Raw genomic sequence first — 53,668 nt, 5'->3', positions numbered from 1 at the left:
AATACTGGATATGGCTGGAAGTTTTGTGCTACCGAGTAGGCGACAAAGGCATTACCCTCGAGCAGTAAAGAAAAAGCCGCAACGATATCCGTTACGGCGATCTTAATGGCTTAACTGACAAGCATTAACCCTTGGGCTGGGTATTGTAATGAAGTGAAGATTCTCAATTATTTGTATTTTTTAAATGATTTAGGATATTCCATCAGTTCGCACAAAGGTAGAGATTATTTTTGTGATTATGGATGGATTTTTTAATTACAAATACGCTTGAATTGCGGCTTCTATTGTTTGGTGCAGTACCCATGTAAAGTTTTCATGGGTGTATTCTCTTGCGAAGTGAATACACATAATCTAAAAATGATAAGCAGATCAAAAAACAATCAATTTAATATTGTGGTTTATACTTATTGGAGTATCGTGATTATACCACCAGTTCAAGGTGGGAAAGTCCGCAAGTATTGCGTTCAGTATCAACAACTAGCATGACAGGTTTAAATTTTAATAATACGTATCATTGACACTTCCTTCTGCCAGCCTTACATCTATGATCTAGGCTGGCTTTTTTTATAATGAAATACTGTCATCGAAATCCATCGGTGGTTCACTATGTTCATATTGTTGTTTTGGCTGTCCTCTACGATAATTTCCTGCTTAATTGTTATTATTGGGGCTATTGCCATCGCCTAGCATCAGCATTGAACGACTAAGATTGACGACCACTTCCGTTGTGTATCGATTTTGTCCGCTTTGGTTTTGCCATTCATGGGTTAGAGATGAACTAACCAGCTTGTCTAAGTGATGACTCCGTGCAGTTATTGAAAATGTTCTGCTGTTTGTACAGTGGGTGTTATAATACAATTCTGATGGATTAATTAGTTGTGATAATTTAATGGAAACTATTTCAATATTAGCGTTAAGTGTGGCGGGGGGAGTTAATACTTTATTTTCATCTAATCCGTTATCATTATTCAGTGAAGTAAGCTCAAAGTCGTTATTATTTATTCATTTTTCTGCTAAATGTTCGATATTTGATATTATCAGTTACTGCTGACCGAGTTTTTTGCGATTACTAAATCAGCGTTTTTGAATGCGTAATCATTGGTTTTATGCAACCTAAACAAAGAATACAATCAAAGATGTGAAAGGTAATTTAAGGCTGCATCTGCAATTATTAAGGTATTTGCGGAGCATGTTGAAATAAATGAAGCAAGTGGGCTGTGTTATTTTACGGGGGAGTTATGAATGGCCTTGCAATATTCCTAAAGGTCACAGGATAGATGTCCGTGTGTCAATACCCAGTAAACTATGCCTGTAATTAAAAGTAAGCTGAAGATAAGAAGCCCGCTAAGTTTAGAGCAACGATTAGTGTAAGAAGTCACAGAACATGCGGTAGAGGAAACGGAAAGGATAGAGCAAGGAAAGTATTAAATAAAACAATGACATTCAACCTAAGCTAAATTAATATAACGACCTTTGACATAGGAGGTCGTTATGAAAATGCCTGCATCTTTATGGGTTATATTAATTATTTTTTCTCTATTCATGCTTATACATATAACGGGCGCTTTTTTTTACGTTTTCAGTATGTTCCGATTAAGTTCATCTGTAGGTATATGGAACAGCTCTGGGGGCGCACTGATTATTGGGTCGGCGTTGTATCAACTTATACTGCCAGTTGTAGAACTTTTGACTGTGATTCTGATTTTTATGAAGAAAAAAAGTGGTGCAGTTTTATTAAAAATTTTTTGGTCAATCATTACACTAATGTCAATGGTTTCTGCTTTTAAAGGTATTTATAATGCACTTGAAGGCAATGGATTTTCAAGTATGGCAGAAAGAGCTGGAGGCGTTATAGGAGCGCTTTTATTGCCTGTAATAATGATTTTTTTAACTTATATTCTATTTAAGTCATCTAAAATTAAAGATTATTTTCAGTCAATGTCGGTAAAATAATAAAGGTTGATGCGCCAGCTTGAGCCGTTGGCGCATTTAACTTAGGTGGCTAACCAATCAGATCTGTTTATGATGTCAGAGCGTAAAAGATGATCATGTATTATGATTTTTACGTTTAGGTCTAACATATTCCAATGAATAAGCTTGATACCAACAGATTGATAAGTCGAACCTTGGGCAATCAGTTGTTGATTTTCTTTTACTGTAGTGATATTTACTGATGAAAGCTCAATAATTTTCTTCTCAAATAGATGATAATCCCACTGATTTGTTTCCCTCATGTTTTTAATTAATTCAGTGATACTTCTGTGAATTTTTTTATGATGCTCTCTGACTATCTTATGTTTTTGGTAAATACCGTTCATTTCTTTAATTGCTGTTATTGCATTTTCTGAGACATAGCCAGTGAATGTTGTATAATTCTTTAAAACCCGATTAAACACTTTGGTTACTAAGCAACGCAAATCACGATTAGTTACTTGGGGTTTTGCTTTAATACAAATTTGGATTAATTCAAAAATATCTTTCAGAGTAATGCTCATTTTTGTACCTGATAATATGAAATATTGGATGATTCTTTATTATTCTCAGCCTCTATGAAAAACAGCCTACTGCTGCTTTGAGATACGATTTTTGCGATTTTTTATTTGTTTTAAAAAAATATACATGCTCTTTATCATTAGCCTGATAATTAGAGCTCCTACAGTTAATCATTTTTTACTGACAATAGTTAAATACCCATAAGTTATATGGGCTATTAACTCGACCTCTATCTCAGCTAATTTTTTGTTATTAAAGGCTTTATATATTAGGTCAAATTTAATGCTATCAGAGCAGAGAGCTCTAGGTTTACATAAGCGGCTTTTTTCTTATTCCTACTGTGGCTTCGTAGCCGAGTAAATATAAAGCTTGTTCTAGAATATCAATTTTGGATGCATAGTGGATATCAACGAGCCGTTCTATTTGCTGTGCATTAATGTTTAGCCTACGAGCGAGATCAAAACGTGTGATCTCTGAGGCTATAATGGCATTTGACAGTGCTATTTTTAAGCAGCAAGTTATTGGTAGGTAAATAGTAAATGTACCGTCTTGTTGTACTGAAGGTAACGGAATTTTTTTTCTTGCGGCAATATATTCTGCAAAAGTCGCCAAAAGTACTTCTTGCGCTTCAATCTCGACATCTTCTTTGCAATAGGTTACTCCCTGAATTTCAGGGAAATCACAAAAGCTGATTTCATATATCCCTTCATCTTCAATAAATTCAGTGATTGCTTGATAATTAAACATATCTTTCCTTTTTCATATGGGCGATAAGAATCAAAGTGTTGCATTTGATTGGCAGTAAAACAAGCCCCGTGAAAAATAAAGGGAAAATCGATGATAAATGCGATTGGCTATGGATAAGTTAGTAGTGGAATTACTTATTAGGAAAGTATTTGGAAAGAAAGAAAATCCGTGTGAACCTAGTCACAAATTGAAGAATATTTTTTTCTTTTATATCGATTATAAAGTTGTACATTTTGTAGTCAAAACTTTCACTGAATTATTTTAAATGAAACAAGATTATTTTTGTAAATCCTGTTATGTGACTACGCGATTTTACTTAAGAAAGTTTTACTAATCGCATCATTTGTTAAAATAAAAGTATATAGTAATCATTAGTTATAGTAACTATAGTGTACTAATTTGGGTGTGAATACATGATAACGGTTAAAGACCATAAGTGCTTACATGAATAAAAAGGCAATTAGTATGAGTTATTTTAATCATATTTAGAGGGTTTAAAAACGATATAAAAAGCATAAAAAAAGCGGAATGTTCTTAATTGAAACTTTTAATTTTGAGCGTGGGTAAGGAACCTGTTTTATCGCGTAGGTTGATCATTTTATTAAAAAAAATAAATTTCCAGTAATTTTATATAAAAAAATAAATTTTAATTAATATAAAAAACAACATTAATAAAATAATGACAAGATTGCTATTGAAATATTAGATGAGCAAAGAATATATAATAATGGAATTTAAGTTAAATAAAATCTTAATTAAAAACTAATTTCATAAGGTCAATTAATTTAATTAATATTATAGCGTGTTTACATTATAATCACTGTTTAATGATTCTAATGATACTACCAAAGATAAGAGTAATATATTTGGCGATAGAATGGTTTTTTTTACTACAAATACGATTGAATAATTTTGAATGATGATTAGCATTCTGATTAAACTTGTTGAAAAATAATGATTAAAATTTATTCCCAACGTGCCGATATCATGATGTAACTATTATAAAAGCTGTTGTTTCTTAATACCAAACATTGATTTGGATCAATATCTTTAATTTGATGTTATGATTGGTTTTTTTTGCTTAACAATTGCTTTTTGGGTGTTGTTGTATTGATTAAAACCCTGTCATTTGACTTAAGGTGATTTAAAATGTTGTGGATATTTAGGATAAGGTGAAAGAAGATAAGGAAATAATAAAGATTATTTAATGAATAGTTGGATAGTTAGCCCAATAAGGTAAAAAGAAACATAAGTACCTTGAATAGTTAATTTAGTGGTGCATAATAATTGACGACTAATAATGATATCGGCAAATTCTGACTTTTACTCAAATTGCTAATTTTTAGTCACTCTTTATTGTTGTAGATATTCAGGAAATATATTTAATTTAAGTTTGAAGCTTTGTGTTTTTTATACTCACAACTGGGTATCCAAGAATGGATAACATAGGTAAGTAATGGAATACGCTTGCCCAGTTTAATTACTTTTTATATTTAATAATTTGGCTACACAATACTTTCAAATACATATTTGTTCTTTTTGCACACAGATGTTGATAAATATTCGGAAAGGAAAAAAAATGAGCTCGACGACAGATTTTCTGAAGCATATATACGATATTAACCTCTCATATTTGCTATTGGCCCAAAAACTCATTTCTCAAGAGAAAGCCACTGCGATGTTCCGGCTAGGTATCACTGATGCAATGGCAAATACTTTAGCAGGTCTTAGCCTCCCTCAATTAGTCAAGTTAGCAGAAACAAACCAGCTAATCTGCCGATTTAGATTTGAGAATAGTGACACAATAGAAAAACTAACTCGAGACTCAAGGGTGGATGAATTGCAACAAATTCATACAGGTATCTTACTTTCGACCCGATTATTGCAAACGCATAATGAGGGCGACACTGAAATAGCGAGAAAAAGATGACTACCGCAGCTGAAAAAAGTATTGTCAAAGAGGCTAGTGATATTCGCTTAGCGATGGAGTTAATTTCTTTAGGCGCTCGCCTTCAAATGTTAGAAAGTGAAACTCAAATTAGTCGCGGCAGGTTAGTTCGTTTGTATAAAGAACTTAGAGGCTGCCCACCACCGAAAGGAATGTTACCTTTTTCAACGGATTGGTTCATGACATGGGAGCAGAATATTCATTCATCCATGTTTTATAATGCTTATCAGTTCTTACTTAAAAGTGGTCAATGCCAAGGTGTTGATGCCATATTAAAAGCATATCGGTTGTATCTCGAGCAGTGTATTCCTGAACAGGGAGAGGAACCGTTATTAGCATTGACTCGAGCTTGGACGCTAGTTCGCTTTGTTGAAAGTGGTATGTTGCAAAGTTCGCAATGCAGCGGTTGTCACGGTTCTTTCATTACCTATGCTCATATTCCTGAAAATAGTTTCACATGCAGTTTATGTCAACCTCCATCGCGGGCGATAAAAAAACGTAAACTTTCCGACCATCTAGCCGATATTACGGTATATCGACAGGATGGCATTACTAAAGCGGTAATATAATTGGATTGATTTGGTAAACAGGCAATAGTTTTGCTTGTCGTTCCTAATATTCCCTTTGACTGCTATCTGTTAACCAACGGAGTGAAAGGGAATATTGTGTTAATACTCATCGGGTATCTCATTGTTACAGCAGCGGTTATTGGCGGGTATCTAATGGTCGGAGGCCATTTAGGTGCGCTATATCAACCTGCTGAATTTGTAATTATTTTAGGTGCAGGCTTAGGTGCATTTGTTGTTGGTAACAGCGGCAAGTCTATTATTGCTTTGTGCAAAGTATTACCAAGGCTTTTTCGTCGTTCTTCTTATAGCAAAATAATGTCAATGGATTTAATGGCATTGTTATTTCAATTACTCAATAAATCTCGCCAACAAGGGTTATTAGCGTTAGAGAAAGATATTGAAAACCCTAACGAAAGTGAAATATTCTCCCAGTATCCCCGAATTCTAAAAGACCCTTCAACCCTGATGTTCATCGTTGATTATTTACGTTTGATGGTGAGCAGTAACCTACAAAGCCATGAAATTGAAGCACTAATGGATGAAGAGTTAGAAACCTTCCGTCAAGAAAATGAAGTACCCGCATCAGGTTTAAATATGGTGGGGGACTCCATGCCCGCGTTCGGAATTGTTGCTGCGGTTCTTGGCGTGGTTAACGCTTTGGGATCTGCGGATCGTCCTGCGGGAGAGTTGGGGGCACTGATTGCACATGCTATGGTTGGAACATTCTTAGGTATTTTAATCGCTTATGGTTTTATTCTACCTTTAGCTGCGCTGATCAGACTACGCAGTAGCGAGCAATTAAAGATGATGGAATGTATTAAGGTGACGTTCCTCTCTGCATTGCAAGGCTACGCACCACAAATCGCAGTTGAATTTGGTCGTAAGGTGTTGTTCAGTGCCGATAGACCTTCATTTGTCGAACTTGAAGACAAAGTTCGTGAAGTAAAAGTTGGTTCTCGCTCACAAGAAACGACAGAGGAGTAGCGATGGCAGCCAATACACCTCATATTATTCGAGTTAAAAAACGCAATTCATCTCAGCAAAATGGGCACGGTGGTACATGGAAAATTGCCTATGCTGATTTTATGACAGCAATGATGGCATTTTTTTTAGTCATGTGGTTGATTGCCATTTCAAGTCCTCAAGAACTCACGCAAATTGCGGAATATTTTCGTACACCATTAAGCACGGCAATTAATCCAGGCACTAAAAGTGGCGATGCTACAAACCCAATCCCTGGGGGAGGAAAAGACCCTATTTTTCGTGATGGGGACGTGATGCCGGAACCGAATAATATTATTGATGGCAATGTAAATTATCGCTTTGAAAAATTAAAAGAGTCCTTAGAACAAGCCATTCTAAAAGATCCACGCTTAAATGAGTTAAAGCCACACTTACTGATCGACATGATTAATGATGGTTTACGCATTCAAATTGTGGATAGTGAAAACCGTCCAATGTTTAAGGTCGGCTCCGCGAATGTAGAGCCGTATATGCGTGACATTCTACGTGCGATAGCACCTTTACTTAACGATGTTCCAAACCGCATCAGTATTTCGGGTCATACCGATGACTTAGCTTATGCGAATGGCGCTAATTACAGTAACTGGGAGTTGTCATCAGACCGAGCGAATGCCTCTCGTCGTGAGTTAATTCGCGGTGGAATGGATGAAAACAAAGTCTTACGTGTCGTTGGTATGGCATCTGCAATCCATTTAGATAAAGACGATGGGCTTGCGCCGGTTAATCGACGAATAAGCATAATTGTGTTGAATGATGAAGAGGCAAAGCAAATCTTGCGTGAATATGATGGGGCTAAACCCATAAATGATGTGCTGCATAAACAACAAAAGCAACCGGCACAACTCTCTGTATCTGAGGTGGTTGCAACAAAAACACCATGATAAATCATTGTTGTTTGCATTTATTACATGACTTGTTGAGCTATCTGCTGGGAGATCCGGCAGTTAGCGCTAAGTGAAATCTAAGCGAAATTGGATAAAAACCATGGATATTACCGAGTTTTATCAAACTTTTTTCGATGAAGCCGATGAGTTGCTCAGGGATATGGAACAACATTTACTTGAGCTTGATCCTTTTGACCCGGACAGTGAGCAGCTAAATGCGATATTCCGTAGTGCGCATTCAATAAAAGGAGGTGCTGCAACCTTTGGTTTCACTCAGTTGCAAAACACCACACATACATTGGAGAATCTACTCGATAAGGCTCGTCATGATGAGTTAACACTCACACCAGATATTATTGACGTGTTTCTTGATGCAAAAGATGTCATGGCGTCGCAGTTGTATGCATATAAAAACGATTCATTACCTGATGATGAAACATTCCAGCGTATTTGTGAAGTGCTTAGCCGAGTTGAAAACCGCGCAGAAAAAGTGACGGAGTTTGAGCTCATAGAGCCAATTTCTACTACTGATGCGGTTGATATTTCAGACGCTAAGCGTGAGCAGCATGGCGAGTTTTCTCACTATTTTTTAATAGCGCTAAATCAGTTAAAAGAAAATGAGGTTGACTTGCTCGCGGACGAACTTAGCTTGTTCGGCCACTTATATCACACTGAAAAAACAGCAGATAGTTTACAGGCTTGGCTTGGTACCAATACGGGTATTGACGATATCAGTGGCGTGCTATGTTTCGTCGTGGATGAGTCACAGATTACTTACCAAGCCGTAACCTTTGCAGATTGTCTCACGTTCTTACCTGAAGATATGGTCACCGATGGGGGCGATAATCAAATCGACGCAAGCGCTGTTGAGCCGAAGGAAGAGGCCAAAACTGTTGTCGTACCCCCAGCGATGCTCGCATCGACAAACTCATCGAAAAAGTCGACGGTTACTAAGCCCAAAGGGGATTCTAGCAGTATTCGCGTTGCCGTAGAAAAAGTTGACCAATTGATCAACCTAGTGGGAGAGTTGGTCATTATTCAATCTATGTTGACCCAGCATAGTCAATATGTCGATCAAAACGAATATAGCGAGTTATTAAGTTCAATCGTGCAATTAGAACGCAACTCGCGTGCATTGCAAGAATCTGTGATGTCAATTCGCATGATGCCAATGGACTATGTCTTTAGCCGCTTCCCTCGCATGGTGCGTGATATTGCCTCTAAATTAGGTAAAAAAATTGAGCTTAAAGTGGAGGGAAGTTCTACTGAGTTAGATAAAAGCTTAATTGAGCGCATTGTCGATCCATTAAACCACCTTGTACGTAATAGCCTAGATCATGGTATTGAAAAACCGGAAGTTCGCTTAGCAAATGGCAAACCTGAATTTGGCACCTTGACGCTGGCAGCAGCACATCAAAGCGGTAATATTTGCATTGAAGTTCGTGATGATGGTGCAGGTTTGAATCGTGAACGAATTTTAGCAAAAGCACGTTCGCAAGGCATAAGTGTGCATGATGCCATGAGTAATGATGAAGTGGCGATGCTCATTATGGCTCCCGGTTTTTCAACGGCAGAAGTGGTCACTGATGTTTCTGGTCGAGGCGTTGGAATGGACGTGGTGAAGCGTAATATCCAAGACATGGGCGGCCGCATTCAAATTGGTTTTACTGAAGGTAAAGGCACCATTATCCGCATTTTGCTACCACTAACATTAGCTATTCTTGATGGTATGTCAGTGAAGGTGGCAGACGATGTTTTCATCGTTCCACTTAGTGCAATTATCAGTACCTTACAACCACGACAAGAAGATATTTATCGCTTAGCGGGTGAAGAAAAAATGTTGCTGGTACGTGGTGAATATCTACCATTGGTTGAATTACACCAAGTTTTCTCCATTGAAGAGGCTGAACGTAATTTAGATAACAGCATTGTGCTGATAATTCAAAATGCAGGCCACCGTTTCGCCTTATTAGTTGACAAGCTGGTTGGGCAGCAGCAAGTCGTCGTGAAAAATATTGAAAGTAATTACCGTAAGATCCCCGGGATTTCCGCTGCAACGATTATGGGCGACGGTTCTGTTGCATTGATTTTAGATGTGGCCGAGCTGCAAAAAATGAATAACAGCATTTTGATTAAAAAGAAACAACAGGTTGCTCAACCTGTCGTGTACTAAATAGAGGTCATACACCATGTCTATGCTAGATGATGATTTAAATAAACACGAAGAAGAAAAAAACGGCGAAGGCTATCTTATTTTCACTTTAGGTGAGGAAGAGTATGGCATTGAAATTTTGAAAGTACAGGAAATCCGTGGTTACGAACAGGTTACTCGCATCGCAAATACCCCTGATTTTATCAAAGGGGTGACGAATTTACGCGGTGTCATTATACCTATCATTGACTTACGTGTGAAATTCTCCCATGAAAATGTGGTGTATAACGATAACACTGTGGTCATTGTCGTGAATTTAAAAGACCGTGTGGTGGGTATTGTGGTGGATGGTGTGTCTGATGTGTTGGTATTAAATGAAGAACAAATTGCACCACCACCTGATTTTGCCGTGACGTTATCAACACAATATTTAACCGGACTTGGCACACTTAACGACCGTATGTTGATTTTGGTGGATATTGAAAAGTTATTAACCAGTGATGAAATGGCGCTTATTGACAGCATGGCTGAGTAATACTCAGTTCCAATAATTGATCAAGTAATAATAAGTCATTAACTAAAGTTTTTGGTTGGATGACCGATATCCAAAATACAACAAAATTATGTAGTAAAACGTCATGTACAGTCGAATTAAAATCGTATCGGGACTTTTGTCCGTCATTTTTATCTTTGTTTTATTGCAACTGGTATCCAGTGGTTTGATGTTCACCAAACTTGGTGATAACAGCGACAGTATAAATTATTTGAATTCATTGCAACGCCAAAGACAAGTTTTAACCGAAAGTTGGGTCAATTTATTACAGGCTAGAGCGAACTTAAACCGTTCAATCAACGCTTATCTATTGGAAGGCCGTAAGATCCAAGACGATGCAACAACTGAAGATTTGATTAAAGCGGCTAAACGTAATTTTAAAGCAGCAGATGATGCTTACACCCGTTATAACAAACTGATGCAAAGCTCAGACTATGATAAAGCTAAATTTGAAAAGCTTTTTAGTACCTATGAAACCTATCGAAATGCATTAATCAAGCTGAGTGAATTTGCGGAGAAAGGGGACTTGGAGCGGTTTTATGCACATAGAACCTCTGGGCACCAAGCTAAGTTTGAGGAGCAATTTAACGCATACTTTGCGGATATTTCTTCCGATTTCCAAGATGAAGTGGTCAACGCAGATAATAATTATCGTCAATCATTATATATGTTGGTGACGTTATCGATTGTCTTAATATTGATTGGTTTCTTCAGTTATCGCTATGTCCGTAAGGGGATCATTGAGCCTATAGGTACTTTAAATGAACGCATTAAGGTTTTTGCTTCTGGAGACTTAACGCCAAATATAGCCACGACAATCCGTAATGAAATTGGTGAGTTGGCTAACGGTGTTCAAAACATGCAGCAGGAATTGATCAATACCGTTCGCGGGGTTTTAGATGGCAGTGAAACTATCTATCAAGGAACCACTGAAATTGCTGCGGGTAACAATGATTTATCTGCTCGAACTGAACAACAAGTTGCGTGCTTAGAAGAAACCTCAGCCAGTATGAGTGAGCTGACGGCAACGGTAAAACAAAACACAGAATACGCGCATCAAGCGAGTGAATTCGCTAACCAAGCATCGGTGATAGCGAAAGAAGGTGGCAAGGTTGTTTCTAACGTGGTGAGTACCATGCTGAACATTGCCGACAGTTCGCAGAAAATTTCTGATATTACTGCGGTGATCGACAGCATTGCTTTTCAAACCAATATCTTAGCGCTTAATGCAGCCGTTGAAGCAGCGAGAGCTGGCGAACACGGTCGTGGTTTTGCAGTGGTTGCAGATGAGGTGCGGAATTTGGCTCAACGTAGCGCTGATGCAGCCAAAGAAATTAAAGCCCTGATCGAGGATTCCGTGTCAAGGACGGGGACAGGGGCGCGCCAAGCGGAAGATGCTGGAGAAACAATGACCAAAATTGTTGAATCGGTTACCCGCGTCACTGACATCATGACACATATCGCAACGGCGTCGGATGAACAGAGTAAAGGAATTGCTCAGGTCAGTATTGCAGTCGCAGAAATGGATAAAGTCACACAGCAAAATGCGTCTCTCGTTGAGCAGTCAGCTGTTGCAGCGAATGTCTTGGAAGAACAGGTTGCTAAGTTATCACAGTTGATTTCAATTTTTCGCCTACCGCCATTAAAGCAAAGTGAAATACGTAATATTAAACCGGCGGCAAGAACGATTTCTAACATCGTTAAAACTCCGGATTTAACAAAAATATCATCTAAGGAACACAAAGATGATGACAATTGGGAAACTTTTTAAGGGATGAGCTCAGTTTTATGCTGCAACGCTTTGGCTTTGCAGCGTTTTGTACATTAGGAAACAAGGCAATATTTCAGATGATCAGTTCTCTTAGCTGGCACAAGTGGGGATTTCTATGTTTGGTAAAAATATCCGAATTTCGGTGAGTTTATATTTACTTCTCATTTTATTTTGTGGGATGCAGATAGTGTCTAGCGGGGTTTCTGTTGGAATAGTTGTAAGTGAATTAAAAGCATTAGAACGTATTGACTTGGGGTCGGATAAACGTGCAATGCTGGAAGAAACCAATAAGCATTTAATTCAGGCTCGTAATAGCCTGACTCAAATTGCATTACTCAATAAGGTCGGAGGCAATGAGCCTTTGATTAAAGAAACGCAAGGGATATTTGATAGTTTATTAGCCGAAGCCGCTAAGGATTATACGACATTTAAAAACCAACCGATACTCAGTGAAAAAGAGAATCTCGCAGCACTTGATGAAAAATACCAAGCGTTTGTAGTCACATTGAAAGCATTAAAAGCGCATTTAGATAATAAAGATATTGCGGCTTATATCGCTTTACCTGCTCAAGAAAATCAAGATCAATTAACACAAGTTATTGACCAATACCTAGAATTACTCAATGTTGAAAATGAGGAGTCTCTATCAGCCGCAAGAATGTATAACACCTTTGCATGGAGTTCATTTTGCTCAGTGATAGTCATTATCATCGCGGTTATCACATTTGCCCATTATTGGATGAAACGTAAAGTGATTAATCCGTTAAAAAGTATGGGTGAACACTTTGCATTAGTAGCTGATGGAAAATTAAATCAAAAAATTGAAGTGACGACACGTGATGAAATCGGTGAAGTATTTGGCAAATTGAAACAAATGCAAGAGTCGTTGGTGACATCTGTGAGTGCATTACGTTCAAATACCGACCAAATGTATACCGGTATTCGTGAGATTGCATTAGGTAATAATAACTTATCATCACGTACAGAGCAGCAAGCGGCATCTCTTGAGGAAACAGCGGCCAGTATGGAGGAGTTAACCGCGACGGTTAAGCAGAACGCAGATAATGCCCGCCAAGCCAGTGAACTAGCGGTGCGTGCATCGAAAACGGCAACAAAAGGGGGAGAGATTACGGAAGATGTGATTGATACCATGACATCGATATCGAATAGCTCCCAAAAAATTAGCGCCATTATTAGTGTTATTGATGGCATTGCTTTTCAAACCAATATCTTAGCCTTGAATGCGGCGGTTGAAGCTGCGAGAGCCGGTGAGCAAGGGCGAGGTTTCTCTGTGGTTGCAGGGGAAGTTAGGGCGTTGGCACAACGCAGTGCTGAAGCGGCCAAAGAAATTAAAAACTTGATTGATGAGTCGGTAGGTCGAGTTAGCCAAGGTTCTCAGTTAGTGAATGAAGCGGGTGCAACGATGAGTGAGCTCGTCGCAGCAGTTAATCAAGTCACTGAACTAATGGGAAATATTGCATCAGCTTCGAATGAGCAAAGCCGTGGTATTGAGCAAGTGGCTACCGCAGTAAGCCAAATGGATCTTGTCACACAGCAAAATGCGGCGTTAGTTGAACAGTCAACGGGCGCAACAGCAGCCTTAGAAGATCAAGCGAATAACTTAGTCGATACCGTTGCATTTTTTGAATTGCCTGAAAACGGAATGAATCGAGTTCGTCATTAACTGAATCATTTTAATCTGTAGTGAGATATTGGGTTATTAAGAGCACAGCAGCCTAGTTATGGGCTGCTTCTGGATTTTTATTGAATAGGGCGACAAGTACGATGCTTTTTGTACCACAAATAGAACCACTGACTGATGATGAGTTTAGTCGGGTTTGTCGATTTATTCATAAAAAATCGGGCATAGTCCTAACCATGAATAAAAAAAATATGGTCTATAACCGGTTATTAAAGCGATTACGAGATTGTAATATCGACAATTTTTCTGACTATTTACGGATGCTAGAGCGTGAGCCTTATCATCTTGAATGGCAAGCTTTTGTTAATGCATTAACTACCAACCTGACGGCATTTTTTCGCGAACCACATCACTTTGTCACATTAGCTGATTTCGTACGCACGCGAAAAAATAGCGCCATTACGGTTTGGTGTGCGGCGTCTTCTACAGGAGAAGAACCTTACTCAATTGCCATGACGCTTTGCGATGTATTAGGGCCCAATGCAATCAATGCGAAAATCATTGCCAGTGATATTGATACAGAGGTGTTAGAAAAAGCGAAGCAAGGGGTTTACCGCGTTGAGGAATTAAAGTCATTAAGTGCATTACAGCGCCAACGTTATTTCATGAAAGGGGTTGGCGAGTTTGAAGGTTATGCACGGGTGAAGCCCGTATTACGGCAAATGATTGAGTTCCGCTATTTAAACTTAAGCGACCATGATTGGCAGTTACAGCACCGTTTTGATGCTATTTTTTGTCGCAACGTTATGATTTATTTCGGTAAAGAAATGCAAATAAAAATGCTAGACCGCTTTGTTCCGTTACTTAAGCCGGATGGTTTGCTATTTATTGGGCATTCAGAAAATTTATCTCAGTTATCGCAACGTTTCGTGATTAAAGGACAAACCGTCTATAGCTTACAGACTGCGAGGAGGGGGTAATGAAAAAAATTAAAGTGCTATGTGTGGATGACTCGGCACTGATGCGTCAATTAATGCGTGAAATCATTAATAGTCATGAAGACATGGTTGTCGTAGACACGGCGCCAGATCCTTACGTCGCACGAGATCTCATCAAACAATATGAACCGGATGTTATTACGTTAGATGTTGAAATGCCTCGAATGGATGGCATTGATTTCTTAGAAAAATTAATGAGACTGCATCCATTGCCAGTGGTTATGGTTTCGACTTTAACCTCAAAAGGTTCTGAAGTGACGCTAAAAGCGTTGGAGTTAGGAGCCGTTGATTTTGTCACTAAACCACAAATTGGTATTCGTGAAACGATGATGGGTTATCGCGATATTATTGGCGAAAAAATACGTGCCGCAGCAATGTCTAAAATCACTCAACGTAGCAGGTTCTCTCGAACTGAGAAGAATATTGCAAAGTCTGTGTCGCATGCAAAAGCACTCTCCCCCTACGTTTGTAATAGTCGAGTGATTGCTGTAGGTGCATCAACTGGAGGCACGGAGGCGATAAGGCAGTTTTTGGAAATGCTGCCTCGAGAGTGCCCCGCGGTGGTGATTACTCAGCATATGCCAGCGGGTTTTACGCGTTCATTTGCAGACAGACTCAATAAACTTTGTGCCTTGACGGTAAAAGAAGCTGAACACAATGAATTGTTACAAAAAGGCCATGTCTATATCGCACCAGGTGATTCACACATGTTAATTGCGGATAAAGGCAAAGGTTTCCAAGTTGTTTTGCAACAAAGCGAACCCGTTAATCGTCATCGGCCATCAGTCGATGTGCTATTTGATTCCGTTGCCCAATGTGTGGGTCGCAAATGTATTGGTATTTTGCTAACGGGTATGGGAATGGATGGTGCAAAAGGGCTGCTAAATTTACGTAAGCAGGGGGCGATAACATACGCACAAAACGAAAGTAGCTGTGTCGTATTTGGCATGCCTCGTGCTGCAATTGAAATGGACGCTGCGGATGAGGTGCAAGATATCCTCAAAATAGCGCCAAGTGTCTTAGCAAGACTTTCTTCTGTCACGGTTTAACCAAGGCAGAAATTCACAATTGTATTTTGAAGGAGTGGTTATGGCCGCTAAAGATCTCAGTTTTTTGGTTGTCGATGATTTTTCTACTATGCGTCGCATAGTCCGTAACTTATTAAAAGAACTTGGTTTTAATAAAATAGAAGAAGCGGAAGATGGCGTTGATGCGTTAGAAAAAATTCGTGCAGGTAGCATCGATTTTGTGGTTGCTGATTGGAACATGCCAAATATGGATGGACTAGAACTGCTCAAAACCATTCGCGGTGATGATGCTTTAAAGCACATTCCAGTTTTGATGGTGACGGCAGAAGCTAAAAAAGAAAATATCATCGCAGCGGCGCAAGCGGGCGCAAGTGGTTATGTGGTTAAACCATTTACAGCGGCTATCTTGGAAGAAAAACTGAATAAAGTTTTTGAAAAAATGGGCCTGTAATAAACGCGTGTACCAAAGGAGATTGTAATGACAGAACAATATGGTATGAAAAGCAATCGCAATGGTAATGATGATTTAAAACAAATCATTACACGGATTGGTACCTTAATGAGAACATTAAGAGAGAGCATGCGTGAGCTTGGCCTTGAAAAAAGTGTTCAACAAGCGGTTGCTAGCATCCCTGATGGGAAAGATAGACTGCGTTATATTGCTCAAATGACCGCTCAAGCAGCTGAAAAAACGCTAAATGGTATTGATGTTATCAAGCCATTACAAGTTGATATGAGTAAAAATGCACAGGAGTTGCAACAGCAGTGGCAACAAGTTGAGGGTGAGATTGTTCCTGCACAATTGCGCCAGTCCACTGAATTTTTTTTAAGCCAAGTCATTCAGGATAGTGAAACGACCAAAGCGGAACTATTAGAAATCATGATGGCGCAAGACTTTCAAGATTTGACAGGGCAAGTCATTAAAAAAATGATGGAAGTGGTTGAAGAGGCAGAAAAACAATTGCTCGCACTGTTGATGGAAAATACACCGCCAGAAATGCGGGCCAAAACACAGAATGACAGTTTATTAAATGGTCCGCAGATCAATAAAGAAGGGGTGAATGTGATGGCATCACAGTCACAAGTCGATGACCTTTTGGATGAGCTTGGTTTTTAATTTTTACGATTTATTCATCAAACTACCCTGATCGTTCTATTATTGGGGTAGTTTCAATTTAATCGCATTATATACCGTAACCTTCAAGTTGTAGTGGTATTGACTACGTTCGCCGAGTCATAGAGTTTATCTATACTCCTCCGTCTATCTTGGCTTGTCGTCTACCTGCCACGCAAATTATTTAGGTTATGGAGGGATATTGAAATGATAAATAACGATTTGATTTCGACCATTGAGATAGAAGAAAAGACAGAATCAGTCTTCGATTGCCAATCAAGCGTGGATGGGATTAGTCCTGAACTACAAATGAGAAAAGCCTTGATCGACCAGCTCAGAACAGCTCGTTTGGTAAACAATTTAACTCAAATGCAAGTTGCACAAAGAATGCGTACTCAAAAGCAAAATATTTCCCGGTTAGAAAAAGGCCTATTTGATCCGAAATTAGGGACGTTATTAAAATACGCAGAAGCTGTTGGTTTGCGAATCACCTTAGATTATCCATCTGAACCTTAAATCCTATAGGACAAAGGGGCGGCCAATGAGTATTTTAGTGGGGGATATCCGCTAATCGTGTTGGTAGACGGTGATTATTTGGCTACCAAGGGCTTGCTCGAATTGAGCCACAAAACTATCGTGTATATCCCAATTATGGAAACTGAAGCCTAGGTTACCAAATGCCCATTGGGGATTAAACTTCCACTGTGCTAGTGGGGCGGAGAAATGGCAGTGAAAACAAGCAAGGTTTTCTGGTTTTCCATCATACCAATCCGTAACGGCATCACTCCATGCATGGCTATGCTCACTTTGCTCATGATCACATTGAGGGCAATAAATACCAAGACCATTTCCCCCTGCATGGAATACGGTGCGCTCAGTAACGATCGATAAATAGTTTTTTAAGATGTGTTCAGGTAATTGAGTCGGCACTATCTCATCATTGATAACATATAAAATAGGTTCTTTATGTGAGGGGGTGGGACGATAAATCACTTCATCGTCTTCAATACTTTGAAAATGTGAGTCAATAATGCCTTGTTGTTTCAGCCAGTTAAGCATACGTAAGGCCTCTTTAGGCGCATTTTCTAAGGAAACATCAGGGGCAACAAGGTGGCAAATATCCATAATAATCCTTTGTGTTAGAAGCCATCAATAAGTAAGTCGATTGCGTGCTTAATGGTGTCTCGTTGGTAACTCAAGTCAACGATTTCTTTCCCTAATAATGAATGAGGGACGCAAGCCATTTGGTGAGTCATTAAAATAAAAACTTGACCGTTGATTGATAGTTGTGGATTTAAGCGTACAGGTAATAGCTTTTTAACTAGCCTGCTATCGAATAACGGGATGACTAAGCGAGTATTCAATATATCAATAATATTACTTTGAATATCCAGCAAATATGGGTATTTGACTGTATCTTCTCGATTTTGATAGAGGCAATATTGCATTAAAAATCCTTGTATTTATCTGAGAGCAATCCATGTTCTTCGTTGATCCGGTTTAGCTCAGTAAAACCTTCGATGTTTTCATTTTTCCATTTTTGCGCTTCGAGGTGTTTTAATTCAGCTTGCAAGGCACAAGTCAGTATTGCCGATAAGTTGAGTTTGGCTCGCCTTGCTTGCTCGTAGAGTTCAGGCGCTACAGTGACACTGACAGTTTTTTTCATTCTTTGAGCAGTTGTATTCATGGTATCTCCTTAATTACACGTGTTGGTACAGGTGTAATTTAGCATGCTTATTGAGCACATAGGGATTTTATTCTTTATTAATACGAAATATAGGATTATCTTCAATGCGTGGCCATGTTTGCGAAGCCCTTCGCAAGATTGCTGTCTTATTGCTCAATCGGCAAATAACCCTCTTGAACTGAGTCTATTTTCCACCATCGATTTTTTTACACTCTGTCATGCTATAGCGATAACTCCTATTTTCATGAAATTTTGGAATCAAGGTGTCCGACGAGAGTGATGTAGAAAAAACTGAAGAACCCACGCCCCATAAGAAGCAAAAAGCCAAAGACGATGGGCAAATCGTTCGTTCGAAAGAATTGAGCTCGCTAATGATGATGTTAGCGGGTGTGAGTTTACTATGGCTCAGTAGTGGGCACCTTGCAGGTCAGTTACGTCAGATCGCACGACAAGGATTCATTTTTGATGGCCATTATTTGCAAAATACCAGTTTGATGATCAGCTATTTAGGGCAGGTTGTTAGTGAGGCTTTATTTGCCTTATTACCTGTCATTGGAGGGTTAGCTTTAGTGGGGATCTCTGCGTCATCGCTAGTCGGTGGGTTAGTGTTTAATAGTAAGCTGATTAAATTTGATTTAAAGAAATTAAACCCAATCAAAGGGTTAAAACGTATTTTTTCCATGAATGCACTATCTGAATTGTTTAAAGCCATTTTAAAGTCGCTATTTGTGGGGTTGGGGGCGCTGATTTTTCTTTGGCAAAGTTGGCCCTCATTACTACACCTTGTGATGGAACCCCCTGTTACGGCACTGAGTAATGCGTTGCAGAAAGTGATTTTTGCAGGTTATTTGATTGTTTTTTTGCTGATCCCAATGGTGGCCTTTGATGTTTTTTATCAATTTCGCTCTCATTTGAAAAAATTGAGGATGAGTCGTCAGGAAATCAAAGATGAATTTAAGCAGCAAGAGGGAGATCCTCAGATTAAAGCTAAAATTCGCCAACAACAGCGAGCAATAGCGCGCAACAGAATGATGGCGGACGTGCCAAGTGCAGATGTAATTGTTACCAACCCAACACATTATGCAGTGGCACTTAAATATGATGATAAAAAAATGGGGGCTCCGAAGGTGCTCGCTAAGGGGGCAGGAGTACTGGCTCAACGTATAAAAGAAATTGGGGAAGAGCATCGAATATTACAGTTAGAAGCCCCCCCATTAGCACGTGCGTTATATCGCCACGCAGAGATAGGGCAAAGTATCCCTGTCGCTTTATATGCGGCGGTAGCCGAAGTTTTAGCATGGGTTTACCAATTGCGTCGTTGGCGTCGCGAGGGTGGCCTTAGACCCAAAAAACCGAAAAATTTACCAGTGCCATCCGCACTGGACTTTGTTGGAGATAACAATCGCGATGGCTAATTTGGTTACACTTTTAAAATTGCCGAAAAATTTACAGGGAACACAGTGGCAAATACTTGCTGGGCCGGTTCTTATCTTATTGATTTTGTCGATGATGGTGCTGCCATTACCGGCTTTTTTGTTAGATTTACTGTTCACCTTTAATATTGCGTTGTCAATCATGGTGTTGTTGGTGGCCATGTTCACGAAACGTACTCTTGATTTTGCTGCATTTCCCACAATCTTACTGTTTGCTACGCTACTACGTCTTTCTTTGAATATCGCATCTACACGAATTATTTTACTCGATGGTCATACTGGTCCAGACGCGGCAGGGCGTGTGGTCGAAGCGTTTGGACACTTTTTAGTTGGCGGTAATTTTGCTATCGGTATCGTGGTATTTATCATCTTAGTGTTGATTAACTTTATGGTTATTACTAAGGGGGCGGGGCGTATTGCAGAAGTGGGCGCACGCTTTGTCCTTGACGGTATGCCGGGTAAACAAATGGCCATTGATGCCGACCTCAATGCGGGGGTCATTAATGACGATGAAGCGAAAAAGCGCCGTGCAGAGGTCACTCAAGAGGCTGACTTTTACGGTTCAATGGACGGTGCGAGTAAGTTTGTTCGTGGAGACGCCATTGCCGGGATCATGATTATGGTGATCAACGTAGTTGGTGGGTTAATTGTGGGGGTAGGTCAGCATAATATGTCTTTGGGCGATGCGACGAGTGCCTATACTTTGCTGACTATTGGTGATGGGCTTGTGGCTCAAATCCCTGCACTGATTATTTCAACTGCGGCCGGTGTTATTGTCACGCGAGTGGCAACGGATGAAGATGTGGGTGAACAGATGGTCACTCAACTTTTCAATAACCCACGAGTCATGTGGTTGAGTGCTGGGGTTCTTGGCTTAATTGGTTTAATCCCCGGTATGCCAAACTTTGTTTTCTTGCTATTTACCGCAGCGTTAGCCGCTCTAGGTTGGTATTTGGTGCGTAAATCCCAGCAGTCCGAAAGTGCCGCGGGTGATGGTAGCCAAACACAGCATTTTCAAGAAGCGAACAAAGTGGTCGAAGCGACTTGGGATGACGTACAACTAGAAGATTTACTTGCAATGGAGGTGGGGTATCGGTTGATCCCCTTAGTTGATAATGAACAACAAGGTGAGTTATTAGGGCGTTTGCGCGGTCTGCGCAAGAAGTTTGCTCATGAAGTGGGTTACCTGCCACCTGTTGTACATATTTGCGATAACCTCGCGCTTTCTCCTTGTGAATACCGCATTTTAATTAAGGGGGCAGAAGTCGGGCGTGGTGAGGCTCAACCTGGGCGCAGTTTGGCCATTGACCCGGGAAATGCAACCGGTTCATTACCCGGCGATGCAACGAAAGAGCCAGCATTTGGCTTACCTGCCATTTGGATTGATGATGATTTACGTGAGCAAGCCCAAATCCAAGGGTATACAGTGGTGTCAGCGAGTACCGCAGTTGCCACTCACTTTAATCAAATTTTACTGAAAAATGCCAGTACCTTATTTGGTCGTCAAGAGGCACAGATGTTGTATGACCGAGTGAAAAAAGAGATGCCGAAGCTGGCTGATGATTTGATCCCAGATATTATTTCATTAACTGTTTTGCACCGCGTTTTACAAAATTTATTGATGGAAGACGTAGTGATCCGCGATATGCGAACCATCATTGAAACATTAGCTGAAATGGCAGGGGAAAATGGCGAGCAAAAAGATACTGACTACCTGACGTCACAAGTGAGAATTGCATTAGGTCGAGCCATCACACAGCAATGGTTTGGGCATGCAGAAGAAATTCAAGTGATTGGTTTAGATGCAGGTCTTGAACAAATTTTATTACAAGCGGCGAAAAATGGTGGTGGTTTAGAACCGAATCTTGCCCAATTTATACAAACCCAAGCGGAGCAAGCGGTTTCCCATCAAGAGGCTATGGGGGCGCCTACTGTGTTATTAGTGAATCATGGACTGCGCTTAATTTTATCGCGTTTCTTACGCCGCAGCTTGCCACAGTTAGCCGTGTTGTCGAATTTAGAAATGACTGACCACCGTAAGATCAGGATGACGTCGATGATTAGCGGCAGTTAACTTTATCGGTATTACTTCACACTTAGGTTCAGTATTAAAAAGAGGAAAATAGCCAACATAATGTGGTATTTTCCTCTTTTTTATTCCATAACAGCCGTTGATTTTCTCAATCATGGTAATTTTTACTGTAGTAAAAATTACGTTAGTCTATGGATGCAATCGACAAAACGAGAATGTTTAAAAATAGATAATTAAGTCACTTTGAATTGACCAATGCTGCAATGGATGTATTTGCAGGGCATATGAGACGGATTTAAGCGGTGGAGTGATTAAAAAACGTTTAACCTGAAGGTAAAGAAAAAAGTGGTGGTACTAGGACGGCTATTTTCTAAAAGTAAGGTTGCCATTTATTTTTCGCGGCTCGTTGTGTCAAAGCTAGGAGCAAAGCATAACAGCTTAAGAAAAAAATCACTCATCTACAACCCAATGATAGGAAAGGATATTAAACGTATTCGAGAGCAAAATAATATTTCCCAATTCTCTCTCGCTTTGATATTAAATATGACGAAAGAAAGTGTTTCCAAATGGGAAATAGAGGGAAATTAAACCAAATAGTGCAACATTAATGCTATCCACATTTTTCGATAAAAAATGTTTATTATCAAGTGGGTGAAAGGATAACTCTTTTACGCTTAACCAGAAAAAGTACACCTTAAATCGAAATTTTCTTACCTAATGCAGGGCGTTTTGATTCTAAACCATCAGCGCCATAAGTGGATTGGTTATTATGTTTTTTCACAAAATTTAAGCGCTGAGCATTCAGCTCAATATGCAATTGTAGCATTTGGTGATTACGATAATTCAGCTCTTTTAGGTCTGTCGTCAGGGTCTTAATTGACTCCCATATCCCTGCTAGCGCGTCATTGCTTTCATAAGGCGCACTGAGCTCGGCTTGTGCTTCTAACGCTAAGCGATTTGTTTCACCATGGCCAATCGCAGCAATCAAAAAACGTTTTTGTTCAGTGGTTTCCTGAAAAGGCGAATGAGGTACACGGTGATAACCTAATAATAACTCCTCATTTTTCATCACTATTTGTAATGATTGCAAATGAGAGAGTTGCTGCTCGAGCAGTATCAGTAATTCGTCAGTCATAGTGGTGATTTATTTCATTGATAACATGCATTCATGGGCATCACGTAAAATGCCATCGGCAATTTTATTCGCGTCTATTTTTAGGGTGCCATCTTTGATAGCTTGTTTAATTTGTTCAATTTTAGTGCTATTAATATCGCTGGCCTGTGGCTGTAATAATTTCTTTTGTAACTCGCTGGGTACAAAGGAGCTTTCTTTAACGATTTCATTTGTTGAGATTGTTTTGTCACGCATTGGGACAGCCGCATCTTGTGGGTCGCGGTTTGTCACTTGAGTTAGCGCAGAAATTGCAGATGTTTGCTCAATAGCCATAATATATTTTCCTATTCCCAATTTTTTTCATATTTCAGTTATCGGCTTAATTTAGTGGATCTTTAGTTTCTATAGTGTTACAAAATATTGCGTTATTCGCCAGTATACTCGTCATACTTCAATTACAGCGTTGTTGACTTCGTTTCGCTTGTTGAATCAAATTATTATGTATTCTTATTGGTCTATCTTTATTTGTCGCCTAGCTGCCACTCGAACTATTTAGAATATAAGTGGTTTTTTCTTTATTTTAAGGCAACATGAACACTGCCATTATCTCGCGCTTGGCCATTGACTACCTGCCCATTTAACAACCTGACTCGAATATTTTGCCCTACAGTCGCATTGTTAATCGCTCTGCCTTCATACTTGACTGAAAAATTGTCGCCATTGGCGAAAACAAATACGGTCTGCCCTGCTTTAATTGCCCAAGGCTGTCTTATCATTGATTGTGTGAATGTTTGCCCGGCGGGAATTGTGCGAAGTGCAATAGCACCACGTAAGGCCATTTTATCTGTGCTAGCACCAGTAGGAAGCTTGTGCAGTAACCCTTTTTTGGTTCCAATATCGACAAACGCAATAGATTCACCGCGATTAATATTGCGCGTTGCCACGTAATATTGCCCCGTCACATTCACAGTTAACTGAATAAACTGCTTTTTTTTGCCACATTGTACAGGTAGCGAAATATTTCCCATATTACGCCCTCCTATAGGGGGGCTGATTTTGGGATTATCACAAGTCGGCCAACGTTCAATAGGCGTTTTTATCTCAACAGAGACCTGCTTCTTCTTACCATGAAGCTGCCGAAAATACTGATTGATATCTTGGGGTAAAGCAGCATGGGTAAATGCAGAGGTTAACCCTAATCCACTGATTAATATTAGAAATGATAATTTTTTAAAATAACACATTTTAATATAACGCATATGGAGCCCCCCTTATTTCACATACTTTTTCACGCTTGCAGTTTACGCGGCTCTTCAATAATGAATGAGCCAAATAGGTCAATTATTTTGCCTTTATCCCGCCATTAGATTTTTTGCTACCCCGCTAAGATATGCAGGTCGAATTTTAATTATTACGAGCGAACGTCAGATTCAGCAGTCGCTTTATCTCCATTGAGGATCATCATGATTGATAAGTTAAATGCCACGTTTGCCTTCTCGCAACAGGCGCTGTCAATACGCGAAGCGCGACAAACTGTTTTAGCTTCAAACATTGCTAATGCGGATACACCAGGTTATCAAGCACGAGATATTGATTTTAATCGTCAACTTCAACAAGCCATGGACAAAGGCACCGCAGGAGGAAAGGGCATCACTCTTGCCGTGACATCGAAAGGACATATAGAAGGGCGTGGCATCAAAGCCCCCAATCTTGACCTGAAATACCGGGTGCCTTACCAAACATCAATGGACGGTAACACTGTAGATATGGACATTGAACGTAGTCAATTTGCTGATAACACACTGAAATATCAGGCAGATCTTACATTTATCAATAGCCGCGTCAAAAGCATGCTGGCTGTTCTACAGCAAGGGTAATATTCATGGCCTTATTGAGTATTTTTGATATTTCTGCTTCTGCATTAACGGCACAGTCTCAGCGCTTGAATGTCAGCGCTAGTAATATGGCAAACGCAGAAAGTGTGGCAGGGCCAGATGGTCAGCCATACCGTGCTAAACAAGTCGTTTTCCAAATGGCACCGCAAGGACGCCATGAAGTAGGAGGCGTGCGTGTTAGTGAATTAATTGAAGATCCTGCGCCGCCACGTATGGAGTACAAACCCGGTCATCCTTTAGCGGATGAAAAAGGTTATGTGCAAATGCCGAATGTCGACATGGTAGGTGAGATGATCAATACCATATCGGCTTCTCGTAGTTACCAAGCAAACCTTGAAGTTATGAATACGGCAAAAACGTTATTGCAAAAAACATTAACGATAGGCCAATAGAGGAGGTTTGCTATGGGTGTTGCCGCGACAATGTATGACACTTTGGATAATCGAACCGCGGGTCCTGAGCCTGCGGCGAGTAATGTGCCAAAAAAAAGTCAAAGTGATGATATGCGTGACACATTTTTAAAAATGATAGTCACCCAAATGCAAAATCAGGACCCAACTAAGCCAATGGAAAATGCTGACTTAACTAGTCAGCTAGCTCAGATAGCCACGCTTGAGAGCATGAATAAGCTCAGCGATAGCGTCACGGGTATTTCTCAACAAATTGGTTCAGGGCAGTCATTACAAGCTACCCAGCTTGTCGGTAAAGGTGTACTTATTCCAAGTAACGAAATTATCTTAGCGCCTCTTAAGAAAGAGAGTACCGGTGAAGATAGCGCAATAACGAAGCCGTCTAACCCACTTCCTGATGAAGGTATTAGTCCTGATAGCCTTTCAACTTTTGGTCTTAGTGATAAAAGCGCTATTGAAGGAGAAGAAGGGAGTGAAGAGCCGGAATCTGAATTTATTTCATCACCGTTTGGGTTCTTTTTGCCGAAATTGGCAGACAGCATTGAAATCACCATTCGCGACAAGAATCGAATGGTTGTCCGAACCATTACCTATGATACAGAAGTTAAACCGGATATTTATGATATGGCATGGGATGGTCGGGACAACAAAGGCAATTTAGTCGCAGATACACAAGGGAAATATTACTTTGATGTGAAAGCGGTTAGGGCAGGGGCTGAAGTTGAAGTCACAAAGCTGGGTTATGCCCGTGTAAACGGAGTGACACCAGGCTCTGATGCACCATTATTAGATGTTGGTATTGGGCAAAGCGTACCACTAAGTAGCATATTCAAAGTTTACCCTTCATCTTAATTTACCCCCAATACTCATGGAGAAATTATGTCTTTTTCACAAGCAGTCAGTGGCTTAAATGCTGCATCAGCGGGGCTTGATTCAATTGGTAATAATATTGCCAACTCCGCGACCAACGGTTTTAAAGGGGCGACAGCCTCATTTGCGGATATGTTCGCAGGCTCAGGTGTTGGCCTTGGCGTGAATGTTGCTGCCGTTACGCAAAATTTCAAAGATGGCCCAATTACGCGAACAGATAGACCAACGGATGTGGCTATCTCAGGAAACGGTTTTTTCCGCGTACAAGACCAAAATGGCGATATTTACTATAGCCGTGATGGCCAATTTTTACGTGATAAAAGCGGCAACTTAGTCAACAACCAAGGGATGGTTGTCACAGGCTATCCAGCAGGTGTTGATGAGAATGGTAATGTTACCATTCAAAGTGGCGGAATTCCCGCTGGCATCAATATTCCCACTGATATGATGGATGCGAAGGCGTCAGAATTAGCGAAGTTAACCATTAACCTGAACTCAGAAGACAAAATCAAAGACAAGCCCTTTGATGTTAACAACCCTGATGATTCAGCAACCTATAACTTTAGTACCACAATGACGGCTTATGATTCACAAGGAAACACGCACGAAATCTCAGTTTACTTTGTTAAAACAGAAGATAACAAGTGGAAGGTGTACGCAAAAGATGCCAACGATACGGTTGCAACACAATTAATTAATACAGAACAACCCGCGAACCCAAATGATCCCGAGATTGTACACGACGCATTAGAGTTTGATGGTAACGGTCGTTTATCCGCACCAACTAATGCGACATTTGATTTTAATTACAAAGGGTTAAATGGTGCAAATGACGGTATTCTTAAAATTGATTTGAATAAAACTCGCCAACAGAAAGTCAGTGAATCATCAGTGAGTGCTATTGATGTGAGTGGCTATCCAGCTGGTGAATACACCAGTTTCAAAGTTGAAGATAACGGTTTAATTACGGCTAACTATTCTAACCAACAAAAACGCGTCGTCGGTCAAGTGGCATTGTCTACTTTTGCGAATCCGAACGGCTTAATTTCTCAGGGGGGGAATGTTTGGGCTTCGTCAAATGCATCGGGTAATCCAATGGATGGCGTCCCGGGTGTTGGTCAGTTTGGTAAATTAACCAGCGGTGCATTGGAGTCCTCTAACGTGGACATGAGCCAAGAGTTGATCAATATGATTGTCATGCAGCGTAATTATCAATCCAACTCGCAAACCATCAAAACACAAGATCAAATGTTACAAACATTGGTTAACTTACGATAAGCCTAGAGGGTGGCTATGGATCACGTTATTTATACCGCAATGGGTGGGGCGCGTCATGCGCTTGAAAACCAAGCAATTGTTTCGAACAACATCGCCAATGTTTCAACAGTTGGCTTTAAAGCCCAACTATCGGCAATGCGTGCCGTGCCTGTCAATGGGGATAGCGAGCAAACAAGAACGATGGTGGTGGCATCAACACCCGGAGCGGATATGAGCCAAGGGCCACTGAACTACACGGGTAAGGCAACTGATGTCGCGCTGAATGATAAGCACTTTTTAGCCGTTGAATTAGCCGATGGCACAGAAGCCTATACCCGTAACGGTAACATTCAGGTGTCTAGCGAAGGCGAGCTGGTTATTGGTGAACGTCGCTTACAAGGTGACGGAGGGCCTATCAACGTTCCACCAAATGCAGAACTGACTATTGGTGCAGACGGCACAGTGACGGCGTTATTGGCCACTGATCCACCAACCATGTTAGGGCAAATCGGCCGCTTAAAAGTGGTTGAAGCGCAGCCCCGTGATTTGATCCGAGGCGAAGATGGTTTATTCCATTTATCGCCTCAAGCTCAAGCGGCGAATGGCAATGTGCTGCCACAAAGTGAACGTGGGATTGTTACAGCAGGTGTTATTGAGGGCAGCAATGTCAATGCCGCAGAAGCGATGGTTTCTATGATTGCCAATGCAAGGCATTTTGAAATGCAAATGAAAGTTGTCCGTAGTGCTGATGAAAACGCTCAACGTGCAAACCAACTGCTCGCTGTTAGCTAAATTTAATAAGGAATTATTATGATCCGTTCATTATGGATTGCCAAAACAGGGCTTGATGCTCAACAAACTAACCTTGATGTTATTTCTAATAACTTAGCCAACGTTAGCACTAATGGTTTTAAACGCCAACGCGCTGTTTTTGAAGATTTAATGTACCAAACCATTCGCCAGCCGGGCGCAATGAGCTCAGAGCAAACCTCATTACCATCTGGTTTACAAATGGGAACGGGATCACGCCCTGTTGCGACTATGAGAGTCCACGCACAAGGGGCATTAAATAAAACGGGTAATACCAATGATATCGCTATTAGAGGCCAAGGCTTTTTACATGTACAAATGCCTGATGGTACTGATGCCTATACCCGTGATGGGGCTTTGCAGCCGAACCAAGATGGTCAGCTAGTGACCTCAAGCGGCTATCAAATTGTCCCTGCTATCATGATCCCTGATAACGCGAATAGTATGTCGATTGCCCGTGACGGTACGGTCACTATCACCGTATATGGTGATAATCAACCTCAGCAAATTGGGCAAATTACTCTGACAACTTTTATCAATGATGCGGGGTTAGAAAGTATGGGTGAAAACCTGTATATGGAAACCGCAAGCTCAGGAGCGCCCAATGAAAGTGCTCCTGGAACTAACGGTGCAGGCCTGCTTTATCAACACATGTTAGAAACGTCGAACGTTAATGTAGCAGAAGAGTTGGTCAATATGATCCAAGCTCAGCGTGCTTATGAAATTAATAGTAAGGCGGTCTCTGCATCAGACCAAATGCTACAGCGATTAACTCAGCTGTAATTGGGGTTTCCAAGCGAAAAGCGTAAATAGGGTAACTCACGATGGTCGGGGGTTACCTATGAGAAGGATCTCATGGTGATGATAAAACGTACACAGCAGCAAAAGAGTAGCATGATGATTGAAAGCGGCACGATTTCTCAACAGCAAAAAACCACGTTTTATACGTGTTCAACAGCACCCACCTTGGTAGGGTTACTTGCCGCTTTGGTCCTAGTCACCAGCGGTTGTGCACAAATAAAGTCGCGTCCATTAGTGGACACACAAACCACGGCAATTCCAACAATACCGACAGCGCCGGCACCCAATGGCTCAATTTTCCAGAGTGCTCAACCGGCTTATTATGGCTACCAACCTCTGTTTGAAGATAGGCGGCCACGCAACGTCGGTGATATTTTAACCATCAACTTACAAGAGAACGTAAGTGCGAGTAAAAACTCTTCATCTAACGCTAATCGCAGCGGTAAAACTGGGTTCTTAGCCGCGATATTGCCCGGCTTTATGCAAGGGTGGATCGGGGGTAAAAATACCGAACTCGATATTAAAGGAAATAGCGACTTTAGTGGTAAAGGTGGTGCAAATGCAAATAACACCTTCAAAGGCACCATTACGGTAACTGTCGATCAATTATTAGCGAACGGTAACTTACACGTAGTGGGTGAAAAACGTATTGCTATCAATCAAGGAACGGAATCTATCCGTTTTTCTGGAGTGGTTAACCCGCGCACTATTGGTTCAGATAATCACGTAAGCTCCACACAGGTTGCGGATGCGCGTATTGAATACGTTGGCGACGGCTATATTAACGAATCGCAAAACATGGGCTGGCTACAACGTTTTTTCTTAAATGTTTCGCCTTATTAATTAGAGATTAGCGAGAAAATAGCCGAGAGAATTTAATGAAAAACAAAGTATTAATTTTGCTATCACTATTTTGCTGCTTTGTATTTCCAGCACACAGTGAGCGTATTAAAGATTTAACCACCGTCCAAGGCGTACGAGATAATGCCTTGATTGGCTACGGCCTTGTGGTGGGACTTGATGGTACGGGTGACCAAACGATGCAAACCCCGTTTACCACACAAAGTTTGAATAATATGTTGTCACAAATGGGGATCACAGTACCTGCGGGTACGAATATGCAGTTGAAAAATGTGGCAGCAGTCATGGTCACTGCGAAGTTACCACCTTTTGCACGTACTGGACAAGCGGTAGATATCGTTGTTTCCTCAATGGGTAACGCTAAAAGCCTGCGGGGTGGTACGTTGCTGATGACTCCACTTAAAGGCGTTGATGGGCAAATTTATGCGATGGCGCAAGGTAACATCTTAGTCGGTGGGGCTGGCGCGAGTGGTGGCGGTAGCAGCATTAAAGTCAATCAACTCAATGGTGGCCGCATTACAGGTGGAGCGACTATCGAGCGTGAGTTACCGAGCAGTTTCGGGCAAAGTGGTGCGATTAATCTGCAATTAAACGAAGATAGCTTCGCATTGGCCCAGGATATTGCTGATGCGGTTAACCGCATGGGGGGGATGGGGACTGCATCTGCATTGGATTCACGCACCGTGCAATTACTTGTACCGACGAATAACCGCGATCAAGTCCGATTTTTAGCTCGGGTACAAGAACTCAATGTACGCACACCGATAGCGGAGGCGAAAGTTGTCCTTAATTCACGCACTGGATCTGTGGTGATTAACCGCAGCGTGACACTTGAAAATTGTGCTGTGGCGCATGGCAGTCTAGCGGTGACTGTCGAACGTCAAACGCAAGTTAGCCAGCCGAATACGCCATTTGCTGGTGGGCAAACCGTGGTGACGCGCAATACTAACATTGGGGTCAGGGACCAAGGTGGCTCGTTACAAAAAGTGAATGCTAGCGTACAGTTAAATCAAGTGATCCAAGCGCTGAACACTCTAGGGGCAACTCCTAATGATTTAATGTCGATACTGCAATCGATGGAAAGCGCAGGGTGCTTACGTGCAAAATTGGAGATTATCTAATGAGTGATATAACGCTATTGCAAGGTGCCGCATTTGATTTGCAGTCTCTTAACCAGTTAAAAGGTGAATTGAAGCAAAATTCGGAGCAAGGACTGCGCCACGTCACACAGCAACTAGAGGCTACATTTGTTCAATTGATGCTAAAAAGTATGCGCGACGCTCTTCCGCAAGATGGATTATTTTCTAGCGACCAAACACGCATGTTGACCAGTATGTATGACCAGCAAATCTCACAAGACCTTTCGCAAAAAGGCTTAGGTTTTGGCGATATGCTGTATCAGCAGCTTACGCGTGAAAAGCAAACATCTAGCGAGCCCACCTCCAACAGTCTTGTGTCTTTGGATGAAAAAACAGCGCAATCATTACCGCCATTTAATATGGAACAAATGATGCGCCATTTTGCACCAATGGGCGATGCGTTATCGGCACCATTGAAAAAAATTAAAGCGTTATCGCTTAATAGTCGCAATTTTATTAGTCGTTTAATTGAACCTGCAAAAGCCGCAAGCCAAGATAGCGGTATTTCGCACTTCCTTGTGTTGGCGCAAGCTGCGCTAGAAAGTGGTTGGGGCCAGCGAGAAATTCTAAAAGCAGATGGAAAAACCAGCCACAACCTATTTGGTATAAAAGCTGGCAAAAATTGGCAAGGGCCTGTCACTAATATTATGACGACAGAAGTGATTAACGGAAAAACTATCAAAATGCGTGATGATTTCCGTGTTTATGACTCTTATGAAGAGGCGATTGCCGATTACATTAACCTACTGACAGAAAACCCACGGTACAAAGACGTCAAAAAAGCGCCAACACCAGAGATAGCGGCACGACGTTTACACCAAGCAGGTTATGCTACAGACCCCGGTTACTCGGACAAACTGATTACCTTGATTAATCAGATCCGTGGTCATAAATCGGGGGCGAATACCTCTGCATCGAGTCCGGTTCAGGCATACACCATAGATTTAAACGATATTTTCTAAAACGGCATAATTAATGTGAGTTTGGACTAAATAAATACGCTAAATTTCCGATAACAGAATATGCTCAAAATAATTTGCGTTGCTATCGCTCTCATTGTGTCAGCCAATGAAAGCGATAAGTAACCAGAACAGGAAAAGCTTATGTTGAACAATGTAATAAATAATGCGCTCAGTGGTGTGAATGCTGCACAAGGCGGGTTAAGTGTAATTTCTAATAACTTAGCCAACGCAGGTGTGGGTTACTATCACCGCCAAAGTGCTGTTTTCGGGGAGAATCCCGGTACTATGACACCTAATGGCTATTTTGGTAACGGCACTTATTTCAGCCATGTTCGTCGTGAGTTTGATGAATTTATCAATGCGCAGTATAGCCAATCACGTGCACGCAGCGGTGATTATGAAGCGTATGTTAAAAACTGCAATAAAGTTGATGATTTGCTCACTAATGATATTGAAGATATTTCCAGTAACATCGGCAGTTTTTTCTCTGCATTGGATGCGGCAAGCAGTGATGCGAGCGATAAAACACTCATTGATGTTTTTTTAGGGAATGCAAATGCGTTAGTGAGCCAATTTAAAGAAGCTGACCGCCGTCTCCAAGAAATGGAACGTGATATTAATCACCAAATCGAAAATAAGGTGAAAGATATCAATACCTATGCAGAAAAAATTGCGGGTTTAAACCAACAAATCGCTCGTGTACGTGCTGTAAGTGGCTCAGAACCGAATGATTTACTGGATGTTCGTGACCGATTAGTTAATGAAGTTAACTCATTGATTGGTGTGAAAGTTATCGAGCAAAATGGCAATTATAACGTAACGTTTGCAAATGGTTTGCCGTTAGTGACAGGTGAAAAAGCCAACCGTTTAGAAGCCGTTCCCTCATCAAAAGATGATAGCCGTTTAAGTATTGGTTTTGTAGGAGCCAATGGCCAAGCGCGTGAAATTTCTGACGAAGCATTTCGCGGTGGTGAGCTTAGCGGTATTTTGCGTTCACGTCAGGAAGTGATTGATCCTGCTTACCAAAAATTAAATAAACTCGCATTAGTCTTTGCGACTAAATTTAACGAAGTTCATAGCAAAGGCTATGATGCCAATGGTAATACAGGTAAAGACTTCTTTGAAATTGGCAAAGGCAGTGTTGTTAGTAATACCCAAAACAGTGGCAAAGCAGACTTTGATTTAAGTTATGGCGATGTGTCAAAAGTCACAGGTAATAACTACGAAATGCGTTTTGATGGTAATGAGTGGAATGTTACGCGTTTACCGGAAGGCATTAAAGTTCCTGTGGATACAGACACAGCGGGCACACTGAAATTTGATGGTATAGAAGTCAAAATTAGTAATAGCCAAGGCATGGCCAAAGGCGACTCGTTCTTGGTCAAGCCAGTGAATGGCGTAATCAGCGGTATGCAGTCACTCATCAGCGATGCATCAGGCTTCGCAGCTGCAGGAAGTAAAGACGGTGGCCCAGGCGACAACGAAAACATCAAAGAATTGGTAAAATTACAAGACCAAAAGTTGGTTGATGGCGGTTCTACGTTCTCTGATTTTTATGCCACTTTAGTCAACGATGTGGGAAGCAAAACCAAACAAGCACAAATTGATTCTGAAACGCAGAACAAAATGACAGAGAGCTTTTATGCGCAAGAGCAAGCTATCTCTGGCGTGAATATGAATGAAGAAAGTATTCAAATGCAGAAAATCCAACAGTTTTTCAATGCCAATGCGCAAGTATTGAAAACGGTGGATGACTTATTTAATGCATTGATGCGTGCATTCTAAAAATGAGTAAAAGAATAAGGATTTAGCGATGCGTTTAAGTACAAATATGATTTATCATCAACGCCTGCAAGACATGAACAGTGCACAGGCGCGTTGGATGGATGCAGGAAGTAAGTTGGCGTCAGGTCATCGTGTCACTAAGCCATCTGACGACCCACAGGCTTCTTCACAAGCGGTGCGAATTAACCAATCTGAAAACCGTAACCAACAATATGTGGCGAGCCGTGGATTTGCGAAAACGGGAATGACATTACAAATGAGCATTTTAACTCAAATGACCGATGTCACAACGCAAATTGATACCACGATTATTCAGGCCTCTAATCAGGGTGCATTGAGTGATAAAGACCGTAATACTTTAGCGGAACAATTAACGGGTTTGAAAGATCAATTGGTGGCGCTAGGCAATACAACAGATGGTAATGGTCGTTACATTTTTGCGGGTTTTAAATCAGATAAACCACCATTTGAAATTGATGCGAATGGTGAAGTACTGTACCACGGTGGCGATAAAGCCATTATGCAGAACGTATCGAGCGACCGAGAGATGACGACCTATTTCACGGGGGCACAAGTCTTTGAAACAGATGGTAATGGCGTTGTCAATATTTTCAAAGCGTTGAACACAGGTATTGAGTCACTGAAAAAACCATTACAAGGTGCACCGCAAGAGGATTTAGACCAAGCTCAAGCAGAGTTGGGGGCGGCTAGCCGTGGAATTAAATCTGCGCTGGATCAAATCTCAAATATTGAGGCTAAACAAGGCCTGCAATTACAAGAAATTGATAAATTAGATTTTTTAGCTGATACGCGTTCGATTCAAAACGCTGCTCGTAAAAGCGAGCTGTTAGATACTAACTGGACTGGCACCACGACAGATTACTATAAAGAAAAAGCGATGTTTGAAGCATCACAAAGTATTTTCAAGGATTTGAACAGCATGTCGCTTTTCGGTAATCGTTAATTATTTTATATTTTTACTCGCCGCGCTTCGGAGTGATTCAAGTGCGGTTTTTTTGTTTTTTGGAATTCTTGAGACGGTAAAAAAACGGCTGATTAGTCCGATGTTTTACAGGTTTTATGTTGCATTATTTTGTGTTTGTTTTACCCTTATTTGACCTTTTAATTTTGCTCTTTAAAAAAGCATCGACTAAACAATGGTTTATAGGCTTAGCTAAAAATAAAGGTATTTTGCTACTTTTTTGATTAATTTATTGTATTTATTAGTTTTAATTGATTATCTTTATAGTTCACTGCCACATAGGCAGCTTAGAAATGAAATAAATAATGGGTGAGCTTTCAGAATAGAAGATATCAATGAATTTTGAATTAGAACTAAGTTTTTATGGATTTACTTTAATAATTAGAATTACCAAATAGTTTGATTAACTTATTAATTCATAACATAAATATCGATAATCAAACAAACAAATTAAAGATCAACGATAACTGCTCGAAAGCTTGATGGACTAAGCGCTCAGTGTAGCGGGGGAGTATCGAAATAATCACGCTTAACATACTGATACCGATAGTTAAGGTGAGGGGGAAGCCCACCACAAATACTGATAATTGTGGGGTCATGCGGTTTAGAATACCGAGGGCAAGGTTAAGAATAAGAAATAGTGTGATGAACGGCAGCGCTAACATTAACCCATTAATAAATATGCTATTGGCAAATTGGGCGAATACCCAAAAACCATCACGATTTAATGGGGCAGTTTGAATAGGGATTAACTCAAAAGAGTTAACGACAATATAAATTAGCCATAAGTGGCCATCAAAGGCGAGAAATAATAGGATAGTAATCACATTAAAGATACGCCCTAAAATCGGCATATTGGGCCCACCTGTTGGGTCAAAAAAGGTGGCAAATGATAACCCCATTTGTAAACCAATCACTTCCCCTGCATGACGTACCGCAGCAAATGCCATTTGCATCGTTAAACCTATCGCAATACCAATTACTATTTGCTGCACGATCACCCATAACCCCATAGCAGAAAATAATGGGATATTCACAACAGGAAGTTGTGGGGAGACAATCAATACGACAAAAAAGGCCAGCGCGACTCGTACCTTAGTAATAGCCTGTTTTTCATTAAAAAAGGGCGCTGTACCAAGCAGCGCTAAAAGGCGTATGAAAGGGTAGAAGCCTTGGCTTAGCCAAAGTGTGAGCGTTTCACTGGTAATGGTTAACATTGTTAGCCAATAATAAAGGGTAAGCTGCTCAGTAACGACCGCATATAGTCGGTGAGCAAATTTAGCATCCAGGGCCCCGCAATAATAATCACAGAAATGACGGATAGAATTTTAGGGATAAAGGACAGTGTCATTTCATTCACTTGCGTAGCGGCTTGCAATAAGCTAATTGTTAAACCCGCAACTAAGGCGGCTAATAATAATGGAGCCGCGAGCATCAGTGCAATTTTCATCGCCTCAGTGCCCATTGCCATTACTGATTCAGGTGTCATTGTTACCTCTAATTAAAAAAGCTTTGCGATAATGAGCCAAGCAATAATTGCCAACCGTCGACTAATACAAACAGCATTAATTTAAATGGTAAGGAAACGGTTGCAGGAGGAACCATCATCATTCCTAATGCCATTAAGACACTGGCAACCACTAAGTCAATGATTAAAAATGGAATAAAGATGGTAAATCCAATTTGGAATGCAGTTTTTAATTCACTGGTAATAAAAGCTGGAACTAAAATACGTAAAGGAACATCTTTTGCTTCTTGAATTTCACCGACTTGGGCAATATGTGCAAACAGCGCTAGGTCAGATTCTCGCGTTTGCCCTAACATAAAAGTTCTTAACGGCGCGGTTCCTTTTTCTAAAGCGGTTTCGAGGCTGATTTTGTCTTCGCTAAAAGGCTGATAGGCTTCACGGTAAACTTGGTCAGCAACAGGGGACATCACAAAAAAAGTTAAAAATAAAGCTAAACCCAATAGCACTTGGTTTGGTGGCGCGGATGGTGTACCTAGGGCGTTACGTAGTAAACCTAGTACGATAATGATACGAGTAAAACTGGTCGTCATTAACAATAACGCAGGAATAAAACCGAGTAAGGTCAGAAATAGTAACGTTTGGACGGGTAAAGACCAAGTTTGGCCGCCATCAGCAAGGGAGTGGCTGATTACCGCAGGTAACGCCGCAGAGGCTGAATTTGGCAGCAAAAACGAGAGCGCAATAACCGTGAGTAGAGATTTTAGAGGTGACATATGCGCTTCCGGTTACTTATGCATAGGTGTTTCGGAAGCTGCAAACTTTGCAGCCTCTTGTTTTTTCTTTAATAAAGACTGAAACGTAAGTGGTTCCATTGGCAATACTGGTGAGTTTTCTGACCCTGATGGATATTGGTGCAATAGGCTGATATTTTGCATAGTCACACCCAATACCAAACAGGTATCATTGACCTCGATAACCACAACACGTTCCTTGCCACCTAGTGGACAACTACTTTTCACTTTTAGGATTTGCTCTTTCCCCATTTTCTTGGGCGCAAACCCTAACTTTTTAACCAACCAAGCGCCTGCTAATATCAATAAAATGATCCCCCCTAAAGCACCGGATATCTGCGCTAAGCTACCATTGTGGTCAATAGCGGGAACATTAGGTTCACTGGTGGAAACCGTTGTTGATAAAAAGGGCACGGATGATGGTGCCTGTTCAGTTTGATTGGATATTGCCATTATCAGTGACTCATGTTGTTTATTAACGGCTCAAACGGCGCATACGTTCAGACGGCGTAATGATGTCAGTAATACGAATACCGTAATTATCTGAAACCACGACCACCTCACCTTGTGCAATTAAGTAGCCATTGATTAAAATATCCAATGGTTCACCGGCTAAACCATCCAGTGAAACTACAGAGCCTTGTGATAAGCTCAGTAACTTTTTAATCGTCATTTTTGTGCGGCCTAATTCCACAGAAAGGCGCACTGGGATATCCATGATCATATCAATGTCGGACAATTGATTTAACGGGGGTTGCCCATCCAAATTGTCAAAAGCCTGTGCACCAGCAGAGGCGGATTCCGCTTTTTTTTGCTGTTCCAGCGCTTCATCCCATAGGTTTTCACCGTCGTGATTGGTTGATGCATCAGGAGAGTTCTTCGCCTCACTCATTGGTACTTTCCTCATCTAGAGTGTTTAATACAGGGTTAATCAAATGTTCTACACGCAAGGCATATTGGCCGTTTTGAGTTCCGTATTGACTGGTTAATACAGGAACACCATCAACATTAACAATGAGACGTTCAGGCTTCTCAATAGGGATTACATCCCCTTTTTGCAGTTGCAGTAAGCGAGAAATTCGCATTGGAATGTCAACAAAGTTAGCAACCAATTCGAGTTCAGAACGTTTTACTTGGGTAACCAAATTTGTTACCCAAGTTTCATTTTCTTGATGCCCTTGTTCCATTGGTGGGTTAATTAAGCGCTCACGTAATGGTTCAATCATGGCAATGGGAATACAAATACTGAACTCACCAACGGTATTACCTATTTCCACTAAAAACGGTGTAGTGACTACAATGTCATTAGGGGATGTCGTGATATTGGTGAATTTAACTTGAATTTCAGAACGTACATATTCCACTTCAATATCAGCAATCGGTTTCCATGCATCGCGATAAGCCCCTAGGGCCAATTTCAACATGCGATTGATAATACGTTGCTCGGTATTAGTAAATTCTTTACCTTCTTGGCGTACTGGAAAACGGCCATCCCCCCCAAACAGGTTATCAACGGCGATATAAACCAGCGCAGGCTCGAAGGTAAATAATGCCGTTCCCCGTAAAGGTGGCATATGGATCAAGTTCAGGTTAGTCGGCACCGGTAAGTTACGGGCGAATTCATGGTAAGGCTCAATTTTTATGCCACCCACTGTAATATCGGGGCTGCGACGCAACATATTGAACAGGCCCATTCGGAACTGACGTGCAAAGCGTTCATTGATGATTTCGAGAGACTGCATGCGCTCCCTAATAACCCGACGTTGCGTATTCGGGTCGTAAGGGCGAATATGATCTTTTCCTTGCGTCTCTGGTGCAGGCGAATTTTTTGATGGTGCATCATCATTAAGAAGCGCATCAATCTCAGCCTGAGATAAAATATTATCGCTCATGTATATTACCGCAGAATAAAAGTCGTAAATAACACATCTGAAATATCCTGATCGGTATCTCCTGGGATCAGGGTTGGGGTAAGTGTTTGCTTAATGTCTTTCATCAATTGCAGCTTACCTTCGTGAGTTTCAATATTTTTTGATTTTTGTTCTGAAAGCAGTAGCAGTATACGGCTACGAACTTCAGGGAGATATTCATGAAGCTGTTTGCGAGATTTTTCATTGGCAAGCCGCAAAGTTACGTGGATGTAGAGCACACGATCTGGGCCATCGTTTGCCCCAGCTAAATTAACGGTAAATGGCTCTAATTCCATAAAAATAGGTTGTGGCATATTTGGCCGTTTTTCTTCCACACTAACCGTTTGTGTGACTTGTTGTGCCGTCCACCAAGTGTAACCCCCAAAACCAGCCCCCGAGAGGGCAATAAGGGCAAATAAAATGATCAATCCTTTATTGGAACTTTTTGATTCTTTGCGTGACGACATATTAGCTTAATTCCTGTTGCTTGGATGCTAAACCCAAATGGGCTTTTGACTTTATGATCTCTAGCATTATGGCTTGATTACTAAGAGTTAAAGGAGTGAAAAACGAAACAAAAAGGCGGTAACTCGGCGCTTTAGCTAGGAAATTACCGCGATTTGTTTATTTATTATGCAAAAGTATTAATTCCACCTTGTCGTGATGCAGTTGTTATTGGTGAAATAGTCGCATTCGCTTCGCTGATACCAACAACACCAACCGATGGATGTGTGACTTGGATTTGTCCATCGTCCTGATGTGCAGTGTGTCGCGAGTTATCAGACTGATGGTGCAAGTTGTCTTGACCGACAGAGCCCTGAGCGAGGTGAATACCGCTTTCTTGTAATGCACTACGTAAAACGGGCATCATCGATTCCATGACAGCACGTACATGGCTGTGTGGCGAGACAAAGTGCATGATGGCTTGATTATCTTCAATGCGTAAATGCACATTTAGCGAGCCTAACTCTTCAGGATGTAAGCGAATTTGTGCTTGAGAAACCCCTTGGCGAGAGAAAAATAGCATATGTTGGCTTAATTGTTGCTGCCACGCTTCGCTCCCTAGTTGACTGGCTAAATGCATGGTTGGCGTTGCTGTCGGTGCATTCATTGCAGCAGCTTGTGTGGTAGATACCGTTGGCATCATACTCATTGGTGCGTTTGCTGTGTGCTGTGAAGATGTGGTGGTAAAAGCGCAAGCTTCAGTTTGTAGCGTAAATGCGCCTTTTGTGGTTTGGTTCACGGCATCACTTGAAACGTTTTGTAAGTTTAATACTGGGTCTTTATCGCTGACTTTCTTATTTAAGGGCATAAAGTCTTGTGTCAGGCCTTTGTTGCGGACATCCTTTTGGTTATCAAGGGGAAAAAGAGGCTGATCGCGACGCTCTTCTTTTTCATTCTTAATAAATACCCCAAGTGCTGGGCTATCTTCTTCACCTGCGATTTGTCGTTGTGACCCGTCAAGCTGTTTGCCATCGTCTTCATTGATGATGCCATGGGTATCATCAGTCAGATGCTGCATTGTTTGGGTAAATGCGCCTAAAGTTAGGTGAGCTTCAGTTTTAATTGTGGTATTCGCTACGGTTTGTACTTGCCCTGTTAACGATTGTTTCAAACTGTTTAACCAAGCTTGCTCGTTAGCCTCTTTACCTGTGAGCAAGCCAGATTGTAGGGCAGTTTGTACGTTATCAGGTCGTAAATGGCGGCTAAAGTTCAGCTGTTCAATGGCATTTTCAGTGCTGGTTTGTGTTTGTGCATTTTGTGAGGAAGCTCTTTCCCCCGATATAACTAATTTGTTGGCAGTTATCTCTTTGTTGATAGCTTGCTCATCGATATATGCTGAGGTTGAGCTATTTTTAGTCGGCATAGTCTGCTGATTATCAAGCATAGCTTGGAAAGGCAAAGCAGGTGCTTGGCTTTCATCTGCGCGTGGTTCGTTGGTGCTTTTGCTCGTATTTGCGGGTGGAACGATAGTCGCATTGATGTCCATTTATAGAGGTCTCCGTAAAGTCGCTCGTTGGGCAAACTCGTCCATTTGCTTTTGCTCTAAGCGATTTTGGCGTTGGTATTCGGTTTGTTCAGCGCGTTGAAGTAAAGTATCGAATGCGTTGACACGTTGTTGCTTTTCTTGCCAATAGCTATTCGCTTCGTTTACTTTTTGCTGCCACAAGTTTAATTGTTGCTGCTGCTGTTCAATGGTTAATTCCAAGGTCACTAAAAATTGTTGGTAATTTTGCCATTTGTCGGAGGCCATTCCGCTGTGTAGTGTTTGGTTTAATTTTTGCCGGTATTCAGTTTGGTAGTTTTCTAGCATGCCTAATTGCTGTGCCATTTGGCTATGTGTTTGGCGTGCTTGAGCTAATACTTTTGCAGCCTCTTCGGAGGCTTCAACAGCTAAATTGAGCAATGTTGCTAAGGCATTGTTTTTGGCCATTCATCCCCCCATTACTCGTTGGGAACCACTTGCATCAGTTGCTCACAAGCAGTTTGATAATCACAACGTTCATCAATATCTTGTTGTAAAAACTTAGACATCCGTGGGTAATATTGGATAGCGGTATCCAACATAGGATCGCTTCCCATCGCATAAGCGCCGACGTTAATTAAATCGCGATTACGTTGGTAACTGGATGTTAATTGTTTAAAACGCTGAATTTTTCGGTAATGTTCTTTGTCAATCAACTCTGTCATTGCTCGGCTGATAGAGGCTTCAATATCTATGGCAGGGTAGTGTCCTGATTCTGCCAATGAACGAGAAAGTACAATATGGCCATCCAAAATGGCTCGAGCAGAGTCCGCAATCGGGTCTTGCTGGTCATCTCCTTCAGTTAATACCGTATAAAAAGCGGTAATTGACCCACCATTTTTACCATTACCTGCTCGTTCGACTAAGGCGGGTAATTTAGCAAATACGGATGGTGGATAACCTTTGGTAGCCGGTGGTTCGCCAACGGCTAAAGCGATTTCCCGCTGAGCCATACTGTAGCGGGTCAATGAGTCCATAATAAGCAGAACACTTAAGCCCTGATCGCGGAAGTATTCGGCAATACGGGTGGCATAAGAGGCACCTTGCATGCGTAATAAAGGGGACACATCAGCTGGCGCGGCGATAACAACGGCGCGTTTTAATCCATCAGTTCCTAAAATATTTTCAATAAAATCTTTAACTTCGCGCCCACGCTCGCCAATTAGACCAACGACGATAATATCGGCTTGAGTAAAGCGTGCCATCATGCCAAGTAATACACTTTTACCGACACCGGAGCCAGCAAATAGCCCCATGCGCTGACCCCGACCTACTGTTAATAACGCATTGATTGCACGAACACCGACATCTAATACTTTGCTAATTGGCGTTCGCTCCAGTGGATTAATTGGTGGCGTAATTAAGGGAGCACGGGTTTTGACTTCTAACGGGCCTTTGCCATCGAGTGGGGTGCCTTGTGCATCAAGTACTCGGCCTAATAATTCGTTACCGATAGGTAATACGCGGCTAGTTTGCCCATCCTCACCTGTAGATTGCGCATAGACACGAGCACCGGGTGCGATCCCTTCGAGATCAGCCAATGGCATCAACAACATTCTTGGGCCGTTAAAGCCGACGACCTCACAGATTACTTCGTCTGATCCACCATTAATGGAGCGCTCAATGAAGCAGGTCGCCCCTAAAGGCATTTTAATGCCTTCGGCTTCCATGACTAAACCTGTAATTTTAGTTAAGCAGCCATAGCGGCGTACCATCGGGATACCTTTCATTCGCGACTCTAAATCGTCGAGCGATGCTATCCAACGTCCCAATCGTGCAGTCATGAAAAACTCTCCGGAGCATATAAACGGCAGAGTTCTTGCCAGCGAGTTGCCACTGTCATATCAATTTCACCGTCTTCTGCGACGACGCGGCAACCGCCAATATGCAGTTTAGGATCGGCGACAAGTCGCCAGCCATTTAGGTTCAATAAAGAGCCAAGGTGTTGCTCAATTAATTCAAAATGATTTGGGTTAACGTGTAACTCAGGTTGCCCAGCAAAAATCGGTTTCTGCTGTAGTAAGTGACTGATTTCTTCCAGTAAAGCCGTACCATCACACACAGTGGATTGCCCTAAAACTTGTTTTGCTGCGGTTAATGCAATTTGCAATAGTTTTGTCGTTACGACAGTATCGAAGGTATCGAGTGAATAATTGAACTCCGACAACAACTTTTGCCATGTTTCAATGACAGGCTGTTGTAGGGCAAGCGCTTGCTCACGCCCTTGTTCTTCACCTGCACGCAAACCTTGTTCAAAACCTGCTTGGTAACCTTCTTTTTGACCTTTTTCGTACCCTTGCTGGTAACCTGTGCGTTGAGCATCTTCTTTAATGTTATCGAGTAAATTAATTTGCTCTAACACTTCTTTCGGTTCTAAGCATGGCACTTTTGGGGTATCGGGTTCTGGGATATCGTTTAATGAAGGAATGCCTGAATTAAGCTCCCATTGATTTAGCTCACGCAGTTGCCATGGTTGCCATTGGTCGTTAGGCGGTATTGATTTAGACATAGACGTCGTCTCCACCACCAATGGCGATTTCGCCTTTCTCGACTAAGCGGCGAACGATAAGCAAAATAGCTTTTTGTTCGTGTTCTACTTGGGACATGCGTACAGGTGAACGCGATTCCAAATCGTCGCGAACGATTTCTGCTGCACGTGCCGCCATATTGTTGAGGAAGTGGTCGCGTAATGCTTGGTTGCTGCCTTTGAGGGCAATAACCAGCGAGTCGGTAGAAACTTCCTGCAAAATACGTTGAATGCTGCGGTTGTCCACTTCGATAAGGTTTTCGAACAAGAACATTTCATCAATGATACGTTGCGCCAATTCACCATCGTAGTCACGCATCGCATCGATAACGCTTTCTTCTTGTTGGTTTTTCATCAGATTGATAATTTCTGCCGCCGTTCTCACGCCACCCATTTTGCTGCGTTTGAGGTTTTGGCCATCCAGTAAGTTGTTCAATACTTCGGTCAGCTCTGCTAATGCCGCAGGTTGTACACCACCAAAGGTTGCGATACGGAGCATGATATCGTTTCGTTGGCGCTCTTCGAATAACTCCAAAACATCGGCCGCTAAATTGCGTTTTAAGTGAACTAAAATAGTGGCGATAATCTGTGGATGTTCATCACGGATAATATCTGCAACGGTTTGTGGTTCCATATAGTTGAGACTTTCGATACCGGATGTTGTTTCTTGTTTTTCAAAGATATCTTCCAGCAAGCTAGCCGCACGCTCTTCACCAAGCGCTTTTACCAACACTGAGCGTAGGTAATCGTTAGTATTGATATTCAATGCAGCGAACTGGATTGCGGACTCTTCGAATTCTGTTAACACTTCCGCCAGCTCGTTATTTGAGATTTGGCGCATATTTGATACTGCCATACTCAATTGCTGAACTTCTTTAGGGTTCAGGTGTTTAAACACTTCTGCGGCCTGATCTTCACCGAGTGTCATTAACATCACGGCACTTTTTTCTGTTCCACTTAAACTCATTGGGATTTTCCTAACCACTGACGGATAACCATTGCGACGATTTGTGGGTCTTTTTCTGCCATTTCACGGATGCGCTGGCTTTGAATTTCAGCACTAACACGTTGACGAGTGAGGCGACGGCGCGTTTGTTCATCCATATCTTCATTTATGACTTCATCAACCACGAGAGGGGTTTTCAGTTGATTGGCAACGAAAACATTGGCTTCAGCTTGTGCTTGCTGTGTTTTACGGTATTTAACCCATTGTGGTTTGATACCAAAACGCCACATGAACCAAGCAATAATGGTAATGAGCAGTATTTTTCCGTAATCCAAAAGCTGCGCAATAAATTGTGGGCTTGACAGTAACGATGGCTCAACTTCAACAGGAGTATCATCAGTAAACAATGAATTAGTGATGTTGAGTGAGTCTCCACGAGTGGTGGAATAGCCCATTGCTTCTCGGGTTAACGCTTCTATTTGCTGCATCATTTCTGGCGGCAACGGCTTCATTTCTGGGCCTTTTTCGCCTTCTTGTGAATGGTAATTGACGATAACTGCGACCGAGAGTCTATCAACAACACCGATTTGCCGTTGAGTATGACTAATTTTGCGATCCACTTCGTAATTGGTGGTTTCATCGCTTTGCGAGTTAGTCGTATTGTTACGGTTATGTGCTGTTTGTGGTGCGTTCTTATCGTCTTTATTGGTTTCAATTGGCGCACTTGGTGCACTAACTGGTTGATTTGACAGCGCACCAGGGACTCCTCCCATTCCACCATTGTTATTTTGCAGACTTTGGCTGTTCTGACGGGAACGAATAGCAGCGCTGTTTGGTGTTTGGTTAGGTTTATATTCTTCAGAAGTTTGTTCAACTTTTGAGAAGTCCATTTGTGCGGTGACTTGTGCATGGACGTTGGCGCGCCCAACCAAGGGTGACAAAATATCTTCGATACGTTGTTTAAGATGGGATTCCACCTCTTTGGTCATTTTAATTTGTGCACTGTTAGCGGATTGCTGACTATTGTCATTGTTCGTGAGTAAGCGCCCTGCTTGGTCAACAATAATCACATTGCTGGCAGTTAACCCGGTAACACTACTGGAAACCAAATGTACAATGGCGCTAATTTGGCCTTCATCTAACATTCTTCCGGGTAATAAACCGACAGTGACAGATGCCGTCGGTAATTTTTGCTCACGTACAAATAGCGTGGGTTTAGGAATAGCCAAATGAACCCGCACACTTTGCACAGGACTTAAGGATTCGATGGTGCGAGATAACTCACCCTCTAAAGCGCGTTGGTAGTTAATTTGCTCACTAAATTGACTAATACCAAACTGTTCTTTATCTAATAACTCAAACCCCGTATTGCCACCTTTAGGTAAGCCTGATTGGGCGAGTTTTAAACGTAATTCATGCACTTTATCCGCAGGAACTAAAATGGCACTACCATTATCAGCAATTTGATAAGGCTCATTCATCTGAGTCAATTGGCTGACAATATCTCCGCCATCTTTAGCACTAAGATTGCTAAGGAGCACACGGTAGTCAGGACTGCGTAACCAAAGAAGAAGGGCAACAATAATTGAAACAGCCGCGGCTGCCGCAATCATTAACGGTATTTTTGGATCGGCTTTAATTTTTTCAATTATTGAGGCAAACCCTTTTTTAGCCTCTACCGTGTCTTTAGATGCGGCACTCATAAATATTCCCTGCTTTGCAGACTACTAGACGGATGAAAATACTTTTGGTGAAACAATGTTATTTCCCTCTTCGTAACGTCACTTTTTCACGTTGCTATTATTTATTGTCTTGAGGGGATCTAATGACGAAATCAGCCTATGAATTTGGTGTTATTTATCGGCTTCAAGTTAAAAAGTGTGTGATAGGGTAAGCTCGCCAACTAAATTAGTAGAAGTTATCCACGGTATATAAAGAAGAGAAAATAATGACAGTTCAAGCTATTGAAGGGGTTATTTCACAATTGAATATTGTGGCAACTCAAGCGACTAACCCAACGAAACCGCTAATCGAACCGGTTGGTTTTGCCGACCACTTGGTTGCTTCTGTTAACCAAATTAACAAAACACGCAATGATTCAGCCAAACAGATTGAGAATTTTACGTTAGGAAAACAAGATGTTTCCTTGAATGATGTGATGGTAGATATGCAAAAGGCCAGTTTGAGTTTACAAATGGGGATACAAGTGCGTAATAAGCTGGTGGCTGCATATCAAGAAATTATGTCAATGCCAGTGTAATTGATTTATCTATTTGAATATTATTAATTAATTGCCTTGCTATTGCTTCTTTGGGGCGGAGTGAGGCCATTTTATTTTAAAATATCAATTAAACCAAGCCTATCTTGAGGGGGTTGGTCGATCATCACAATAAAATCATTATCACTTTTAGGTTTTCTTCCACCAAAAACCGATGAGACATGCAAGTCATAGTCATGTTATGCAAGTAAAATTAAAGAAGAGTAAGTATATCTCACGTTTTAATAGATCTATAGTATGCTCATCAGCATCCTATTTTTTAATCTTATTCACAGGTCATTTTGTAGGATGCATGTCAATTGAATCATATCCAAGTTTATACTATTTACCCTGGGGAATAAATGTAACTATTTATTCATACAGCTAGAGCATTAATACTTGCGCTCAAGTATTTTTACAGTGAGAAGGGCTTTACGCTAGAAAATGGAATTTAAAATAATTGTCGCTGCCAAATGTACATTGCACTGAGCAAAGTTAAGATATTGAGAAACAGAATGTATGCCAAAAACTCGTTTTCATTGAAGTTATTTCACCCCAAGTATGCAGTAACATGGTTAGGTATTTTTATCTTGTTTTTACTCGTCCAGCTACCTTACCGATGGCTTGTTTGGTTAGGGGGATGGTTAGGACAAAATTCAAAGTATTTTATTAAAAGAAGAGTTAGCATCATTAAAAGAAACTTAGAGTTGTGCTTTCCCGAAAAAAGTGCAAATGAAATCGATGCACTTGTTGTCGAAAATTTAAAATCTCTAGGTATTGCACTATTTGAAACAGGTATAGCTTGGTTTTGGAGTGATAAAAGAATTAAACGATTGTTTCAAGTTGAAGGAATGGATAGCTATTCAGCTGCGGTTGCAAAAGGTAGCGGGGTCATTATCGTCGGCGTTCACTTTATGTCATTGGAATTAGGCGGGAGAATTATGGGGCTTTGTTTTCCTGTCAATGCAATGTACCGACCTCATAACAATAAAGCGATGGAATTTATCCAAACAAAAGGCCGCTGCCGCGGAGGTAAAGGGATGATTGATCGTAAAAACTTACGTTTTATGGTTCAAGAGTTAAAAAGTGGTAAAGCGATTTGGTTTGCACCAGACCAAGATTTCGGTAAAAAAGGCACGGTTTTTGCCCCGTTTTTTTCAGTAAACAACTGTTCGACATCAAAAGGCACATCCACACTGGCGCAGCTATCAGGTTCACCTACACTCACTGTGACTTTGTTACGTAATAAAACGGGCGTTAATTATACCTTGTTACTTGGTGAAGAAATTACAGGGTACCCAACAAGAGATATGACGAAAGATGCAGGGAGGATTAATGAGATTTTAGAGAAAGAAATTATGAAAGCTCCAGAACAGTATTTATGGGCACATAGGCGGTTTAAAACGCGACCTATTGGGGAACCTTCATTATATCTCTAATTCTTAAAACATCTCCTATAAAGTGTTAAGGAGAGTATCTCGTTTCGAGGAAATTCCCATACTTAAAGTTGAGCGTGTAATAAGGCAAAAATAGTATTATTTCCATTGGTATTATCAGGTTTCATTAGGATTGGCGTATTTGACGCACTGTTAATTTTTTAGTGAATACTACGGGTTATGTAGTTTAAAAATGGTAGGCAGCCTGAATGGGCTATATTATTCACACAGAATATTCAGGGTTGTTATCATCATTTAACTTTGCTAAATTTCGCCTCCGTTTTCAGAAATATGCCAATAGTCATGATGAAATTAATTTTTTCGCTGTTTTTTATCCTGATTACCACAGGATGTTCGTTTAATCCTAGTTATGAACCAAATAAATCAACTTGGCCAAAACCGCATAAAGATGCTCGTACATCTGAGCAAAAAAGAATTGATAGAGAAGCGGTACATGAACAGCAACGCGCTGTGATGAGAGGAGAGCGGCCTGATTATGGTGTATTTGACCGCTATTAAATGCAGATATGGCCTCGCAGTGATGCGAGGCCATATTTTTTAGCTAAAGAAACCAGAGCGGGTTAATTCACCGATACCTGTAATAATAAACTGAACGCCCATACAAACTAATAAAAATCCCATCAACCGAGATATTGCATCAATCCCACTTTTGCCAAAGAATTTCATAATGATGTTTGAGCTCTTTAAACAAACCCATAAAATGACGGCAAACAGGAAAAAAACCAATGGTGGTGCGACGAGAATAATCCAATGGGAGTAGGCATGTTCATTTGTCATGGCGGATGAGGCCATACTGATGATCATGGCAATGGTTCCTGGTCCTGCGGTGCTAGGCATGGCAAGCGGAACGAATGCAATATTCGACGTGTTATCTAATATTTGTTCATCATTTTTATTTTTATGGGCTTCAACGATAGGAAATAGCATTCTAAAACCAATATAAGCAACGATAAAGCCCCCTGCAATTCTGAGTCCAGGGATAGTGACGCCAAAGGTATTCATGATGGCTTGGCCGGAATACCATGAAACTAACATAATAAAAAACACATAAATAGGCGTTGTATTGATGGTCTTCTTGCGTGCATCAATCGTCATTCCACCTGACATACCAAGAAATAACGCGACTGTCGTTAATGGATTGGCCAGTGGTAATAGCACCACGAGTCCTATACCAATCGCAGTTAATAACTCAAACATATCCACCTCGTAGATTTATAATAAAAGTAAGGGTTTAATAATATCATTGGTATATTTTAAGCCAATATCGGTGTTTCTTCCTTTGGGTTCATTCTGTTCAGATGCCCGATAGACACTGGTTAATGATAATGAAACATAAAACTTTTTGATGTTAATAGAGCCTGAAAAAGATTGATATTTAGCCATATCATATTTTTCAACTTATCTACATTTAAGTCTTTAACCAGTATGTTATTTGTTTTAAGCAAAATGAATTTCATTTTTCGTGCTTTTATTTGTTTAGTGCTAATGAGTGGAATAATGTACAACATTTGTATGACAATAAAGATTGAGAAAGTAAGTGCAATTGAGGTATTGGTGCAGAAGGAAACATCAAGTTTTATAGAGTCAGTTAAATTAATAAGAAATATTAATAAATAAAAAGCAACATGATAAATTAAATAATGGCAGAATGCCTACTAGTGAAATTTGTCGTCAGCTATTGTGTAAAAATAGAAAATAAAACTAATATGGAATTTTTAATAATTATTAGTATGTGATTTTAAATGATGAAAAATAAATTTCGTACTGACTTATACCGTTATAACTAATGAAGCTTTCTACTGTAGTAGGCAAATTTATTTTAAGGAGTATTTGTGCCTCATTAATAGCTAAATGTACAGTAAAACTAATCCATCTTTTTTATTACGATGACATATAGGATATTAGGTGGTGCATATTTTATAGGGTAGGAGTTAATGTATTAGACTGAGGGATAGATTTACATCTATCTAATTTTTATATTCAATTACTCTCCACTTTCTATCACAGAAACGTTTATTTCTTAGCCATAAATTTAACGCCAGCCATATCTGCTGAATTAATAGGCTAATTACAGCGGAGTGTGACTTTGTATGAGCAAAACGGTGATGGATATATCAAGAGTACAGATTATTCTTAATTGTACACGCATGGAGGGTAAAATTAAAACGTGCGTTCAATATTTGACTGGCAAGATAAATTTTTCAAATCAATAAAAGAGTATCCATACAAATTTTTATCATAACTTTAGCGATATTAGAACCATTTCCCACGAAAAATAAGTAAGTGTACTTAACGTTAACTCGAATTAATTGTTAATTAAATCATGATGTTAAACATTGTTGTTCTAAAATATTAATGTATCATCAAGTGTGTTTGAAATTCCCTTGGTTTTTTATTATTTATTAGCCGCTGTATCAGGCGGTTTTTTTTGTATGTAATTTATCTGATAGCCATAAACCACTTTTTTTCATTGTAAAGCCGAATATTATGCCGATCAGTAACGATTTAATGGTCACTAACCACGCCCCTTGACTCGCAAATACGGTACAGGTGCCAATAAACGTCCCCGGAATATAAGCCAGCCACTGTTTCTTTGCCTGTATGCACATCAAAAAGGCAACGATAGCGGTGATAAAATAGCTCACAAAGTTGGGTAAATGCTGTAAATAAGCCCCACTATGTAAAATCATCATGCCCCAGAAAACGCCGCTACTTACGGTGAGCGCGGTAATACCTAGGCCTTTAAGACCCTCTTTGGGATAGGCAAAATAGGCTGTACAGCCAAGAAAGCCAGCCCAACCAATCAGGCCTAAGCTGTCAGCGACCCAAGCCCAAATGCCAGAGAGGATTGCGGTGGTCAAAGAAAGAGAAAATAGTAATTTCACAATAGTCTTTTAAATAAAGTCAAATAATGGTCGTGAAAGCTAAGGAAAACGTATTTTTTACTTTTCCACTTGTTAGGTGATAGTGGTGAGACTCAGTCAAAAAATAAGTTAGAGCTATTCCAGAAAGTGGCGAATTGTATCGATTCAGCTAGTGGATTGCAATTGGTAGTCTATGCCATTTATGCGCTAATAAGCGCTAGATCAACAGCAATCGTTTACCTTTTACTTAAGGGGATTTTTTAATGAGCATATTGTTTATTTTTCGTATTGGTAGATGCTTAAACTTTGAACTCAGAAGATGTGATTTTGCTTAGCCATTAAAATGCCACTTTTTGTCAATTTTTAATGAAGTTTGTTAAATAAAATGGTATTTTTCTAACAAGTCTCGCTGAGCCTTGTTTTTTCAGATAATTTTAAGCTAAATTGTTAATGTCTTTGTGTCAATAACGACGAGTGAAACAATGACATCAAATTTGAAAGTCATTTTTTGCATATTGTTAGTAAACGAAAAAGCCCATAATGTTTTCTATACTTATTCTTTTTAAAAACCGATGAGCAAGCAGATTATCCTTAAACATATTTAATCATATGTTTTGATGTGTTTGTCCTTGCAACTTTGTGCGTATAGATAATTTGGCTGAGCAATAGATTTAATTATTGAGAATAAAGATCGAATTCATAGGATTTAAATTATGGCAGTAAGAGAAATTATTGAAATCCCTGATGAGCGACTGCGTATTAAATGTAGTCCAGTGACAGATTTCGCCGCAGTACAAACATTAATCGATGATTTAATCGATACCATGTATAGTACCGATAATGGAATTGGTCTTGCGGCGACACAAATTGCTGAAACCAAATCAATAATGGTGATTGATATTTCAGAAAACCGCAACGAGCCAATGGTTTTTGTCAACCCTGAAATCGTGGAAAGCGAAGGGGAAACTAGTTATCAAGAAGGGTGCTTGTCAGTGCCGGAAATTTACGCGGATGTAGACCGTTTCCTGCGTGTAAAAGTTAAAGCATTCGATAGGCATGGTAAAGCATTTGAAGTCGATAGCGATGAGTTCTTAGCGATTGTGATGCAACATGAAATTGACCATTTACACGGAAAAGTGTTTCTCGACCATTTATCACCACTAAAACGCAATATGCTGTTGAAAAAATTGAAAAAGCAGCAACGCTTAAAGCAGCAACAATAGATAAAAATAAGTGTCAGGTCCTTAGACCTGACACTCATATTCATTCCATAGGGCGGATGACCAAGGGAGTATCTGGTTCGTCAAATTGACCATAGCTGTTATTTAATTCCCGTTTTTGATCTAATTGCTTAATTTCTTTGCTTAAAAAATTTAAATGCTGTTGTAAATATTCTTTGGTAATGCGTTCATTTTCGATAATTTTATGCAATAGTTGAATAAACTCTTCAGTGATTGGCTGCTGTTGTTCTAACTCTTGCGTTAATTGGGTGAGCTTTTCCACCGCAAGGACATATTCTGTCTCTCGGGAGACCAATGTCTCCCATTCCCCAGATTGCGCTGAGGCAACTAATTCTTCACTTAATACTAAGACATTACGGTATATTTCTTGTAAATCGATAGGATTTTTATTGTCCACCTGATTATCTTTCATCCACATTTGCACCGATTTGTTGCCATGCAGAGGCGATATCGGAGAGTAACTGGTAAACTTCTTGGACATAAGCCACGTTGTTTTCGAGGTTGGCACGGAGTAGCTGCATTGTCATATACTCATACAAACTTGCTAAATTTTCCGCAAGTTCGCCGCCAGCGTCATAATTTAACGATTGCTTTAACCCAGTGTCAATGATGTCGATAGCTTTTGAGATTTCTTTACCTTTTTCCGCCACCTTACCTTGCTGCATAAAAATTTCCCCGCGCTTTAGGGCACTAAGCGCCCCTTTAAACAGGATTTGGATCAGTTGATATGGGGTCGCGTTGGTGATTTCACTCTCCAAATCGACCTGTTGGTAAGCTTGCTGCGCGTGTCGTTGATACATGTTTTTAACCTAAAGTATTAACCTAAAAGTCGGCCTAATGAATTACTGGTGCTGTTCAGTGACGTCATCATTTTATCGAGGTTTTGGAATTGGCGCCGGTACATATCCATAGTGTTTTCGATTTGCTTATTGGTTTGCTCAATACGTTTATCTAAGCTTTTCTTTTTCTTTTGAATACCATCGGTGGCGTTATGTAGTGTACCTTCTTTGCTGTCCAATGTGTCTTTTAAATAGTTAAAGTTTTCAGTGCCAAAACCGGTTTCTTTGCCGTCACCGGCAAAAAATACTTTGACGCCGGATGGGTTTTCTTTGAGTACTTTATCCAACACTTTATTATCGATCTCTAAGGTACCATCCAGTTTTTGCTTAATACCCATTTTGCCCAGAGTATCGATGTCGCCACTCGCTTGTGGCATGCGAA

Annotated in this window: 58 protein-coding genes and 1 pseudogene (1 of these 59 cut by a window edge); 31 read left to right on the top strand and 28 right to left on the bottom strand. The window is 40.7% G+C overall.

The features are described 5' to 3' along the window. Positions 1 to 684: 684 nt before the first annotated feature. Positions 685 to 768: pseudogene (locus ACLPIE_RS05080) on the bottom strand (single-stranded DNA-binding protein); the annotation flags it as partial. Between the two features lie 723 nt (positions 769 to 1,491). On the opposite strand from ACLPIE_RS05080, the gene ACLPIE_RS05075 reads away from it, so the two are divergent. Further along, the gene (locus tag ACLPIE_RS05075) at positions 1,492 to 1,953 is read left to right on the top strand and encodes a hypothetical protein (protein ID WP_430260242.1); all 462 of its coding nucleotides are present in this window, start codon (positions 1,492 to 1,494) and stop codon (positions 1,951 to 1,953) included. 41 nt (positions 1,954 to 1,994) lie between these two features. Here the strand turns inward: ACLPIE_RS05075 and ACLPIE_RS05070 are convergent, their stop codons facing one another. Then, the gene (locus tag ACLPIE_RS05070; RefSeq protein WP_430260240.1) at positions 1,995 to 2,495 is read right to left on the bottom strand and encodes a hypothetical protein; all 501 of its coding nucleotides are present in this window, start codon (positions 2,493 to 2,495) and stop codon (positions 1,995 to 1,997) included. Between the two features lie 307 nt (positions 2,496 to 2,802). After that, entirely contained in the window at positions 2,803 to 3,240 is a 438-nt protein-coding gene (locus ACLPIE_RS05065) for a type II toxin-antitoxin system HicB family antitoxin (protein ID WP_430260238.1), read from the bottom strand. 1,579 nt (positions 3,241 to 4,819) lie between these two features. Between ACLPIE_RS05065 and flhD the strand changes: the two genes are divergently transcribed. From flhD to ACLPIE_RS05000, 13 genes are all read left to right on the top strand, one after another. After that, positions 4,820 to 5,170 carry a flagellar transcriptional regulator FlhD gene (gene flhD / locus ACLPIE_RS05060; protein WP_430260236.1) on the top strand — a complete coding sequence of 117 codons (351 nt, stop codon included), beginning with the start codon at positions 4,820 to 4,822 and terminating at the stop codon, positions 5,168 to 5,170. Further along, positions 5,167 to 5,757 carry a flagellar transcriptional regulator FlhC gene (flhC, locus tag ACLPIE_RS05055; protein WP_430260234.1) on the top strand — a complete coding sequence of 197 codons (591 nt, stop codon included), beginning with the start codon at positions 5,167 to 5,169 and terminating at the stop codon, positions 5,755 to 5,757. Before flhD ends, flhC begins: the two co-directional genes overlap by 4 nt. 96 nt (positions 5,758 to 5,853) lie before the next feature. Then, positions 5,854 to 6,741: a flagellar motor stator protein MotA gene (motA, locus tag ACLPIE_RS05050; protein ID WP_430260232.1), complete on the top strand. Its 888-nt coding sequence runs from the start codon at positions 5,854 to 5,856 to the stop codon at positions 6,739 to 6,741. Between the two features lie 2 nt (positions 6,742 to 6,743). Continuing rightward, the gene (gene motB, locus ACLPIE_RS05045; RefSeq protein ID WP_430260230.1) at positions 6,744 to 7,661 is read left to right on the top strand and encodes a flagellar motor protein MotB; all 918 of its coding nucleotides are present in this window, start codon (positions 6,744 to 6,746) and stop codon (positions 7,659 to 7,661) included. Positions 7,662 to 7,764: 103 nt separating this feature from the next. Further along, positions 7,765 to 9,837: a chemotaxis protein CheA gene (gene cheA / locus ACLPIE_RS05040; RefSeq protein WP_430260228.1), complete on the top strand. Its 2,073-nt coding sequence runs from the start codon at positions 7,765 to 7,767 to the stop codon at positions 9,835 to 9,837. 16 nt (positions 9,838 to 9,853) lie between these two features. Beyond that, positions 9,854 to 10,351, top strand: coding sequence for a chemotaxis protein CheW (cheW, locus tag ACLPIE_RS05035; RefSeq protein ID WP_004909833.1), 498 nt, complete (start codon positions 9,854 to 9,856; stop codon positions 10,349 to 10,351). A gap of 103 nt (positions 10,352 to 10,454) precedes the next feature. Continuing rightward, positions 10,455 to 12,140: a methyl-accepting chemotaxis protein gene (locus ACLPIE_RS05030; RefSeq protein WP_430260226.1), complete on the top strand. Its 1,686-nt coding sequence runs from the start codon at positions 10,455 to 10,457 to the stop codon at positions 12,138 to 12,140. A gap of 115 nt (positions 12,141 to 12,255) precedes the next feature. Then, positions 12,256 to 13,824: a methyl-accepting chemotaxis protein gene (locus tag ACLPIE_RS05025; RefSeq protein ID WP_430260224.1), complete on the top strand. Its 1,569-nt coding sequence runs from the start codon at positions 12,256 to 12,258 to the stop codon at positions 13,822 to 13,824. A gap of 101 nt (positions 13,825 to 13,925) precedes the next feature. After that, positions 13,926 to 14,762, top strand: a complete 837-nt coding sequence (locus ACLPIE_RS05020) for a CheR family methyltransferase (RefSeq protein WP_430260222.1) — start codon at positions 13,926 to 13,928, stop codon at positions 14,760 to 14,762. Then, positions 14,762 to 15,829 (top strand): protein-glutamate methylesterase/protein-glutamine glutaminase, encoded by a 1,068-nt coding sequence (locus ACLPIE_RS05015; RefSeq protein WP_430260220.1) that lies wholly within the window; start codon positions 14,762 to 14,764, stop codon positions 15,827 to 15,829. Before ACLPIE_RS05020 ends, ACLPIE_RS05015 begins: the two co-directional genes overlap by 1 nt. A gap of 40 nt (positions 15,830 to 15,869) precedes the next feature. Continuing rightward, positions 15,870 to 16,259 (top strand): chemotaxis response regulator CheY, encoded by a 390-nt coding sequence (cheY, locus tag ACLPIE_RS05010; RefSeq protein ID WP_430260219.1) that lies wholly within the window; start codon positions 15,870 to 15,872, stop codon positions 16,257 to 16,259. Between the two features lie 27 nt (positions 16,260 to 16,286). Then, complete coding sequence (locus ACLPIE_RS05005) at positions 16,287 to 16,925, top strand: protein phosphatase CheZ (RefSeq protein WP_430260217.1); 639 nt, start codon at positions 16,287 to 16,289, stop codon at positions 16,923 to 16,925. A 204-nt stretch (positions 16,926 to 17,129) separates the two neighbouring features. Next, positions 17,130 to 17,438, top strand: coding sequence for a helix-turn-helix domain-containing protein (locus ACLPIE_RS05000; RefSeq protein WP_430260215.1), 309 nt, complete (start codon positions 17,130 to 17,132; stop codon positions 17,436 to 17,438). 51 nt (positions 17,439 to 17,489) lie between these two features. Here ACLPIE_RS05000 and ACLPIE_RS04995 read toward each other — a convergent pair whose 3' ends face one another. From ACLPIE_RS04995 to ACLPIE_RS04985, 3 genes are read right to left on the bottom strand one after another with little or no spacing between them, the layout of a single operon-like run. Next, positions 17,490 to 18,047 (bottom strand): hypothetical protein, encoded by a 558-nt coding sequence (locus ACLPIE_RS04995; protein WP_430260213.1) that lies wholly within the window; start codon positions 18,045 to 18,047, stop codon positions 17,490 to 17,492. A 14-nt stretch (positions 18,048 to 18,061) separates the two neighbouring features. Then, positions 18,062 to 18,370, bottom strand: a complete 309-nt coding sequence (locus ACLPIE_RS04990) for a CcdB family protein (RefSeq protein WP_430260211.1) — start codon at positions 18,368 to 18,370, stop codon at positions 18,062 to 18,064. Beyond that, complete coding sequence (locus ACLPIE_RS04985) at positions 18,370 to 18,609, bottom strand: type II toxin-antitoxin system CcdA family antitoxin (RefSeq protein WP_430260209.1); 240 nt, start codon at positions 18,607 to 18,609, stop codon at positions 18,370 to 18,372. The genes ACLPIE_RS04990 and ACLPIE_RS04985 overlap by 1 nt, the downstream gene beginning before the upstream one ends. A 263-nt stretch (positions 18,610 to 18,872) precedes the next feature. Between ACLPIE_RS04985 and flhB the strand changes: the two genes are divergently transcribed. Beyond that, positions 18,873 to 20,024, top strand: a complete 1,152-nt coding sequence (gene flhB / locus ACLPIE_RS04980) for a flagellar biosynthesis protein FlhB (RefSeq protein ID WP_430260208.1) — start codon at positions 18,873 to 18,875, stop codon at positions 20,022 to 20,024. After that, complete coding sequence (gene flhA, locus ACLPIE_RS04975) at positions 20,017 to 22,116, top strand: flagellar biosynthesis protein FlhA (protein WP_430260206.1); 2,100 nt, start codon at positions 20,017 to 20,019, stop codon at positions 22,114 to 22,116. Before flhB ends, flhA begins: the two co-directional genes overlap by 8 nt. A gap of 652 nt (positions 22,117 to 22,768) precedes the next feature. Here the strand turns inward: flhA and ACLPIE_RS04970 are convergent. The 3 genes from ACLPIE_RS04970 to flgA all read right to left on the bottom strand — a co-directional run bounded on the left by ACLPIE_RS04970 (position 22,769) and on the right by flgA (position 24,447). Next, the gene (locus ACLPIE_RS04970; RefSeq protein ID WP_430260204.1) at positions 22,769 to 23,209 is read right to left on the bottom strand and encodes a flagella synthesis protein FlgN; all 441 of its coding nucleotides are present in this window, start codon (positions 23,207 to 23,209) and stop codon (positions 22,769 to 22,771) included. Positions 23,210 to 23,218: 9 nt separating this feature from the next. Further along, entirely contained in the window at positions 23,219 to 23,521 is a 303-nt protein-coding gene (gene flgM / locus ACLPIE_RS04965; protein ID WP_430260202.1) for a flagellar biosynthesis anti-sigma factor FlgM, read from the bottom strand. Between the two features lie 242 nt (positions 23,522 to 23,763). Then, the gene (gene flgA / locus ACLPIE_RS04960) at positions 23,764 to 24,447 is read right to left on the bottom strand and encodes a flagellar basal body P-ring formation chaperone FlgA (RefSeq protein WP_430260200.1); all 684 of its coding nucleotides are present in this window, start codon (positions 24,445 to 24,447) and stop codon (positions 23,764 to 23,766) included. A gap of 204 nt (positions 24,448 to 24,651) precedes the next feature. On the opposite strand from flgA, the gene flgB reads away from it, so the two are divergent. The 11 genes from flgB (at position 24,652) to flgL (ending at position 34,942) form a co-directional block, all read left to right on the top strand. After that, positions 24,652 to 25,065, top strand: a complete 414-nt coding sequence (gene flgB, locus ACLPIE_RS04955; protein WP_430260198.1) for a flagellar basal body rod protein FlgB — start codon at positions 24,652 to 24,654, stop codon at positions 25,063 to 25,065. A 5-nt stretch (positions 25,066 to 25,070) separates the two neighbouring features. After that, the gene (flgC, locus tag ACLPIE_RS04950) at positions 25,071 to 25,475 is read left to right on the top strand and encodes a flagellar basal body rod protein FlgC (RefSeq protein WP_430260196.1); all 405 of its coding nucleotides are present in this window, start codon (positions 25,071 to 25,073) and stop codon (positions 25,473 to 25,475) included. Between the two features lie 12 nt (positions 25,476 to 25,487). Beyond that, on the top strand, positions 25,488 to 26,345 hold the full coding sequence (locus tag ACLPIE_RS04945) for a flagellar hook assembly protein FlgD (RefSeq protein ID WP_430260194.1): 858 nt from the start codon (positions 25,488 to 25,490) through the stop codon (positions 26,343 to 26,345). Positions 26,346 to 26,372: 27 nt separating this feature from the next. Beyond that, the gene (flgE, locus tag ACLPIE_RS04940; protein ID WP_430260193.1) at positions 26,373 to 27,641 is read left to right on the top strand and encodes a flagellar hook protein FlgE; all 1,269 of its coding nucleotides are present in this window, start codon (positions 26,373 to 26,375) and stop codon (positions 27,639 to 27,641) included. A gap of 15 nt (positions 27,642 to 27,656) precedes the next feature. Next, entirely contained in the window at positions 27,657 to 28,412 is a 756-nt protein-coding gene (locus ACLPIE_RS04935) for a flagellar basal body rod protein FlgF (RefSeq protein ID WP_430260191.1), read from the top strand. Positions 28,413 to 28,430: 18 nt separating this feature from the next. Next, positions 28,431 to 29,213 carry a flagellar basal-body rod protein FlgG gene (gene flgG / locus ACLPIE_RS04930; protein WP_430260189.1) on the top strand — a complete coding sequence of 261 codons (783 nt, stop codon included), beginning with the start codon at positions 28,431 to 28,433 and terminating at the stop codon, positions 29,211 to 29,213. 78 nt (positions 29,214 to 29,291) lie between these two features. After that, positions 29,292 to 30,074, top strand: a complete 783-nt coding sequence (locus tag ACLPIE_RS04925; RefSeq protein ID WP_430260188.1) for a flagellar basal body L-ring protein FlgH — start codon at positions 29,292 to 29,294, stop codon at positions 30,072 to 30,074. A gap of 35 nt (positions 30,075 to 30,109) precedes the next feature. Then, positions 30,110 to 31,213, top strand: coding sequence for a flagellar basal body P-ring protein FlgI (locus ACLPIE_RS04920; RefSeq protein ID WP_430260186.1), 1,104 nt, complete (start codon positions 30,110 to 30,112; stop codon positions 31,211 to 31,213). Next, positions 31,213 to 32,193: a flagellar assembly peptidoglycan hydrolase FlgJ gene (gene flgJ / locus ACLPIE_RS04915; RefSeq protein WP_430260184.1), complete on the top strand. Its 981-nt coding sequence runs from the start codon at positions 31,213 to 31,215 to the stop codon at positions 32,191 to 32,193. The genes ACLPIE_RS04920 and flgJ overlap by 1 nt, the downstream gene beginning before the upstream one ends. Positions 32,194 to 32,334: 141 nt before the next feature. Next, complete coding sequence (gene flgK, locus ACLPIE_RS04910) at positions 32,335 to 33,978, top strand: flagellar hook-associated protein FlgK (protein ID WP_430260182.1); 1,644 nt, start codon at positions 32,335 to 32,337, stop codon at positions 33,976 to 33,978. A 28-nt stretch (positions 33,979 to 34,006) separates the two neighbouring features. Beyond that, the gene (gene flgL / locus ACLPIE_RS04905; RefSeq protein ID WP_430260180.1) at positions 34,007 to 34,942 is read left to right on the top strand and encodes a flagellar hook-associated protein FlgL; all 936 of its coding nucleotides are present in this window, start codon (positions 34,007 to 34,009) and stop codon (positions 34,940 to 34,942) included. A gap of 455 nt (positions 34,943 to 35,397) precedes the next feature. Here flgL and fliR read toward each other — a convergent pair whose 3' ends face one another. The 13 genes from fliR to fliF form a co-directional block, all read right to left on the bottom strand. Further along, entirely contained in the window at positions 35,398 to 36,177 is a 780-nt protein-coding gene (gene fliR, locus ACLPIE_RS04900) for a flagellar biosynthetic protein FliR (RefSeq protein WP_430260178.1), read from the bottom strand. Positions 36,178 to 36,179: 2 nt separating this feature from the next. Then, positions 36,180 to 36,449 (bottom strand): flagellar biosynthesis protein FliQ, encoded by a 270-nt coding sequence (gene fliQ / locus ACLPIE_RS04895; RefSeq protein ID WP_430260176.1) that lies wholly within the window; start codon positions 36,447 to 36,449, stop codon positions 36,180 to 36,182. An 8-nt stretch (positions 36,450 to 36,457) separates the two neighbouring features. After that, positions 36,458 to 37,201 carry a flagellar type III secretion system pore protein FliP gene (fliP, locus tag ACLPIE_RS04890; RefSeq protein ID WP_430260174.1) on the bottom strand — a complete coding sequence of 248 codons (744 nt, stop codon included), beginning with the start codon at positions 37,199 to 37,201 and terminating at the stop codon, positions 36,458 to 36,460. Positions 37,202 to 37,213: 12 nt separating this feature from the next. After that, a complete protein-coding gene (gene fliO, locus ACLPIE_RS04885) occupies positions 37,214 to 37,672 on the bottom strand; it encodes a flagellar biosynthetic protein FliO (protein WP_430260172.1) in 459 nt (152 codons plus the stop codon). Between the two features lie 22 nt (positions 37,673 to 37,694). Next, positions 37,695 to 38,111, bottom strand: coding sequence for a flagellar motor switch protein FliN (fliN, locus tag ACLPIE_RS04880; protein WP_430260170.1), 417 nt, complete (start codon positions 38,109 to 38,111; stop codon positions 37,695 to 37,697). Beyond that, positions 38,104 to 39,111: a flagellar motor switch protein FliM gene (gene fliM, locus ACLPIE_RS04875; RefSeq protein ID WP_430260168.1), complete on the bottom strand. Its 1,008-nt coding sequence runs from the start codon at positions 39,109 to 39,111 to the stop codon at positions 38,104 to 38,106. Before fliM ends, fliN begins: the two co-directional genes overlap by 8 nt. A 5-nt stretch (positions 39,112 to 39,116) precedes the next feature. Then, the gene (gene fliL, locus ACLPIE_RS04870) at positions 39,117 to 39,596 is read right to left on the bottom strand and encodes a flagellar basal body-associated protein FliL (protein ID WP_430260166.1); all 480 of its coding nucleotides are present in this window, start codon (positions 39,594 to 39,596) and stop codon (positions 39,117 to 39,119) included. Between the two features lie 164 nt (positions 39,597 to 39,760). Continuing rightward, positions 39,761 to 41,119: a flagellar hook-length control protein FliK gene (locus ACLPIE_RS04865; RefSeq protein WP_430260164.1), complete on the bottom strand. Its 1,359-nt coding sequence runs from the start codon at positions 41,117 to 41,119 to the stop codon at positions 39,761 to 39,763. Next, a complete protein-coding gene (gene fliJ / locus ACLPIE_RS04860; RefSeq protein WP_430260162.1) occupies positions 41,120 to 41,563 on the bottom strand; it encodes a flagellar export protein FliJ in 444 nt (147 codons plus the stop codon). 11 nt (positions 41,564 to 41,574) lie between these two features. Further along, the gene (gene fliI / locus ACLPIE_RS04855; RefSeq protein WP_430260161.1) at positions 41,575 to 42,939 is read right to left on the bottom strand and encodes a flagellar protein export ATPase FliI; all 1,365 of its coding nucleotides are present in this window, start codon (positions 42,937 to 42,939) and stop codon (positions 41,575 to 41,577) included. Further along, complete coding sequence (gene fliH, locus ACLPIE_RS04850; protein ID WP_430260159.1) at positions 42,936 to 43,664, bottom strand: flagellar assembly protein FliH; 729 nt, start codon at positions 43,662 to 43,664, stop codon at positions 42,936 to 42,938. Before fliH ends, fliI begins: the two co-directional genes overlap by 4 nt. Next, positions 43,657 to 44,649, bottom strand: a complete 993-nt coding sequence (gene fliG / locus ACLPIE_RS04845; RefSeq protein WP_430260157.1) for a flagellar motor switch protein FliG — start codon at positions 44,647 to 44,649, stop codon at positions 43,657 to 43,659. Before fliG ends, fliH begins: the two co-directional genes overlap by 8 nt. Beyond that, positions 44,646 to 46,331 (bottom strand): flagellar basal-body MS-ring/collar protein FliF, encoded by a 1,686-nt coding sequence (gene fliF / locus ACLPIE_RS04840; RefSeq protein ID WP_430260155.1) that lies wholly within the window; start codon positions 46,329 to 46,331, stop codon positions 44,646 to 44,648. The genes fliG and fliF overlap by 4 nt, the downstream gene beginning before the upstream one ends. 245 nt (positions 46,332 to 46,576) lie before the next feature. On the opposite strand from fliF, the gene fliE reads away from it, so the two are divergent. From fliE to ACLPIE_RS04825, 3 genes are all read left to right on the top strand, one after another. After that, positions 46,577 to 46,888: a flagellar hook-basal body complex protein FliE gene (gene fliE, locus ACLPIE_RS04835; RefSeq protein ID WP_430260153.1), complete on the top strand. Its 312-nt coding sequence runs from the start codon at positions 46,577 to 46,579 to the stop codon at positions 46,886 to 46,888. A gap of 512 nt (positions 46,889 to 47,400) precedes the next feature. Next, complete coding sequence (gene lpxL / locus ACLPIE_RS04830) at positions 47,401 to 48,324, top strand: LpxL/LpxP family Kdo(2)-lipid IV(A) lauroyl/palmitoleoyl acyltransferase (protein ID WP_430260151.1); 924 nt, start codon at positions 47,401 to 47,403, stop codon at positions 48,322 to 48,324. A gap of 300 nt (positions 48,325 to 48,624) precedes the next feature. Continuing rightward, positions 48,625 to 48,840, top strand: coding sequence for an AAA family ATPase (locus tag ACLPIE_RS04825; protein ID WP_430260149.1), 216 nt, complete (start codon positions 48,625 to 48,627; stop codon positions 48,838 to 48,840). A gap of 39 nt (positions 48,841 to 48,879) precedes the next feature. On the opposite strand, the gene ACLPIE_RS04820 is transcribed toward ACLPIE_RS04825, so the two are convergent. From ACLPIE_RS04820 to ACLPIE_RS04810, 3 genes are all read right to left on the bottom strand, one after another. Beyond that, the gene (locus ACLPIE_RS04820) at positions 48,880 to 49,539 is read right to left on the bottom strand and encodes a MarC family NAAT transporter (protein ID WP_430260147.1); all 660 of its coding nucleotides are present in this window, start codon (positions 49,537 to 49,539) and stop codon (positions 48,880 to 48,882) included. Positions 49,540 to 49,554: 15 nt separating this feature from the next. Further along, the gene (locus ACLPIE_RS04815) at positions 49,555 to 49,725 is read right to left on the bottom strand and encodes a hypothetical protein (RefSeq protein WP_430260145.1); all 171 of its coding nucleotides are present in this window, start codon (positions 49,723 to 49,725) and stop codon (positions 49,555 to 49,557) included. A gap of 1,031 nt (positions 49,726 to 50,756) precedes the next feature. Next, a complete protein-coding gene (locus tag ACLPIE_RS04810) occupies positions 50,757 to 51,227 on the bottom strand; it encodes a DUF1097 domain-containing protein (protein ID WP_430260143.1) in 471 nt (156 codons plus the stop codon). 692 nt (positions 51,228 to 51,919) lie between these two features. On the opposite strand from ACLPIE_RS04810, the gene def reads away from it, so the two are divergent. Further along, positions 51,920 to 52,429: a peptide deformylase gene (def, locus tag ACLPIE_RS04805; RefSeq protein WP_430260141.1), complete on the top strand. Its 510-nt coding sequence runs from the start codon at positions 51,920 to 51,922 to the stop codon at positions 52,427 to 52,429. 40 nt (positions 52,430 to 52,469) lie between these two features. Here the strand turns inward: def and fliT are convergent, their stop codons facing one another. The 3 genes in view from fliT to fliD are tightly spaced (at most 17 nt apart) and all read right to left on the bottom strand, a layout consistent with a single transcriptional unit that may run on beyond the window. Further along, positions 52,470 to 52,859 (bottom strand): flagellar protein FliT, encoded by a 390-nt coding sequence (fliT, locus tag ACLPIE_RS04800; RefSeq protein WP_430260139.1) that lies wholly within the window; start codon positions 52,857 to 52,859, stop codon positions 52,470 to 52,472. Beyond that, positions 52,849 to 53,247 carry a flagellar export chaperone FliS gene (gene fliS, locus ACLPIE_RS04795; RefSeq protein ID WP_272573697.1) on the bottom strand — a complete coding sequence of 133 codons (399 nt, stop codon included), beginning with the start codon at positions 53,245 to 53,247 and terminating at the stop codon, positions 52,849 to 52,851. Before fliS ends, fliT begins: the two co-directional genes overlap by 11 nt. A 17-nt stretch (positions 53,248 to 53,264) precedes the next feature. Continuing rightward, on the bottom strand, positions 53,265 to 53,668 hold the end of the coding sequence (gene fliD, locus ACLPIE_RS04790; RefSeq protein ID WP_430260137.1) for a flagellar filament capping protein FliD. It continues 1,039 nt past the right edge of the window; 404 of the gene's 1,443 nt are visible here — the last part of the coding sequence; the start codon falls outside the window, past its right edge; it ends in the stop codon at positions 53,265 to 53,267.

This window comes from Providencia sp. Me31A (genome assembly GCF_050487165.1).
Taxonomy (GTDB): Bacteria; Pseudomonadota; Gammaproteobacteria; order Enterobacterales; family Enterobacteriaceae; genus Providencia.
The sequence above is the reverse complement of the archived record's forward strand: the minus strand, read 5'-3'. Positions and strand labels throughout refer to the sequence as shown.

Coding starts and splice junctions, on each gene's coding strand:
- ACLPIE_RS05075 (WP_430260242.1), top strand. CDS start 1,492: ATGAAAATGCCTGCATCTTTATGGGTTATATTAATTATTTTTTCTCTA.
- ACLPIE_RS05070 (WP_430260240.1), bottom strand. CDS start 2,495: ATGAGCATTACTCTGAAAGATATTTTTGAATTAATCCAAATTTGTATT.
- ACLPIE_RS05065 (WP_430260238.1), bottom strand. CDS start 3,240: ATGTTTAATTATCAAGCAATCACTGAATTTATTGAAGATGAAGGGATA.
- flhD (WP_430260236.1), top strand. CDS start 4,820: ATGAGCTCGACGACAGATTTTCTGAAGCATATATACGATATTAACCTC.
- flhC (WP_430260234.1), top strand. CDS start 5,167: ATGACTACCGCAGCTGAAAAAAGTATTGTCAAAGAGGCTAGTGATATT.
- motB (WP_430260230.1), top strand. CDS start 6,744: ATGGCAGCCAATACACCTCATATTATTCGAGTTAAAAAACGCAATTCA.
- cheA (WP_430260228.1), top strand. CDS start 7,765: ATGGATATTACCGAGTTTTATCAAACTTTTTTCGATGAAGCCGATGAG.
- cheW (WP_004909833.1), top strand. CDS start 9,854: ATGTCTATGCTAGATGATGATTTAAATAAACACGAAGAAGAAAAAAAC.
- ACLPIE_RS05030 (WP_430260226.1), top strand. CDS start 10,455: ATGTACAGTCGAATTAAAATCGTATCGGGACTTTTGTCCGTCATTTTT.
- ACLPIE_RS05025 (WP_430260224.1), top strand. CDS start 12,256: ATGTTTGGTAAAAATATCCGAATTTCGGTGAGTTTATATTTACTTCTC.
- ACLPIE_RS05020 (WP_430260222.1), top strand. CDS start 13,926: ATGCTTTTTGTACCACAAATAGAACCACTGACTGATGATGAGTTTAGT.
- ACLPIE_RS05015 (WP_430260220.1), top strand. CDS start 14,762: ATGAAAAAAATTAAAGTGCTATGTGTGGATGACTCGGCACTGATGCGT.
- cheY (WP_430260219.1), top strand. CDS start 15,870: ATGGCCGCTAAAGATCTCAGTTTTTTGGTTGTCGATGATTTTTCTACT.
- ACLPIE_RS05005 (WP_430260217.1), top strand. CDS start 16,287: ATGACAGAACAATATGGTATGAAAAGCAATCGCAATGGTAATGATGAT.
- ACLPIE_RS05000 (WP_430260215.1), top strand. CDS start 17,130: ATGATAAATAACGATTTGATTTCGACCATTGAGATAGAAGAAAAGACA.
- ACLPIE_RS04995 (WP_430260213.1), bottom strand. CDS start 18,047: ATGGATATTTGCCACCTTGTTGCCCCTGATGTTTCCTTAGAAAATGCG.
- ACLPIE_RS04990 (WP_430260211.1), bottom strand. CDS start 18,370: ATGCAATATTGCCTCTATCAAAATCGAGAAGATACAGTCAAATACCCA.
- ACLPIE_RS04985 (WP_430260209.1), bottom strand. CDS start 18,609: ATGAATACAACTGCTCAAAGAATGAAAAAAACTGTCAGTGTCACTGTA.
- flhA (WP_430260206.1), top strand. CDS start 20,017: ATGGCTAATTTGGTTACACTTTTAAAATTGCCGAAAAATTTACAGGGA.
- ACLPIE_RS04970 (WP_430260204.1), bottom strand. CDS start 23,209: ATGACTGACGAATTACTGATACTGCTCGAGCAGCAACTCTCTCATTTG.
- flgM (WP_430260202.1), bottom strand. CDS start 23,521: ATGGCTATTGAGCAAACATCTGCAATTTCTGCGCTAACTCAAGTGACA.
- flgA (WP_430260200.1), bottom strand. CDS start 24,447: ATGCGTTATATTAAAATGTGTTATTTTAAAAAATTATCATTTCTAATA.
- flgB (WP_430260198.1), top strand. CDS start 24,652: ATGATTGATAAGTTAAATGCCACGTTTGCCTTCTCGCAACAGGCGCTG.
- flgC (WP_430260196.1), top strand. CDS start 25,071: ATGGCCTTATTGAGTATTTTTGATATTTCTGCTTCTGCATTAACGGCA.
- ACLPIE_RS04945 (WP_430260194.1), top strand. CDS start 25,488: ATGGGTGTTGCCGCGACAATGTATGACACTTTGGATAATCGAACCGCG.
- flgE (WP_430260193.1), top strand. CDS start 26,373: ATGTCTTTTTCACAAGCAGTCAGTGGCTTAAATGCTGCATCAGCGGGG.
- ACLPIE_RS04935 (WP_430260191.1), top strand. CDS start 27,657: ATGGATCACGTTATTTATACCGCAATGGGTGGGGCGCGTCATGCGCTT.
- flgG (WP_430260189.1), top strand. CDS start 28,431: ATGATCCGTTCATTATGGATTGCCAAAACAGGGCTTGATGCTCAACAA.
- ACLPIE_RS04925 (WP_430260188.1), top strand. CDS start 29,292: ATGATAAAACGTACACAGCAGCAAAAGAGTAGCATGATGATTGAAAGC.
- ACLPIE_RS04920 (WP_430260186.1), top strand. CDS start 30,110: ATGAAAAACAAAGTATTAATTTTGCTATCACTATTTTGCTGCTTTGTA.
- flgJ (WP_430260184.1), top strand. CDS start 31,213: ATGAGTGATATAACGCTATTGCAAGGTGCCGCATTTGATTTGCAGTCT.
- flgK (WP_430260182.1), top strand. CDS start 32,335: ATGTTGAACAATGTAATAAATAATGCGCTCAGTGGTGTGAATGCTGCA.
- flgL (WP_430260180.1), top strand. CDS start 34,007: ATGCGTTTAAGTACAAATATGATTTATCATCAACGCCTGCAAGACATG.
- fliR (WP_430260178.1), bottom strand. CDS start 36,177: ATGTTAACCATTACCAGTGAAACGCTCACACTTTGGCTAAGCCAAGGC.
- fliQ (WP_430260176.1), bottom strand. CDS start 36,449: ATGACACCTGAATCAGTAATGGCAATGGGCACTGAGGCGATGAAAATT.
- fliP (WP_430260174.1), bottom strand. CDS start 37,201: ATGTCACCTCTAAAATCTCTACTCACGGTTATTGCGCTCTCGTTTTTG.
- fliO (WP_430260172.1), bottom strand. CDS start 37,672: ATGGCAATATCCAATCAAACTGAACAGGCACCATCATCCGTGCCCTTT.
- fliN (WP_430260170.1), bottom strand. CDS start 38,111: ATGAGTGAGGCGAAGAACTCTCCTGATGCATCAACCAATCACGACGGT.
- fliM (WP_430260168.1), bottom strand. CDS start 39,111: ATGAGCGATAATATTTTATCTCAGGCTGAGATTGATGCGCTTCTTAAT.
- fliL (WP_430260166.1), bottom strand. CDS start 39,596: ATGTCGTCACGCAAAGAATCAAAAAGTTCCAATAAAGGATTGATCATT.
- ACLPIE_RS04865 (WP_430260164.1), bottom strand. CDS start 41,119: ATGGACATCAATGCGACTATCGTTCCACCCGCAAATACGAGCAAAAGC.
- fliJ (WP_430260162.1), bottom strand. CDS start 41,563: ATGGCCAAAAACAATGCCTTAGCAACATTGCTCAATTTAGCTGTTGAA.
- fliI (WP_430260161.1), bottom strand. CDS start 42,939: ATGACTGCACGATTGGGACGTTGGATAGCATCGCTCGACGATTTAGAG.
- fliH (WP_430260159.1), bottom strand. CDS start 43,664: ATGTCTAAATCAATACCGCCTAACGACCAATGGCAACCATGGCAACTG.
- fliG (WP_430260157.1), bottom strand. CDS start 44,649: ATGAGTTTAAGTGGAACAGAAAAAAGTGCCGTGATGTTAATGACACTC.
- fliF (WP_430260155.1), bottom strand. CDS start 46,331: ATGAGTGCCGCATCTAAAGACACGGTAGAGGCTAAAAAAGGGTTTGCC.
- fliE (WP_430260153.1), top strand. CDS start 46,577: ATGACAGTTCAAGCTATTGAAGGGGTTATTTCACAATTGAATATTGTG.
- lpxL (WP_430260151.1), top strand. CDS start 47,401: ATGTATGCCAAAAACTCGTTTTCATTGAAGTTATTTCACCCCAAGTAT.
- ACLPIE_RS04825 (WP_430260149.1), top strand. CDS start 48,625: ATGATGAAATTAATTTTTTCGCTGTTTTTTATCCTGATTACCACAGGA.
- ACLPIE_RS04820 (WP_430260147.1), bottom strand. CDS start 49,539: ATGTTTGAGTTATTAACTGCGATTGGTATAGGACTCGTGGTGCTATTA.
- ACLPIE_RS04815 (WP_430260145.1), bottom strand. CDS start 49,725: ATGGCTAAATATCAATCTTTTTCAGGCTCTATTAACATCAAAAAGTTT.
- def (WP_430260141.1), top strand. CDS start 51,920: ATGGCAGTAAGAGAAATTATTGAAATCCCTGATGAGCGACTGCGTATT.
- fliT (WP_430260139.1), bottom strand. CDS start 52,859: ATGAAAGATAATCAGGTGGACAATAAAAATCCTATCGATTTACAAGAA.
- fliS (WP_272573697.1), bottom strand. CDS start 53,247: ATGTATCAACGACACGCGCAGCAAGCTTACCAACAGGTCGATTTGGAG.